We start from the raw sequence: 57,671 nt of genomic DNA, 5'->3' as shown, positions 1-57,671 counted from the left end.
TCAAGGTTGTGAGATTGCGCACTCTCGCCATCTTTAAAGGTCAATGGCAAGACACCCATACCGACGAGGTTAGAGCGATGAATACGCTCAAACGAGCCGGTCAGTACCGCTTTTACCCCTAGCAAAATCGTACCTTTGGCAGCCCAATCACGGCTAGAGCCAGAACCATATTCTTCGCCACCGAGAACGACCAGCGTACGGCCTTCTTCTTTATACTTCATGGCGGCATAATAGATAGGCATCTGCTCGCCATCTTGTAGGGTCGCTTTATCGCCTTTGAGATAATAAGTATAACCGCCCTCTTTACCATCCATCATCAAGTTTTTGATACGGATATTGGCAAAGGTACCACGGGTCATGACCGCATCATTACCACGGCGCGAGCCATAGCTGTTGAAGTCGGCTTCCATCACTCCACGACCTTTCAAATACTTACCAGCGGGTGAATCGGCATCAATGTTGCCCGCTGGTGAGATATGATCGGTAGTAATAGAATCACCGAACAAACCCAATATGCGTGCATTCTCAATGTCAGGAATACCCTGTGGTTCCATGGTCATATCATCAAAGAACGGTGGATTCTTGATATAAGTTGACTCCTCACTCCATGGATATAGCTGGCTGTCTGAAGACGAGATAGAATTCCATTCATCGCTACCGTCGAACACTTCGCCGTAGTTTTTATGGAACATTTCAGCGCTAATATTATTAGCAATCAGCTCTTCAATCTCTTGTGACGTCGGCCAGATGTCTTTTAAGAATACATCATTGCCCTCTTGGTCTTGTCCAAGCGGATGAGTAGTCATATCAATATCTACCGTGCCTGCCAGCGCATAAGCAACTACTAGTGGCGGCGAGGCCAAATAGTTGGCTTTTACGTGCGAGTGGATACGACCTTCGAAGTTACGATTACCTGATAGTACAGCGGCGGCGACCAAATCATTGTCTTCAATACCTTTTTCGATACTCTCAAGTAAAGGCCCTGAGTTACCAATACAGGTAGTACAACCATAGCCGACCAGATAGAAGCCAATTTTTTCTAGCTCACTCATCAGCTCCGTTTTTTCAAGATAATCGGTGACTACTTTTGAACCAGGCGCAAAGGAGGTTTTTACCCACGGTTTAGCCGTCAGCCCTTTTGCCGCTGCGTTTCTGGCGACCAATCCTGCCCCAATCATTACTGCAGGGTTTGATGTATTGGTACAGGAGGTAATCGCTGCAATGACTACCGCACCGTCACGTAATTTATGCTCGTTGTCCTCTATCTTAACGTTAGAGAAAACAGTGTTAGCATCATGTCTGACGTCACTGACATCAAACTGCGCATCCTGTGCCGAATTAGGTTTGGCCGCTAGTTTATCCGCTTGCTTTTGCTCACCACCCTCTTGAGCAAAGCGGTCTTTACCCTTGATTTCTGCTTTACGATCTTTAGTCATCGTATGCAAGGTCTTGCCAAAGCTATCATACATACCTGATAGAGAAATGCGCTGATGCGGCAATTTTGGACCGGCAAGCGATGGTTCAACGGTGGCTAAGTCAAGATGTAAGTTGCTCGAATAAGTCGCGTTTGGCGTGTACTCATCATGCCATAAACCTTGTGCTCTAGCGTATTTTTCCACCAGTTCAATTTGTGCTTCATCACGTCCTGATAGACGTAAATAATCAATTGATATTTGGTCAATAGGGAAAATACCGCAGGTCGCGCCGTATTCTGGCGACATGTTGGCAATGGTTGCTCGATCAGCAAGCGGCATGTTGTGCAGACCTTCGCCGTAGAATTCCACGAACTTGCCAACCACCCCGTGAGCCCGTAGCATCTCAACCACGCGTAGTACCAAGTCAGTTGCGGTAACACCTTCAGTCAGCTTACCGGTCATCTCAAAACCAACGACTTGGGGAATCAGCATCGACGAAGGTTGTCCTAACATCGCGGCTTCGGCTTCAATACCACCCACGCCCCAACCGAGTACGCCAATACCATTAATCATCGTTGTGTGACTGTCGGTACCAAAAACCGTATCCGGATAAGCAGTGAGTTCACCATCCACTTCAGCGGTCATAACCACTCGCGCTAAATATTCTAAGTTGACTTGATGCACGATACCAGTAGCGGGCGGTACCACGACAAAGTTTTCAAACGCTTGTTTCCCCCAATGCAGAAATTCATAACGTTCGTTATTACGTTCAAATTCAATTTTCTTGTTTAAATCGAGGGCATCTTCGCGACCATAGACATCGACTTGCACCGAGTGATCGACGACCAATTCACTTGGGATAAACGGGTTAATTTGCTCCGCTTTACCGCCGAGCTTGACTACTGCATCACGCATGGCCGCCAAATCTACGACTGAGGGCACACCCGTAAAATCTTGCAGCACCACACGAGCGGGCATAAAAGCAATCTCTTGAGCGGGCTCAGCACCAGCGTCCCAGTTAGCGACTGCTTCAATATGGTTTTTACCGACTGATTGGCCGCCATCTTCTTTTCGTAGTAAGTTCTCAAGCACGATCTTCATACAAAATGGCAAGGTATCAATGTTTTTATAAGTTTTTGTTAGCTCAGGCAGACTGTAATAGGCATGATCCTTGCCATCGACTGAGAGGATGTTTTTTACGCTAAAAATATCGCTCATGGTAGCTTCCTTATCTATGTTATAGATTGTTATGAATTTATTGTTATAACAGGTGGCTTTTATTACATATGGCTTTTATTACATGTGGATAGGTCAATTTATTTGAAATGGCTGATTAATAGGTTTATTAATAAAGTTTATAAATGGAACCTTAGCAATTGGTAATAGCCTACTTTTACCATAACAAATAAGTCTATACTTGTTAACCCTAACTGGTTGATGAATGGTGGCAAAATGGTAAACGAAACAGTGATTTAATGGACTATATTAATGATGCTTTTTGCGACGGCCACTACGAAAGACCTGATGATCATCGTAAAAATGAACATCCGCATTGTCAGGCCAAAAGTATGGCACCCCTAAAACAGGTAAGGGTGCAAGGTTGCGTGGCGTCACCTCAGTTTTTGATAACATTTGCTGCATGTGATGAGCCAGCTGGTCATCTATATACGCTAGTCGTTCAAAGCTTGATAAGGTAAAAAAATCTGGCGAGACATTGATTACTATGCTGTGTGCACACAGGGATTTACGCGGTTGTATTAATTGCTCAAGTAACGCGTGACCAAAGATATAAACAGCGGCCTGAGCATGGCTACTTGGTAGTTGGAGGTTATCCCAACTGTCTCGCGGTTTTACTAGACTACCTTGCCAGTCAAAGTTAATCAGCGCCTCACCAATACTTGGATCAGCGGTTACCAGTATCGCACCATTTTCATCAAATACGGTAATGGTATCGCGCACTCGTCCACGACCACTACCTTTTCCATTCATTTGCTTGGCGATCTCACACATATGATAGTAGTTGAGTAGCGCCTTAGTTTTAGGAAAGGTCAGCCAAATACTGCCGTTAAATAAATCATGCAAATTATCGCGAGTGGGAATATGGCCAGTGGTTGCAATAAAGCTTTCGTAACCTTCGCCTTCTGGCAGCGCATCTTGTGACACAAACTGTAGTGCCTGCGCTTGGTTGTTTTGAGTGGGCTTAGTTTGTGGTGGCGGCTGTTTAAAATTGTCAGCTTGCTGAGCCAACGCGGTATTTAATAAGTTGGCTATCACGGTGGTGCTGTAGTTGGAGATCTGATTGGAGATATGATTGGAGATGTGATTGGAGATATGATTCGGCAGAGGGTTAGACACATGATCAAAAACACCTTCTGAATTCTCATCTACTGTATTAGAGCCGCTCATTTGCTTACTTAAGCTTGCTACCGTTTGGCTGAGATAACTCAGTTGGCTAAGATGACTTAACCACGGTGCTTGCCAATCAATAGTAGCAAGGCTTGCCTCTAATTTTACATCTAAAGAGGCATTCATAACATTTGATTTAACAGTAGTTGATGACAAGGATGGTACAGCAGTAACAGTCATGATGAACTCTCTATCTTACCTATGGCTTTTACTGTTCAGTAGCTATAAGCAATTCAATATAACGGTGGTATAAGGAACTCGTGTGCAGGCTATATGTCGTTTATTAAGCCAGTTGCATCGAGCTCGCTAGATAATAAGTCACAAATATAGTGGACTGACTATATGAGTTTGGCGTGATGGCTCATGGTATCATAAGGCGCTTTTTTACAGCTAGACGAACGCCTATCGATGGCGAAATTTTATGGTAAAGTTTTATGGCGAATTTTAATACCCACTTAAATGGCGCATTTGCAGTAAGCGGTATACTAGGTTTAACCGTTTATAAAGCCGGTCTGTTGAATGACTCAGGGTTTTTAATATGCGTGGCGCTCGGCACGATAGGCGGGCTGCTGCCTGATCTAGACTCTGATAACTCGACCCCAATTAAATTGGGCTTTAATATTGCGTCCTTTATCTTTGCCTTTGGGCTGGTGATGCATTGGCGCAGTGAGCTAAGCTTACTGGCCTTAATAGCACTCTGGCTGGCGGGTTACGGTTTTATGCGTTATGTGGTCTTTCAAGTATTTACTAGCATGACTGTGCATCGTGGCGTCATTCATTCGGTGCCTTACATGGCGATATTGGGGCTTGGACTGACATATTTGAGCTATTATGCAGTGCACAATCCACTAATGGCCAGCTGGTTTTACGGTCTATTCTTATTCGGTGGCGCAATGGTACATTTGCTACTGGATGAGATGTACAGCGTGAATCTATCAGGGATGACCATGAAGCGCTCGTCCGGTACGGCGATGAAGTTTTATCAACACAAAGACCGCTGGTGGTATCTAATATTATATGCACTACTGGCATTACTAGTATTCGCAGCCCCACCTTTTGCACCGTTTTGGGAACAGCTGCGCGATCCTGCCCCTTGGGCAAAGCTCAAAGTCGGTATGCTACCTACCTTTATAAAAAACTTGTTATCTTAAAATTTATTAAGAACGTATTCCTCAATTATTAGAGCATGCTATGCCGCTTTCTATAAAGAATTGCCCTTGCCAAATCAATCCGTCGTTAGCCATTTCTAGCAACGCATTAGCCTATAAAGACTGCTGTCAGCCTTATCATGATAGCCTTGATGAAGACGGTACTGATAACAGCGCTGGCGCTCAAGCTGAGAGCGCTGAACGGCTGATGCGCACTCGTTATAGCGCGTTCGTATTAGTAAAGGCGGATTATATTGTCAAGACCACTGTGCCTGCTCAGCAGGCTTTGCTTGATATTAATGCCATTGAGTCTTGGGCAAAGGAAACGGATTGGGCAGGGCTAGAGGTCGTACAGCACACGCCAAAAATTGGTAAGCGTCATGCTCAAGTTGAGTTTAAGGCTTATTATAATACTGAAGATGGATTACAGGCGCATCATGAGTTATCTAGCTTTGTAAAAGTGACAGACCGGGTAAAAGTGACAGATAAGTCTGCTTCTGGAGATAAAGAACGCTGGTACTTCCTTGACCCAACTGTCTCGATGTCAGTGGGCCAAAAGCAGCCGTGTATTTGTGGGTCTGGTGAGAAGTTTAAGCGCTGTTGTGGGGTTTGTTTGGCTAATTAAATATCCCTAAATACTCGCCCCAACCGACCTTGCAATCGCGACCCCTTCCTCAATAGTCAAGAACTTACGCTGGCTTGGGCTGTCTTTATATACTATATCGCCATCTTGAAATATTAGGCATTCATTGACGGCCAGCTGTTGCCACTTTTCATTTTCAGTCAGTGGCACGGTTACTAATATGGTCACTTTATCTTTATCGGTGGTCAAATCACCAAAATTAATCGCCAGATCATCATCGGCTAATTTTGCTTCACCAAACGGAGCTTGACGGGTCAGATAAAACAGCAAACTACCGGCATAGGCCAATTGCCAATTACCATTCGATATCAAGCAATTAAACAAACCGTTCGCCGATAAATAACGACATTGGGTAGTCAAAAAGCTAAAAAGCGTTTGGTCATCAGGACGGGATTTAAAACTACTTTTGAGTCGATTGACTAAATAACAGAATGCCATTTCAGAGTCGGTTGAGCCCACCGGTTGGCAATGTGAAGCATTACCATTATCTTGCAAGCGCTGGCAGCGTTTAATAAATTCACTGTTCATCTGGCCATTATGGGCAAATACCCATTGTTCGCCCCATACTTCACGGACAAAAGGATGAGTGTTGGCCAAGCAGTTTTGACCTTGGGTGGCCTTTCGAATATGAGCAATGACATTCATAGCTTTGATCGGATAATTATTAACCAGGTCTGCAACTGGTGACAGGTGACTGGGATGGTTATCATGAAATAGCCGCAGTCCGGCTGCAACATTATCTGTATCACAGGCACTACGCTCAAAAAACGCAATGCCAAAACCATCTTCATGGCTATCGGTCATACCACCACGACGGCGAAATCCTGAAAAGCTAAAACCGATATCGGTCGGGGTATTACAGTTCATTCCTAATAGTTGACACATTTATGCATTACCACCGTTATTGTCATCCATTGGATTGGTTGTCATGTTGTCTTGCGATTCATCAAACATCTCATCTAGCAGTGCGGCACCATCTGTCTCGATGCTACCCAAGATACGCTGAGCCTGTGCCAGATCAGTATCTTGTACCCACAAGACTGCCCCTGAATTCATGCCGGGTATACCACTCAGGGCTTGTAGTGATACCGTTATATTATTATTTCTGAGCAGAGTGGCATGCAGCTCACCTTGCATATTGGTATCGTAGCGTGCCAGTTTGTGCCAGTTATCGACTTGGTTGGTCATTAGGTCGCCTTTGAAGGTTAAGAATGTATGGTTTTATGACAAATAAGTTTAGTAATATGGCAATAATATTTATAATAGCTGATCCAGGGTACATTCTTGAATAATCAGCTTGCTGTGGTCAGTTTGCTTGCTTTGGTCAGTTTGTAAGCGTTCCAGCGCTTGCTGTGCTTGCTTGCTGGTACTAAAAATACCTTGTATTTGTTCACTAGCTTGCTCAGTATTTAGCAGCACAAATACACTACCTTGCGCCTTTTCAACGTGTGCCCAATGATAAGCAGCCAGTCGTTTCATCAGGTCAGGATTTTTGACCATGATATTGTCACCAGTGCGCCCTTCAGTACGGTTGTAGTGAATGACGTTGAGACGCAGTAGCCAAAAGATGACAGCTGCTTTGGCCAGCATCACTGGTAATGCACGCTGCTCATCGGCGCCAAGTGTTCTTTTAGACTCATAGCCTTGAAGAAAAGCCCGCATTTTTTGGCGATCAAACGCTACCGACTCACCTTGCTCAGCGCCACCCCAAGTGGTACAAAAATCGTTGATGGCAATGGCAATATCCATCACATAATGATCAACGCTAACCTCAGTAAAGTCTAACAGACCTGTAAGGCGCTCGTGGCCTTTTTGACCTCTATTTAATGGTAAGTCCCACAAGGTATTATCCGCAAACATATCTAAATGACACAGCCCTTTTGGCAATATCGCCAATGGTAAATCAGTATAAGAGTGCCAAATATCGCTCATCAGCTTGGCCTCGTCGCTCGGCATAAACTGCATTTCGCGATCACGCACTTCAGCCCAAGGATACAGCGCCACGCCATAATCTTCGGCAGGCTGTAACTCTTGTAGCGTTTCGTGCAATACCGCTAACGATGCGCCTATTTCATGACACATGCTTTGGGTGGTTTGCTCAGGATGTGTGCCTGCTAGACAGGGCACTACAGTAATTGCTTTATCTTCGTAATGCATCACATAGCGTTTGTTGTCACTTGCATTACTTTTATCATTCAGACCATCATTATTAATATCAAAGCTTGACTCGACAATAGGCAAGGGTGCGGCAACCGCTAATTTACCATTTAGCTGGTTTAAAATAACCGCCATCTTTTCAATATCACTGGGTGGCCGCTCTTCAAATAGAGTGAATACATAAGAGTAATCACCCTCGGCATCGGTTGTTGTCTGAATAAACCAGTTGGAGTTTTTTATCCCTTGGGTAATAGGAATCGCACGAACGAATTGGACGCCAAAGCTTTGACAGAATGCGGCAAATTGATCATCGGTTAACTGGGTATAAACAGACATGACATCTCACTTAGGACAATTAGATTAGAAAGTTAAATAGGACAATTTCAACAGGTAATGGCGACAATCTCGCTATGTATGGATAAACTTTAGCAAAAAATGCATTAATTTGGCGAAAATATGCCTGATATAGCGGCGATTTTGCTAGACTAGCGCCTACGAATGAATTGATTATAAGGTGAAAGCCCCTATGTTAGCAAAGCGTATCATTCCTTGCTTGGATGTCGATAATGGCCGCGTGGTTAAAGGCGTGCAATTTGTCGATATTAAGGATGCCGGTGATCCTGTCGAAGTGGCAAAACGCTACAATGAACAAGGTGCCGATGAAATTACCTTTTTAGATATTACGGCAACTAATGATGAGCGAGACACGACTTATCATACCGTTGAACGTATGGCAGAGACCGTGTTTGTCCCGCTAACAGTTGGCGGCGGCGTGCGTAAAATCGCCGATATTCGCAATCTGTTGAATGCAGGCGCGGATAAAGTGGCTATTAATTCAGCAGCAGTATTTACTCCTGAGTTCGTTGGTGAGGCGTCACAAAAATTTGGCAACCAATGTATTGTGGTCGCTATCGATGCCAAGCGCGTTGCCGATATTAACGTCGATGGTATTATAATCCCGCGTTGGGAAATTTTCACCCATGGTGGACGCAAACCAACGGGTATTGATGCCGTTGCGTGGGCGCTAAAAATGGCTGATCTGGGCGCCGGTGAGCTGTTGGTCACCTCGATGGATGGCGATGGTACCAAAAAGGGCTATGATTTAGAGCTTATGAAGCAAATTACTGAGCAAGTAAATATACCCGTGATTGCCTCAGGTGGCGTGGGCAACCTGCAACATTTAGCTGACGGTGTTCTCAAAGGTGGCGTTGATGCAGTGCTTGCAGCCAGTATTTTTCACTTCGGTGAACATACTATTTCTGAAGCGAAGCACTACATGGCAAGCCAAGGGATACAGATGCGCTTGTAAAAAAATGCTATTATAGCGTTAACCACTTATTTTCATTTATCTAGCCCTTCGATAATCAATAAAATGAATCACTTAACTTAACAAATACTTCTATCTAGAATCAAGGATACTCCCATGTCAAATTTACAACAGCAACGCGATGCCGTCACTCATATTGACGGCAATTTACACCAAAATACCGACGCCCGTATTGGTATCGTCGTCACCCGTTTTAATGGTTTTGTTGTAGAGTCATTGGTTGATGGCGCCATTGATGCGCTACTACGTCACGGTGTTTTAGGCAGTAATATTACCGTCATTCGCGTACCTGGTGCTTTTGAATTGCCACTAGTTGCCCAGCGTGCTGCTGAATCTGATCGTTTCGATGCGATCATTGCTTTAGGTGCCATTATTCGTGGTAGCACCCCGCATTTTGATTTTGTCGCCAACGAGTCAGCAAAAGGCTTAAGCAGTGTCGCTACCGACTATAATATTCCCGTTGCTAATGGTGTCTTGACGACTGACAGCATTGAACAAGCGATTGAACGCGCGGGCACCAAAGCGGGTAATAAAGGCTCTGAAGCAGCAATGGTTGTACTTGAAATGATTGCGGTCTTATCACAATTAGATATTGATGATAGTAGTGATGACGCTTAGTTTTTTTAAAAAGCTAAATCAAATCGAGGCTGTTGGATTGAGACTTTTAATAATAAAGGTTTTATTAGAGGTCTCATCATGTGCTGACTTTAAGACTATATATGGAAGTGCTGTATCTAGGAATAAAGTGAGCGTATGAGCTGTACTATTTAGCGGTTGTAAACTGCCGGCTGATTATCTATACCCTTTCGACACATTTTTTATTTTAAAACTTTTTATTTTAAAAATTTTTATTTCAAAACTTAGGTATTGACCCCCTATGACTGACCAACTCAAGCGCGCCATTAGCGCTGCGAAAACTGCACAAACCGATTCTGAACAGGCTGAAGCTATTAGTGTAGCAAGCAGTAGTGCGGGTGACCAAAACTTCGATATGAGTGAGTCTTCTTATAAGACCAGTCACACCGCTATCCGTAAGGCGCGGCGTTTTGCTATGCAAGGCTTATATGAATGGCTGATCACTGACCACCGCTTTGATAACAACGGCAAGCTCGGTTGGAAGGCCAATGCACCGAATGATATCGCAGCACGTACACGCGCAACCAATGCTATGCATACAGTACACCTGGGTTATTATCATGAAATGATGCATGACATTCCAGAGCAGATTGAATCGCTAAATGCACTTATCACCCAGCATCTAGACCGTGAAATCGATAAGCTAGATACCGTTGAGCATGCTATTTTACTTATTGGTGCTTATGAGCTGCAAAACCGCTTAGAAATTCCTTATAAAGTGGTCCTTGATGAGGCGATGAAGCTCAATAATCATTTTGGAGCAACTGATGCCCATAAGCTGATTAATGCAGTATTGGATAGAATGGCGGTAGAACTGCGCGCTGCGGAAGTACAGGCCGATATCAAAGCCAATCTACGTACCTCACAAAAAGCCTCTATTAAGCAGACAAAGGTAGGAAGTGATGGATCTCAAGTGGACACTACTGAAAATGTAGCTGGAACTGAAGCCACGCCGACCGCTTCAACGAAACCACGTATCAGCGCCAATAATGCTAACGTTAAACGTAACCGTCCTAATAAAGCCAATGCCGGCATGACTAACGCTAAAGCAGCGATTAAAGACCGTGTCAAAGCAGTCAGCACTGAACCACTCATTGCTGAAAATACAGATGATGCGGTAGTCAATGATACGGTAGTCAGCACTGACCCTATTATCGATAACGCTAATACTTTGGCCGATTCAGAAAGCAGCATTGCAAAGAGTGACGTTTTAGAAAGTAAAATTTCAGAAAATGACGTGACAGATAGTGTTGAATCCAGTGTTGAATCAAGCCATCCCGATTCAGTGCACGTTGAAGCTGATAACTCTGAAACAGTTATCACTGAGTCAGCTGATAGCGATGCAGATAGCATAGATTCAGACAGCGTTAAATCAGACGACACTAAAGAAAATGCTAATAAATTGACCGATACAGAGTTAGATAGCAGCGATTTGAACAGTACTGATATGAACAGCACTGATGAAAAAAGTAACGACTAACTATGAACGAGTTTGAGCTGATTGAGCAAATATTCCTCCAGTTACAAGCCGATCAGCCACTACCTACTGATATTGAAAAGGGTATCGGTGATGATGCGGCAGTAATGTCGTTACCGGCTGGGTCACGCTTGGTTAGCTGTGTTGATACTTTAGTTCAAGGTCGGCATTTTAACGCTGATTGGCCACAGGTGCAGCAGTTAGCATTTGCTATTGGTTATAAAGCAGTAGCGGTCAACGTCTCAGACCTTGCTGCTATGGGCGCGACGCCGCACAGTATCTTACTGGCATTAGCATTACCTGAGCGCCTTGCGAACCAAGCATGGTTGACCGAGTTCGCCAAAGGCTTATTTCATGCCTGTCAGTTATTCGGTGTCACCCTGATTGGTGGTGATACTACCCGTAATGACAGCCTAATACTGAGCATCAGTGCGCAAGGATTACTGCCCGCTGACACGCCAGCGGTCTATCGCTCAGGGGCCAAGGTTGGTGACAAGGTCTACGTTTCAGGGTCACTTGGTGATGCCGCTTATGCTTTACAGCATCCTGATAATGGTGTTGGTATTGAGCTTGCGCATCGACTACATATGCCGACACCACGTATTCAGCTCGGTATCGCTTTGGCGCAAATTGGCGCGACAGCGATGATTGATATCTCTGATGGTCTGTACCAAGATCTAAGTCATATCTGTCAGCAGAGTAAGGTCAGTATGCGTCTCAATATCGAGCAACTGCCAACCAGCACGCCATTATCAACCATTGGCCTAACTGAACGCTTACTGTGCCAGCTAACCGGTGGTGATGATTATGAATTGGCATTTACTCTGCCTGCCGATGTCGCCCCACCTCTTAACAACACCTCCATAAGCTGTATCGGTGAGGTTATTGCGGTAGCGAATCAGGTTGATATTACAACTACTGATTTTACCGCTACTGACTCTGAAGTTAAAGATTCTAAAGCTACTGGTTTTAAAGTTGCTGGCTCTGAAGTTACAGACTCTACAAAAAATATAGTATCGCCGCATCCAGTGTTGTTTTATCAAGGTCAAGCAGTAACACCAACCCAACCCTCGCCCTTTACCACGTGGCCGACTCTGACTGGTTACCAACATTTTGCAGGTTAACCCATGACTGACAATCTATCTAAGCCCGATATTAGTCAAGCCAACGACTGTCCACCGCTACCAGCTCATGCCAGTGGCCTTGATCGTATTGTCTATTGGCTAGGTCTTGGGCTGGGTAGCGGCCTACCACGCCGTGCGCCAGGCACTTGGGGTACGGTTGGTGGGCTTATAATCGCTATACCGCTGATGAGCTTGGGCTTTGTGCCGTTTTTAATCATTACTCTCTTATCTTGTGTGATTGGCATTTGGATATGTGGTCGCACCTCTGAACTGATGGGCGGTCATGATAATCCGCATATCGTTTGGGATGAATGGGCGGGTATATGGATTACCCTATTGCCATTTTCTTACATGGGCGTGTCGGTAGCCAACTTTTGGCACGATGTGTCACAAAGCTTATCTATTATTGCGATCGTTATTGCTTTTGTACTGTTCCGCTTCTTTGATATTATTAAGCCCCCACCGATTAGCTGGGCGGATAAGAAGGTCGCTGGCGGTCTAGGTATCATGCTTGACGATATTATCGCCGGTATGATGGCAGCTGTAGTATGGATAGTGGTTATGTTGGCTATGCTGCTGTGAACGCCTTAATGTTAGGTTGGCTTTTTAGGTTAGTTTCCTAGCTCAAGGCATCTTATTAAATAGTTAAGCTTAGAAGATATAGTCAATGAACAGTAATATCGATACATAACCTACTGCTGGCATACGTTTTTCTTGCTTGCTGTGCCTACGCAGACAGAGGCTGCAAAAAGCTTATACCAGCAGTACCGTCGCGTTTTTAAGGTACTTTAACTATAGGTTACAAACCCTGCACGACTTAACATTTTTTTAAACCAATATTTACGTTATAATCCAAAATTATATTTTGTTACATCTATAAAGTGCTCTTTTAGGAATGCCATGACATCTTCTCTTTCTGTAATTATTCTGGCGGCCGGCAAAGGCACGCGTATGCAATCGGCTAAGCCAAAAGTGCTGCAGACCCTAGCGGGTAAGTCATTACTTGGTCATGTCTTAGACACCTGCCAGCAGCTCACAGTAGATGAAACCATTGTGGTACATGGATTTGGCGGTGAGCAAGTTCAGACAGCGATGACAGATCAATATGCGCATGTATCAATTACCTGGGTCGCTCAGACTGAACAGCTAGGCACCGGTCATGCGGTAAAAGTGGCGCTAACCCAATTACCAAAAGAAGGTCAAAGTTTAATTTTATACGGTGATGTACCGCTGGTCAGCTCATATACTTTAACAAAATTACAAGCCGCCAATATTGATGGCATGTCGATGTTAACGCTGACAGTAGACAGCCCCTTTGGTCTTGGGCGCATTAAACGCGATCAAGCTGGTAATATCGAAGCGATTGTCGAGCAAAAAGACGCTAGTGCTGCCGAACAACAAATCCAAGAGATTAATAGTGGCATTTACTGCGTTGATAATGCGTTGCTACATCAATATTTGCCAGAACTGTCTAATGATAATGCTCAGCAAGAATACTATCTGACCGATATCGTCAAGATGGCGGTGGCTGATGGTATTAGTATTGCCGCTATTGAGCCTGAGCATACCTTTGAGATTGAAGGCGTCAATAACCGCCAGCAGCTGGCGAGCTTAGAACGGTCATGGCAAGGTAAGCTTGTGCATGACTTACAAGTAGCGGGCGTACAGTTTGCTGATCCTACTCGGGTTGATATTCGTGGCAGTTTAACAGCTGGGCAAGATGTGTTTGTAGACGTCGGCGTGGTATTCGAAGGTGACTGTACCTTGGGTGATAACGTCTATATCGAAGCAGGCTGTGTTATCAAAAACACGCAAATCGGTAACGCCTGTCACATCAAACCTTATTGTGTTATCGATCAAGCCCAAATCGGTGCAGGCGTTGATATTGGTCCTTTTGCGCATCTGCGTCCTGGTACCGTTTTAAAGGATAGCAGTCGCGTTGGTAATTTTGTTGAGATTAAAAAATCCACTATCGGTAATGGTAGCAAGGTCAATCACTTGAGTTATATCGGTGATGCCACCATTGGTACTGGTGTCAATGTCGGTGCTGGCGTGATTACTTGTAATTATGACGGGGTCAATAAATCGCAAACTATCATTGAAGATCAGGCCTTTATTGGCTCGAATAGCAGCCTAGTTGCTCCAGTTACGATTGGCAAAACTGCGACAGTAGGTGCAGGGTCAGTGATTACTAAGGATGTTGATGCTGATGCTTTAGCTCTTGGGCGCGCTCGACAAGTGCAAAAGGAAAACTTCAAACGTCCGACCAAAAAATCTAAATAATAAAACAAAGTTAAAATTGTTTAAATAACCTTAAGCAGTGCGGCAATTAACTTGTGGTGCTGCTTAGTAGTATATTGGGTAGCCATTACCCTACTCCCTCTGTTCATAAAAACATTACTTGATGACCATTTTTATAACTATAGTCAATGAAAAGTAATATCGATACATAACCTACTGCTGGTATACGTTTTTCTTGCTTGCTGTGCCTATGCAGACAGAGGCTGCAAAAAGCTTATACCAGCAGTACCGTAGCGTTTTTAAGGTATTTTAACTATATATTTAATTTAAGGAATAGCCATGTGCGGAATTGTAGGTGCAGTTGCTGAGCGTAATATCGCCAATATCTTACTTGAAGGCTTAAAGCGCTTAGAATACCGAGGCTACGATTCCGCTGGTCTGACCGTTATTCGTGATGGTGAGTTACATCGCGAACGCCAAGTAGGCAAGGTAAAAGAATTGGTTGATGCAGTCGCCGTAAACCCAGAATTTTTTGACGGTCATATTGGCATTGCCCATACGCGCTGGGCCACTCATGGCGAGCCAGCCCAACGTAATGCTCATCCGCACGTTTCCGGCAAAATTGCCGTGGTACACAACGGTATCGTCGAAAACTACGCCGAGCTCAAGCAAGAATTAATGACAAAGGGCTACAAATTCACCTCGGAAACCGACACTGAAGTAGTGGCGCATCTGATTAACGACCTTTATCAACAGACTCCTGACCTATTAGAAGCCGTTCGGGCGGTCATTCCACTGCTACATGGGGCGTTTGCGCTAGGCATTATCCATGTCGATAGCCCAGAAGAATTAATTACGGTACGTCTAGGTTCACCATTAGTGATTGGTGTGGGTATTGGTGAGAACTTTATTGCCTCAGATCAGTTGGCACTGCTGCCAGTCACTAACCGTTTTATGTACCTCGAAGAAGGCGATGTTGCCAAGCTTACTCGCAATAGCATCACGGTCTATGCTGAGGGCGTTGAAGTCAGCCGCCAAATTCATGAAATCGATGCCAAACAACACAACGCCGACAAAGGCGAGTTTAAGCACTATATGCTCAAAGAAATCTACGAGCAGCCCGACGCAGTCGCGCGAACGCTAGAGATGGCCATTGATAGTAGTGACACCTCTACTCTGCGTAAAGACTTTTTAGAGCGTCATGAAACCCAGTTGGCAGGCATTCGTAATGTACAAATAATTGCTTGTGGTACCAGTTATCACGCCGGTATGGTCGCTAAATACTGGTTTGAGAGTCTCACACGCATGCCTTGTTCAGTTGAAGTGGCCAGTGAGTTCCGCTATCGTAATCCTGTGGTAGTCGATAACTCACTAGTGATTTGTATCTCTCAATCTGGTGAAACGGCAGATACCTTATCGGCACTACGTGACACCCAAAAACATATGCCAGCAGGCCTAGTCAGCTTGGCATTATGTAATGTACCGACCTCCTCTTTAGTGCGCGAAACCGATATCTTCTTACCAACACTCGCGGGTCCTGAGATTGGTGTGGCGTCAACCAAAGCCTTTACCACTCAGCTTGCAGCTCTCATGCTATTAATATTAAAGGTGGGTATCGTTCAGCAGCGCATGACTGCCGAGCGTTTGACAACCCTGCTGGATGAACTACAGAAGCTACCCGGTCAGCTTCATGCTAGCTTAAACCTTGATGCCCGTATTAAAGATATGAGCGAGCATTTTGAAGATAAGAAAAGCTGCCTATTTTTGGGACGTGGTTTACAGTTCCCGATTGCCTTAGAAGGGGCGTTAAAACTTAAAGAAATCTCTTATATCCATGCCGAAGGTTACGCTGCTGGCGAGCTTAAGCACGGGCCATTAGCGTTGGTTGATAAGGACATGCCTATCGTGGTTCTGGCACCTAAAGACAGCATGTTTGACAAGCTCAAAGCCAATATGCAAGAGGTACATGCGCGTCATGGTGAACTATTCATTTTTGCTAGTGAATCTAGCAAGATGCTCGCTGAGGAACGTATGCATGTGGTTTATGTGCCTGATGTCTGCGAGACCCTAGCGCCCATCGTTTACAGCGTGCCGGTTCAGCTATTGTCATATCATGTGGCGGTTATGCGCGGTACTGACGTCGATCAGCCACGTAACTTGGCCAAATCAGTGACGGTTGAATAATTAACAAGTAGAAAATATATATTTATCAGTGAGTAACTCGTTTTTATAATGACTCATTAATTTTCGTACAACTGTGTTGTACCACTTCCTTTGCTATCTCATTAATTTAAGATAGCAAAGGATTTTTTTTGGAATCTACAATTAGTAGACTGATAAACATAGCTGTCTCAATAGTCTAATATAAATGGTTTCGTTGTAGCAGTCTATTTTTAGTGGTCTGTTAATAGGTTTAAAGGATGGAATAACAGGTTCCGTTGGGGTATACCGTTAAAGACTGCCTAGAATTTAACTCTATCCTTACGAATATGGAATTGAGCCGTTTATTCTTTAGTAGTTTACGTATAGTATAATTACCAGGGTCTGTTGAACATTGGTGAAATAACAGTAATAAATTAGTGGCAAAAAAAATAGCAAACGAGTAATCTTTAAGTTCTCACACAAAAAAGACTTCGTTTGCTATGCCTCGCACAATGCTCAAAGATGAACATTGGACAAGACTAAGACCTATATTACTAGAACTTAATATCTATGACAAAGGAAATCTTAGGAATACGGTTGAAGGTGTGCTGTATCGTATGCGTGTTGGCTGTCCTTGGCGTGATTTGCCCGCTTACTTTGGTAAGCCTAATACGGTCTACAAAGCGCATCAGCACAGTAGTGGTGGTAATGAAGTCGCCCAAGCCATTAGTAAAAGTGTGGCAGGTCGTGCTACTAAGATTCACTTAGCGGTGGATGCTCATGGTAATCCCATTACCTTTATTCTATCAGATGGCACGACTCATGACGTTAAGGTAGCACCAGACTTAATTGATAAGATAGATTTAATTGATAAGATAGATTTAAGCGATACAGACATTCTATGCGCCGATAAAGGCTATGATTCTGAAACGCTACGAGAATACATTAAGCAAGCAGGGAGCTTCAATAACATCCCTCGAAAACGAAACACTAAGTCCACTAATAACCATATGGACTGGCACTTATACAAAACCAGACACTTAGTGGAAAATGCATTTGCACACTTAAAACGGTTCAGAGCAGTATCCACCAGATACGATAAACTTAAGCAAAGTTATGAGAATACGGTGGCGCTAGCTTGCGCTTATATCTGGTTGAAATTATGAATGTTCAACAGACCCTAGTCTCTCTGTACTGTATTTATAGTGAATGTGTTGTTATTTGCGGCATTAAATGAATTCCTGGAAAAAAACTATGCTATCACATCGCTCAAATGAAAAAGAAATTCTCGATTTAGGTCCGGGCAACTACACCGCGGAAGAATTTACTCATTGTCAAAAAATGCTATTTCGTATCAACCAAATTCTTGGAACCTTTCACGGGACAGTGAATGTTTTAAAGAAAAGTGGGAAAAAAGCGCATGTGATGGACGTTGGTTGTGGCGCAGGCTTATTTATTCTTAATCTCAGTCGTCATTTTCCAAAGATGACATTCCATGGCATTGATATCTCATCTGAAGCAATTGATATGGCTAATCATGAGAAGTCCGTATTTACATCGGATACCTCAAATGTGAAATTTGAGAAAATGGCTGAACCTGAATTAACATTTGATGAAAATAGTGTTGATATCATTTTGGCAACAATGGTTTGCCACCATATGAGCAACGAAGAAATTATTGCTTTTTTCAAACAAGCATTACGCACCACAAAAGACAAAGTCATCATCAATGATTTGCACCGCAACCCCATTGCCTATTGGTTTTACTACCTTTTCAGCCCAATCTTATTTCGCAATAGGCTCATCACCTATGATGGTCTTATCTCCATCAAACGCGGCTTTATCCGTCAAGAATTAATTACCCTGTTAGAACAAGCAGGAATGAAACACTACCAAGTTAAATGGTGTTTCCCATTTCGTTGGAGGATTATCATTTGGAAGAAGTAGTCATTATCGGTGGTGGCGTTGCGGGACTATCGTGCCTAAATGCATTGCTGGATCAAGGTATAGCAGCGCTTTTAATCGAAGGCTCAACCATCGGCACACCTAAAATGTGTGGCGAATTCTTAGCACCGATTGCGACGCAGCAACTACAGTTTTGGGATATTGATCCTTTTATCCCCATTCCTCATGCCACATTTTATGCTGGAAGCAAACAATTAGATATTCACTTCACTAAGCCCTCTGCTGGCATATCAAGAAGTGACGTTGAGCTAAAATTAGCTGCACGAGCACGCAGACTGGGTGGACGCATACGTGAAAACACCTATCTAGAGTACACAACACCTGCCACTGAGAGAACGCCATTTTACTTCAAATTATCCACGGGTGAAATCATTGAGGCTAAAAGTGCTTTTTTTGCAACGGGTAAACTTGGCAACAACACAGACAATAAAAAAATCGCTCTGCCTTATTTTGGTTTCAAATTGCATTTTTCCCATACCGAAAATGATCATAGTCTTAAGATGTTCAGTCTGGATAAAGCTTATTTAGGAATTGTTCCAATCAGCGAGACAATAAGTAACTGTTCCTGTTTGGCAAAACGAGAAGCGGTTGATGCTGCAACTTCGCCGAATGAATACTTTCAGCATCTGACACAATCTCATCCTGTGCTTAAAAAGCTATTCACCCCACTTGATCTTAGTGCTATCGACATTATGTTAGGTCGCGCGCCTGCATTTACTCAAAAAAATCCGCCTAACTGGCCTAACAGCTACTGGATAGGGGATGCAATAGCGTCGCTTTACCCTGCGATTGGCTCTGGATTTGCGCATAGTGTTGATAGTGCTATTCAAGCGGTACAGTTTTACTTAAAACAACAACCTAAGCTCTATCGTATCAACTATTCGAAATCGATTAAAACAAAAGTACTATTAGGGAACGTACTTAACGCCGCATTACTGCAACCAAAGGTGGGTCAATCGGCTCTTCCTCTACTGAAACAATCGCCTAAGCTAGTAAACCTTGTACTCAAAAAGCTTGATTATGTTTAATTCGGCTGGTTTATCTTAAGTAACATTGATTCTAAGGTTAATCCAGGTCCAAAAGCGCAACTAAAAATAGTTTCTTGATGATTCTTAACTGTCAAATTAGCCATCAATTCTTTCAAAACAAACAAGATGGTGGCTGATGACATATTTCCATACTTACGCATCACATGATAAGCATGCTTGTTTTCGTCTTTTGTAATGTTCAACGCTGTTTCACAGGCTTGCAGTATTTTCATACCGCCTGGATGAATTGCATAGTGATTGACATCGGTGATCGCTTCCTGTCTCAATAGTTTCTCCATAAACTCCGCAATCCCTGACTCAATCACTTCTGGAACATAGGATTTTAAAACAATATCAAACCCTGAATCTCTTATATGCCATGCCATATCTTCGCTGGTCTGTGGTAATAAATCACAATTAAAGGCCTCGATCGATAGGCTCTTCCGGTTCTCAGCCATAGGCTGAATCAGTGCCGCTGCTGCACCGTCTGCAAAAATCGCATTTGAAACTAGATGATCCAAATCATCATCATTTTGAAAATGCAGACTGCAAAGTTCAACACTCACAACTAAAACAACAGCGTCTTTATTCGCGCGACAGGCATCATCTGCCACCTTCAACGCGTTAAAGGCACCGTAACATCCCATAAAATTGATTGCCGTGCGTTTGGCATCGGTGCGCAACTTTAATTGCTGCACAATTTCAATATCTAAGCCGGGCGCATACATGCCTGTACAACTGACTGTAATAACATGTGTGATATCGGCAAATGTGGCATCGGACTGCTCCATACATTGCTTGATAGCAGAAACGGCTAACGGCAGCGCATGCTCTTTATAAAGTACCATCCGGCCTGCTGTGGTTAAATCAGGTAATGATATGTCACTTCTGGAATTTGAGAGATGCCCCATATCGCTGAGCACACTATGCCGCGATTCAATACCCGTCGCATTATAAATAAATCTAAGTAGTCTTTTTTTTGCGGGAATCAATTGCAACCGTTCTGCAATGAGCACTGCGGCTTCGCTTTGCGTGAATTTATGCTGCGGGACTGCGGTTCCAATGGCGGTAATACTGCTTTTCATCCTGAAATCCTGCTTTATAAAGACTGAATAACAATATTACATGTTTATTGCCACCAACCTTATTAAAATATAAATACTATACATTTATCATGGAAATAGCTGGACAAAAAATAGCCGGACACCCAGCTAATTAACTCAATATTAATTCGTTTCTCTATTTTATTCAGACACTGTTTCGAATGATTAGGAACGCATTATAACGCAATCTTGTGCAACACGAGTTTCCCTGGTTGATAGGCCTTACTTTATGAATAACATCCCTGTTATTCACTTCTTCGAAGCCAGCTGAAGCTGTTCAAATCTATTTCTCAAAAATTTGTCATAGTATGTCCCGTTGTGTACGTCGTACTTTTTTATGCGGCGAAGATAAGTTCAGCGGGCAAAGCTTTGAGCATCGCAGACAATAGATGGTCGAACGCCTCCAGTTTTCAACCTCTATTAGCCGATATTTCGAAACTTGTATAGCGCACCGAACGTGTTCCCATAACAGACGTTATGACAAATGGATTTAGATCAAAAAAAGTCGTTGGGTCGAGTGCTCGAAAATCAATCTGATACCATGGGATTACCACTAAAGGCTTGAATGTTGAAATCCCAACTAGCAGGATTCCTGTACCGAACTCAGCTCCAGCACTAACTAGCCCACTGGCACCAACCTTTATACCGCTCCCTGAGCTGATTAGTCCACTTACTTTGGCTGGTATTGGCGAGCTCGACGAACAAATGCAGCCGTTACGTGGCTTAGGCAAACATAAGGTATCGATGGTAGGTGTTACTGAAAAGCTAGCTGACGGTGAGCAACTCGGTTTAATGGTCTATGGTTACAACCTGCAATATCTCACTAGCTTGTCGCGCGACTTATCAGTGTCGGGGTCAGTACTAAAGGTACAGTGGAAGTACCCATTCTCCGATGATTCAACATCCACTACAGACAAAAATGCCTGCAATAGCAGGCATTTTTATTCTAATTTTTGTGACAGTCATTCTTTGTAACAGTCATTTTTTATAGCCAGTTATGGCCATCTTAATCCCAATTACAATTCTTTTTATTCATCCCTTGCCGATACTAGGTCGCGTTTATGCGGCGAATTAAAATCAATTTTAGGACCCATGGGTATGATGCGTGTTGGATTGATAGTTTCGTGGCTGGCATAGTAATGCGTTTTAATCTGCTCCATATTCACCGTCTCTGCAATACCTGGCACCTGATACAAGTCTCGTAAATAACCCCAAAGATTGGGGTAGTCGACAATACGATGCAGATTGCATTTAAAATGACCGACATAAACAGAATCAAAGCGCACTAGCGTGGTAAATAGTCGCCAGTCGGCTTCGGTTATGGTGCTCCCTGTTAAATAACGACTGTTTTTTAAGCGTATCTCTAAGGTATCTAGCCCATTAAACACCTCACTTACCGCGTCATCATAAGCGTCTTGTGTGGTGGCAAAACCTGCGCGATACACCCCGTTATTAACCACAGGATAAATAAATTCGTTTAACGCATCGATTTCTTCTAACCGCTCTGACGGCGAAAAGTCACCTGCTAATGCACCAACCTCATCAAATGCCGTATTAAACATGCGAATGATCTCAGACGACTCGTTACTGACAATGGTATTGGTGGTTTTGTCCCATAAAATAGGTACAGTGACTCGGCCAGTATAATCCGCTTGGGCTGCGGTATAAATATTATACAAGTGAGTAGCGTTGAAAATTGGATCCGCTATAACACCAGCGCCAGGATTGAATGTCCAGCCTTCATCGCCCATAAAAGCATTGACCACAGACATGGTAATCATGTCTTCCAAGCCTTTTAATTTGCGATAAATAATGGTGCGGTGTGCCCAAGGACACGCCAAAGAGACATATAAATGGTAACGATTAGGCTCGGCTTTGAAGCCGCTAATGCCCGATGGACCAGCGCTACCATCTGTGGTTATCCAATTTCTGAAACTGGAGTCTTTACGCTCAAAACGGCCACCACTAGATTTTGTGTCGTACCATTTATTTTGCCATTGGCCTTCAACTAATAAGCCCATATTTATCTCCTATTTATTTTAGTTTTGATTACTGTTTTAGTCTAAAAACTGCCATCATTAAAATCTTCAAAGGCCTGTAAGACCTCAGCTCTAGTATTCATTACAAAGGGGCCACCACGGGCGACGGGTTCATGTAGAGGTTGTCCGGCAATCAGTAGTAAGCGCGCGCCATTATCGCCACTATGCAGCAGAATTTGGTCGCCCTTAGTCAATACCCCAAGGTTTTTTGCGGTTAGTGTATTGGTCTGTCTTTCAGCTGCGTCATCCTCGGTATGCAGAATACTTACATTACCTTCTATGACATAAATAAAGGCATTGTGTTGCGCTGGTAGTGTCTGCTCAAAAGTAGTATTGGCCGGCAGGCTAACATCTAAATACGTTGGATTGGTATAATTATTCACCACTGGCCCTGTAGTGCCCTGATTGGTTTGCCCTGCGATGACTCGAACCTCAGTACCATTATCACGGCGCTCAAGCGGTGTCGACTCTGGTGGGTATTCTTGATAAGCCGGTTCGCTCATTTTTGCTGAAGCCGGTAGGTTGACCCAAAGCTGAAAACCCTTCAATAGGCCATCTTCTTGTTCTGGCATCTCAGAATGAAGAATACCTTTGGCTGCGGTCATCCATTGCACACCGCCCGGTTCAATCACGCCCTCATGGCCTGTATTATCCTTATGACGCATACGACCATTGAGTAAATAAGTGACGGTCTCAAAGCCTCGGTGTGGGTGAGTCGGGAAACCACCCATATAATCATCGGCGTTATCACTTTCAAAACAGTCAAGCAGTAAAAAAGGATCTAGCATATTGAGATACGGTGAGCCAATGATGCGGGTTAGTTTCACACCATCACCATCAGCGGTTTCGATGCCAGAAAACTGTTGTGCCACAGTGCGGCTGTATAATGATTCGCTACTATTTTTTTCGGTGTTCATACTCGTGCTAACATTCATATTAATACTCCTGCCTGGCGCTATTGAGCTTTGAAACCAACGACGATAACTGTTCCTCTGAGCACTTCGAGAATAATGACTAATGGTAACATTCCCTCAGGCACCTCACATTTTTCTTATTTTTTGAGTACTCACCCAATCAGCAATTTTATTTGAGCGGGATAGTGTAAAGAAAGTCATTAAAAAGAACCGGCCGGTAGGAGTACTAAAACGTTATGGTTTGCTCATAGGTATTTTTGGTTACTTTGTGAGTTTAGATCTTAGTCATAGTGACATCTTAATTATTGACGAGACCTAGATAAACAGCAATAATTACAAATATAAGTTCTTATTTGGAGAACAATAATGGGACAGCTAGAAGATATGGCGATGTTCGTGCGCATTGTCGACGCCGGTAGTATCACTAAAGCAGCAGAGCAGCTTGATATAGCAAAGTCAGCAGTAAGCCGTCGCTTAAAAGATTTAGAAACTCGATTGGGCGGCCAGCTGCTGAATCGAACCACACGTAGGTCCAACTTAACAGAAGCTGGTGAACATTATTATCAACGGGCTAACAATATTCTAGGTGAAGTTGATGCTCTAAATGAACAAACCAGTGGGGTAAAATCTCATATTGAAGGCACGCTAAAAATGACCGCACCGCTATCGTTCGGTTTGATGCATCTCAGTGAGGTAATTCATGACTATGCTAACGAACATGCTAATTTAACCTTTGAACTGGACTTCTCTGACCGGCAGGTTGATTTGGTTGCAGGAGGGTATGAGTTGGCAATTCGTATCGGTAAATTGCAAGATTCCAGTTATCAAGCCAAACGCCTAACCAAAATTAGTTATGCGCTCTGCGCCAGTCCTGCCTATCTAAGTAAAATGGGTACCCCCCAAAATTTAGGGGAGCTCGCGCAACATATGTTTTTACAATACGGTCTTGGTAGTCACAACAACTTGGCGTTAACAGATGAACAGGGACAAAAGCACAACATATCGATGAACTCAAAGATCAAAGCCAACAATGGTGACTTTTTGCTTGATATGGCAGTAAAGGGTCACGGCATTGCGTTTTTGCCTACTTTTATCACTTACCAAACAGTGGCACGCGGTGAGCTGGTACCACTGCTTCAGCACTATCAGTTACCCACATTGAATGCGTATGCCGTCTACCCAAAAAATAGGTTTTTATCTCAGCGCTGCCGATTGTTGATTGATTTTATTGCTGAACGCTTTGGCGAAGAACCCTATTGGGATAAACCTAAAAATTAATAACTATTGTGAAATATGCTGAAGGAATCGTAGACCTAATTTAATGAATAAAGTTTTTTCTGAACACTGTAAGCGTCTGAACATTGAAATAAACCGCAAATATTATAGTGTTAGTCATTATAAAGTGGGTTGAATATAATGCTTACGGCTCGTAAAGAGCCAGACATAGGGAGGTATAAGGCATAGATGTATAAGGCATAGAGGTATAAGACCTAGGTCTATGGTTAATTAAAAAAACTCTCATCTGCTGCAGCCTGTTCAAACAACCAATCACGAAATGCCTTTAGTTTTGACATGCTGGCACATTCAGGTCGATAGACGACATAATAGGCAAGCGTAGAAACGAACTTGATCTCAGGGAATAGCCGAACCAAACGTCCGGCAGCCAGATCATCACGCGCCATAACACTACGAGCCAGCGCAACGCCATGCCCATTGATTACTGCTTGCAGTACTGCGGCAGAATTATTTATTTGCATACCGCGCGAAGTATCGATCTCTCTTAGATTTGTCTCTGTTAAACCTGCTTTTTTTAGCCAGGTTCCCCACGATGGTAGACCGCTATAATCATCCATTGAATGGTCATGAATAAGCGTTTCACGGGTTAAATCTAGCCGCGGCTGATTCTGTAACAGCTGCGAAGAACAAACGGGGTAAACCTCTTCTTCCATTAACTTTTCCGCCACCAACCCCGGCCAATTACCAGAGCCGTAGCGTACTCCTATATCAACGTCTTGCACCGCAAAATCTACTGACTTAGTGCTAATATCGAGGCGCACGTCAATGTCCGACCAGATACTTTGGAACCTATCAATACGTGGCAGCAACCATTTGGCAGCGAAGGCCGGACTGACAGTTACGGTGAGTACCCCATTATTTGACTCCTGTTGCAACTGTTCTAACCCAAGCATCAATCTGTCCAGGCCGACTCGTATATCAGGTAATGCCAATTCAACTGTTTTAGTAGCAAGCAAGCGGACTTTCCCGCTGGTTTTTCTGTAAAACAAGGGCGTTCCTACCCAGTCCTCCAGCGTACGTACAAGTTGGCCAACGGCAGCTGGCGTCACATTCAGTTCTTGCGCGGCGGCTGAAAAGCTTTGATGACGAGCACTGGCCTCTAAAGCACGTAAAGCATTTAAATGAACGGGTTTTTTCATAGCGATAAACATTTTCTTTTAAAGTAATGAATATTATCTCGTTTGTCAAAAGAAGTAAATCAGTTGATAATTGAACGCTACTAAGAGAACTGGCAGCTGATATCAGACCAACTGATATGGGTTAGATCACATAAAGTCAGCCAGATACTCTATCATCATTGTTGGAAGACACTCTATGTTACTTAATGCAGATTTTTCACTTAGCGCAGCATTGGCACCTGAAGATTACCAATGGGTTAACTCGCCACAAAATGGTGTTGAACGGGTAATGCTTGATCGCGTGGGCAAAGAAAAGGCTCGTGCCACTAGTATTGTACGCTATGCCCCTGATTCTTATTTTCCACACCACTTACATCCAGGTGGCGAAGAGATTTTAGTATTGTCTGGCACCTTTTCTGCCGACGATCAGGATTATCCAGCAGGTTGGTATCTACGTAGTCCGCCAAAGTCAGGCCATAAGCCTTATAGTCGCGAAGGGGCTATTATCTTCGTCAAACTCTGGCAGATGTTGGCAGATGAAGACCGCCAAGTGGCTATCGATACCCAAGATACAAAGAATTGGCAACCACATGGAGAGCGCCAAGTCTGTCATTTATTTTCAAACGATAACGAACAGGTTAGCTTGCAGCGGCTAAATGCAGGCGAAGCACTATTCACTACTGACATAGTAGGTGGTGCAGAACTGCTAGTAATAGCCGGTGAGTTGATAGACGCCGGTCAAATCTATAAGCGCGGTGGCTGGATACGCCTACCCACGGGTGAGCTTCCAAAGATAAACGCAGGCGCAGAAGGCGTCACGGTTTACCTTAAGACCGGACATCTTTCTCAAATAGAGAGCATCGATTTTACTAGTCTTTAAGTTTATTTGCATAGTCGTACTAAAAAATATTCTATCCGTTAATTATAGTCAATGAAAAGTAATATCGATACATAACCTACTGCTGGCATACGTTTTTCTTACTTGCTGTGCCTACGCAGACAGAAGAGGCTGCAAAAAGCTTATACCAACAGTACCGTCGCGTTTTTAAGGTATTTTAACTATCGTGGAAAATTAATATGAAAAATATATCGGTTGCAATTGTGGGTGGCGGTTTAAGTGGTTTATATGCAGCGTTATTGTTAGAGCAAAAAGGTATTGATTATATACTTTTGGAAGCGCGCGATACGTTAGGCGGTCGTATTGTCGCGGCCAGATCTCAAGAGCATCATGTTGTTGAAAATATGCGTTCGGCAAATTCTGCTTCTGACCTCACAACAGTGGCAGTGACAAACAGTTTCGATTTGGGCCCTTCTTGGTTTTGGCCTGATTATCAACAGCAATTAGGCCGCCTGATCAATGATTTAAAATTGGAAAGTTTTGCCCAGTTTGAACAAGGAGACATGATGGTTGAGCGCTCGCCAAATGCACCTCCTATTCGCACACAAGGATACAAAAGCTCACCACCCTCAATGCGTCTCACAGGTGGCATGGCAGCATTAATTGATGCCCTGTATTGTCGCCTAGATGCCACCCGCGTTCTCACCAGCCAGATAGTACGTCGGCTGAATAACACTGGTGACTATATTGAGTTAGCAAGCGAAGACTCATCTGGGCAAGTGACGACTCGGCAAGTTAAGCACGTGTTGCTCGCGTTACCGCCGCGTTTGGCAGAAGAAAGTATAGAGTTTATGCCTGCTTTGCCAGCAGCCTTAAGCAAACAGTGGCGCGAGACGCCGACCTGGATGGCGCCACATGCTAAGTACTTTGCAATTTACGACACACCTTTTTGGCGACAACAAGGGCTATCGGGAGCAGCTCGAAGTTCACAAGGGCCACTTACTGAAATCCATGATGCTTCCATAACAAATAGCAGTGGTGCACTGTTTGGTTTCTTAGGCGTTCCCTCTCAGGTTCGCCAAAATGTTTCTGAAGACCTGTTAAAAGCACATTGTCGTGCGCAATTAGTCCGTTTATTCGGACCAGAAGCAGAATTACCTAAAATGGAGTATTTCAAAGATTGGTCACGAGATTCATTTACAGCAACAGCTGCTGATGCTAATGGTGAAGGTCAGCATGGGTCAGCACCCATTGCCAAAGCGCTATCGGGCGTATGGAAAGATTGCCTGACTGGCACAGCTAGCGAATGGTCTGAATCGTTTTCTGGTTATACTGCTGGTGCTATCGAGGCGGCAAGCTTGGCGGTACAAAACCTACCTGAGTCTGTATTAAAAAATGAGCTTTAAGAACGGAGTGACAGATCTCACTCTGTGCACTTCATTTGTTAATCTAAGTTTTGTAACTCATCAGCCACTGGACGATCTTCATCATGGTCCTTACCATGCGGAATAAGCCATTTAGCAAACCATGACGAGACATCATCCATCAAGGTATAAACCACTGGTATCACGACTAAACTTAACAAGGTTGACGTCACCAAACCGCCCAACACCGCTGCTGCCATCGGCCGCCTGAACGTAGGATCAACGTCACCCCAGCCAAATACTAGCGGTAACATGCCAGCGCCCATTGCAATAGTGGTCATAATAATAGGACGAGCACGCTTACGGCACGAATCAACAATGGCTTCAAATCTTTCCATTCCACGACGTTGAGCGATCAGCGCATAATCCACCAGCAAGATAGAATTTTTGGTAGCGATACCCATCAGCATAATAAAACCAATCATCGAGGGCATAGACAAGCTACTATTAGTGATCACCAAGCCAGCAAACGCCCCACCTATCGACAACGGTAAAGCCATAAGAATCGTAAAAGGCTGTAATAGTCGTCCAAAAAGTAGAATCAACACCCCTAAAATACAGATCACACCTACTGACATGGCGATGACAAAGCCACTGAATAGCTCAGACATATTCTCTGCTTGACCTTGATTTATCACCGTAATCGAAGCGGGAAGGTTCTGCATAGTAGGAGAGTTTTCGACCGCCTGTACCAGCTCGCCAAGCTCGCCGTTCGCAGGCTGCACGGTAATGCTAATAGAGCGCTCACGATCTAGTCTGCTTATTCGCGCAGGTCCAGTACCGAACTCTAGAGTCGCCACCTCACCTACTCGAACCCCTTGTCCTGCCGGTCGCGCACTAGGAACATATAGGCCTTCTAACTGATTCACACTTTGTTTGGCCACATCAGGCAGTCGTACCACAATTGGAATTTGCCGAGTGTCAAGATTAAGCTTAGATAGGCGTTGCTCATAGTCGCCGACCGTTGCAATTCTTAAAGTGGTGGCAATATCTTGAGTGGTCACCCCTTTATCCGCCATCGCCAGTCTATCAGGAGTTACGGTCAGCTCTTGGCGCGGTAAGCTACGATCACTAGTCACATCGCCGGCCATTGGTAACGCGCGAATGTCCGCCATAATTTGTTGGGCAGTTTGTTCAAGTGTGTCTGGGCTGGTACTGGTCAAGGAGAAGTTATAGCCGGTTTCGCCACCGCTTGATAGCCCAACGGTAAAGCGGGCGCTCGGTACCCCTGCTAGTATGGCACTGATTTTTCGTTCAATGTCTTGCTTAGAACTGCGCTCCGCTCTCGGCGCCAACACAATGTCGAGACTAGCAGTATTTTTTGCTGTACCACCTCCGGAGCTGGCATTAGGGCCCGTGGACGTTTGCGCTTGACCAACGGCACTAAAAATATTTATCACATCAGGTAAGGCTAAAATACGCTCGCTTGCCAACGCCGTGACTCGTTCTGTGTCCGCCAACTCAACATCAGGGGTCAGCTCAATCGCTACCCGGGTTTGGTCAATATCATTATCTGGAATAAATGCGGTTGGTAGCAGTTTGACTAGTGACAATGACGCCACAAACAATATCAAGGTAGCGCCCATCGTCAACCAACGATGATGCAGCGTCCACGACACTACCTTCAGATACCAGGTCATCAGCGCACCTTGTTTTTCAACATAGTGCTTTTCAGGGCGCAGAATATAGGCCGCCATCATGGGGGTAATGAGACGAGCGACTAGCAAAGAGGCAAAAATTGCCAGCGCCGCCGTCCAACCAAATTGTCGAAAGAACTGACCAACGATACCACCCATAAAGGCAGTGGGCAAAAATACCGCAATCAAGGTAAAGGTAGTCGCGATAACGGCTAGCCCAATTTCATCAGCGGCTTCCATCGCCGCTTGATAAGGCGTTTTGCCCATCCGCAGATGGCGCATGATATTTTCGACTTCAACAATGGCGTCATCAACCAGCACACCCACAACCAGCGATAATGCCAGTAGCGAAATAATATTGAGACTAAAATCAAATAAATACATGCCTAAAAAGGTAGGGATAATCGATAGGGGCAACGCAACGGCGGTGACAATGGTCGCGCGAATATTACGTAGGAATAAGAACACGACAATCACGGCTAAGATACCACCTTCAATCAGCATCTTTATCGATGCTTCATAATCTTCGGCTACTGGTGTTGCTCGGTCATAGACTTTTTCAACGGAAATATTACTCATATCTACGCTTAACTCTTCAAGCGCAGCATCAACCCGCTTGGTGACTTCAACTTCACTAGCACCGCGCGAGCGTGTAATATTAAAGGCGACTACCGTTTGCTCATTCAGTTTGGCGATAGAATTTGGATCAGCGGCGCCATCCGTTACTTGTGCCATACGCCCAAGCGCTTGCGTGCCGCCAGTAGGAACCGCAATTTGTAAATCATTCAGCTCACGGGCACGCTCAACGGCCCCTAATACGCGAATGGTCTGAGTGGTATTACCCACTTCAGCTTCACCGCCGGAGCTGTCTTGCTGAATACTAGCAACCTGCTGTGATAACTGAGCGATAGAAAACTGTAAACCGCTTAGCGTAATAGGGTCAGCAGCAATAGTAATCTGACGCTCAAGACCACCAATTCGACTGACCGATCCTACCCCTTGGATATCTGATAAACGCTTGGTGATGGTGTCGTCGACAAACCAGGATAAGTCTTCAACACTCATATTGTCAGCGCTCACAGAATAAGTAACGACTGGGAAGCCTGAGGTTGAGACTTTGGTAATAATAGGGTCATTAGCAGCAGCCGGTAGATCACCACGCACTTCTCCCACTGCAGAGCGCACATCATCGACTGCTTCTTGAATATCTTTGTCTAAGACAAACTCAGTGACAATAGTAGCCGCACCCGTTTGTAGCGTACTGCGAATATGCTTGATGCCATTAATACTGGTCAGCCGGTTTTCAATCTTTTTTGCCACGTCATTTTCAAGCTGAGCGGGGGCAGCACCCGGTAACGTTACCGTGACCACCACCGCTGGCAAGTCAATATCAGGGAATTGCTGAACTTTCATTTGCCGAAAACCAAACACGCCACCGAGTGTTAATAAGACAAATAATAAAATGGCAACTAACGGATTTCTAATTGAATAGGCTGATACATTTATATTCATGGCTGTCCCTGCGATTGTGCACCAGCGCCATTTGCTTTTGATTGTGCTGCTGAATTTGACGTTGTGTTTGCTGATTGCACTATATCAACGACCCGTACCAAATCACCATCATTCAAAAAGCTACCGCCTTGTTTAACCAGTCGGCTGTCCGCAGGTATGGGTTCTGTGACTGCCACGCCGTTACCATAACGGTCGCCAAGGGTCACTCGCTGCCGTTGAATACGACCGATAGCCTTACCATTTTGAGTACTAATATCAGTCACAAGCATCACATAATCATAACCGTCATTACTAACAATGGCGCTATTAGGTACGGTTTGGGTACTGGCACTGCCTAATAGGAATTCGCCTGCTTGATACATGCCTGCACGCGCACCTGAATTGGCTGCTAGACTGGCATGGATAGTGATTTGGCGATTGTTATCCGCGGTTGGCGCGATTCGTCGCACCACTCCCATGACTGATTGATTTCTTGGTAGGCTGACCTTAACAGGTGTACCCACTTGTACTTCACCGATAAGTTTGGGATCAATGTCTGCTTGCCATTCTAAGATACCGCCCTTAACAATGGTAAATAAAGGATCACTACCCGCAACCATCCCAACCTCAGCTAATTTTTCGCTAATGATGCCACTAACTGGAGCGACCAATTTGGCATTTTCCACCATTAAGCGCTGAGTATTAAGTCGCGCTTTGGATGCCTGTAATGAAGCGGCAGCACGTAATTCTGAAGTGCGATAGCGGTCAGCTTCTTGTTTACTGATCGCATCAATATCTAGTAAAGGTAGCACACGGGCAGCATCAGCGCTGGCATTGGCAAGAGTCGCTTCCGCTTCTGCCACATCCGCTTGCGCTTGCAAGACTTGCTGCTGCATAGCGTCAGTGTCGAATATCGCCAGTACTTGACCCGCTTTGACACGCTGGCCTTCTTCGACCAATATACGCTCAATCGTCACGCCATTAACTTTAGCGCCAACATTAGCGATATCTTTAGCACTAATTGTACCGTCGGCACTCAACGTATTACCGATATTACCTTGACTTGGCATCACCGTTTCCACTGACAATACCGCCTGTTCTGTATCAACAGCAGTACTACTACCGCTACTCTGTACACTTGAAGCGGCCGCTTGCTCATATTTAGAATCATTATTACCACCCCAATATTTACCGAGCAGCACACCAACAACTAACACGGCCACTAAGACTGGCAATAGCCACATAGGAAGCTTCGACGATGATTTATTAGTCGATGTATCGGGTTGACGATAGGGTGGTAGCTCAGCTTCAGGCGGCAATTTAGCATTGGACTCTTGCTTAGCATTAGGATCTCGGAAGTCGCTCATGGTCAGTCTCTATAGATAGGCACAATACTAAAAAGTGAAAGGCTTAAGATAACGATTTTAGAAAGTCGGTGACAGTAATAACGGTATATTGACACTCATTTAGCAACCACAATATCGATAAATAACATTGAATAGCGAAATTATAGGTCGTTCAAATAACAGGCAGTTAGCAGTCACTGTGCATCAAGGTTGTTATTGACAATAACAAGACAATCATAATAGGTAGTTTTTATCATAAAAGTTTGTGCCTATTGACCACTCTCTAACGCACTGTTTATTATCATAATAAAATATAAAGCAGTTGAGGATAGCATATATTCAGCCCTTATCTTGTCTTTAAACTTCATGCTTTTTGTCATTAACTATAGGGTGTGATAACGGTATCATAAGCCAAATTATTACTGCAAATCACTTATAAAAATAACTGGTAGTATCTACTCTTTTATATGAAAACTATCAAAAACGTGGTTCTATTGCTCAGTGTTATTTTACCTTGGACATCCTTACCCCATCCAAGCCGTACGCTGTAGCCCATGTAAAATACCTAGTATTAATATTAAGCTAAAATATTAAGCTAAAATATTAAGCTGACATTAATTGTTGAATTTTAGTCCTAAAATCGAAAGTGCCTTTGATTTTCAAATCAGCATACAGATGCCAGGCAAAGCCCATTGTAAAGATAAATACCAAATAATTGACAAAAAAAACGCACATCCTTGAGGATGTGCGTTTTTTTTATCTAGGCCTTAAAAAAGTATCAAAAGAACAGGAAAACTCATTCCAATAAAGAAACTAGTAGCGATACCCTAAACCAAAGTAACTAATGAACGGATCAATATCAACCACAGACTTCGATCGGAACAATTCCTCGCCTGCATCGTTGGTAGCAATGATAGTAGAGTTACTACTTAACTTAGCGTAAGACACAGAACCTACCGCAAAAAAACTCTCATTAAAATCGTAAGTAGCACCAATCGTAAAAATGGGTGCTATGTCTTCGCCTGCGGCAACATCGATCATAATGTCGCTATCAGAATCCTGACCCGCTAAAGCAGCCGCTAAGTTGCCATTGTTAAAATTTTGGACTCGATGCCCGTTGTCTTCTAAGTCTTCACGGATACCAGGATTTAGCTCGACACCGTTAAAGTAGGCGTAGATTACCCCAGCACCGACATAAGGACGGAACTTATTTACCCCAGTTTTACCGAATTGGTAATGCACTTCTGCCGCTGGTAACCAGGCACGAGCTCGGGCAGCTACCCCATCGCCCTGCTCTAAATCAGTAATGGGCTCATTTCTTATGAATTGGCGTTCGGGCAAATTTTGTCCTCCAACGCCAGCATTAACTGTACCAGTTATGGGCGTAAAAGCTTGTCCTACCCCTAAGATATTCACTTTTGGTGGAAAACCAGCTTTAGTCTCAATCGACCAATTATCAGTAATATGATAGTTAATTAATAAGCCTAGAGTGGTCGCATTATCCGCTTGAAGTCCAGTGTTTGGGCTAGTGAAGCTTTCTGCGCCGCCAAATGTCACTTCACCTCCTGCTAAGGTATTAACGAAATCAGCAATAGGACTAAAAGCACCTTGTAAAGCTTCGACCGGTAGATTATCGCTAGTAGAAACTGTAATATCCTCGATTGCTGAAGTGTTTCGCAGGGGATTAGGATCACCTTGCGGAGCGGCATGCAATACCCCAGCAGAGATCGAAAAACGCTTAAAGCTACCGTCAGTCTTAAAATAATCAAATCCGGCAAAAGCGGTTTGGCTGAATAACAACGGAACAGTAATAGTACAAACGAGGGTCAAAATCTTTTTCATGGGACATCCTTGTATGAAAATTCTATTAAGTAAATAGATAACAGCATGAATAGAACAGGCATCATTAAACAGATGACACGAGAGCTAGCCTATTAAACAGCGCAACCTTCTAACTTCCTGTTAGAATCTGTCACATTAATAAATACTGTAAGCTTCTAACGACGTCTATTTTTGGCAAAAGAGGAGATAGAAGCAAGATTTCTGTAAACCTTGAGTTACAAAATAAGTGCTTACGTATACAAAGTGTCACATTAGAATTATTAAATCAACATTAATCGATGAACTAGTAAGTAGATATTAAGAGTGCATCCTCTTATTATTCTAATTTTGAATTTAGAAGACACAAGTTTAGAGGCAAAATCTTAAAAATTTATTCAATATATATGACAATAGAGTTTGAATTTATTATAAATATCTATTGAAGATATAATAGCAACTCCATTTACTATCGCCGGAAACATTAGCTCTGAATGAAAGAGACTTAATATCTAAGTGAATTACCATATATTATAATCTATCAAAAATTCAATCAATTCATGAAGTAAGTGACTTGATTCATTTCCTAAATATCTAAGTATAACCATTTGATTTAATAACCATTTAAAATAATAATTAGACGACTAAAGTCTATTTTATATTTACTGTATTATTACTTGCAAAAGTACCAACCTAACGTAGGAGTAATAAAAGGGACACTGACAGTGTTTATAAGATAGAGGAGTTCAAACTTAAACCAGCTCAAGCAATAGAAATAACGGCTAGCTGTGCAAGCAGCAGCATCTGTTTGGCGGGGTATGATGGATATAAATGGTGAGAAAAAGATTTTGAATAACCGGGTTTCAAAGAGGTATTGAGTTGCGTGGCATTGAGTTGCGTGGTGTTAAGATGAATGATATTTACTGAGTGACATTAAGATAAAAGCAATCGCCAAGCCCTACTACAGTAAAGATTAGATAGAAAATCAGATAAATATTCAGCTGTAATAAATAGCGTAAAATAATTATCTATTAGCATTAAATATAACGAGGCTGTCTGTCATGCATTGGTATAGCGGCTGGCTTCAGGCATCCAACGATGGATAAGCTGACTTACATCTGCCTTTCGCGTAGGATCTTGAATTAAATGTTTCGCCAGACCTTGAGCAATAGCAAATAACTGCTCATCACGAATAAGGTCTGCCAAATAATAGCCAGCATTACCCGTTTGACGTTTACCCAATAATTCGCCAGGGCCACGCAGCTCTAAGTCCTTTTGGGCAATGACAAAACCATCGGTACTCTCACGCAGGACATTTAAACGTTCAGTGCCCGTTTCAGATAATGGAGTTTGATACAGTAGTACGCAGTAGCTCTTAGTTGAACCACGCCCTACTCGTCCACGCAATTGATGTAGCTGCGAGAGACCCAAACGTTCTGCGTTTTCAATCACCATTAGCGAGGCATTGGGCACGTCAACACCAACCTCAATGACGGTCGTGGCAATCAGCAAATCCAACAATCCTGCCTTAAAATCTTGCATCACTTGCTGCTTATCGATACCTTTCATTTTGCCATGTACTAGCCCAATGCGAATATTTAAACGCTCATTTAAATCTTCATAAGTGGCTTCAGCTGCTTGGGCATCAAGCACACTAGACTCTTCCACTAATGAGCAGACCCAATAAGCTTGTCTGCCCGCCTCGCAATTAATTGCAATCCGCTCAATCACCTCGTCGCGGCGATTACGGTCAATAGTTACCGTGGTAATCGGTGTACGCCCCGGTGGCAGCTCATCAATGATCGAGTTGTCCATATCACCATAAACACTCATCGCCAGCGTGCGCGGAATCGGAGTTGCAGTCATAACCAGCTGATGCGGTGTACTGCCAGCCACCCCTTTATTGGTCAACGCCATACGCTGCTCGACCCCAAAACGGTGCTGCTCATCAATAACGACTAGTCCCAATTTGGCAAACTGCACCTGCTCTTGAAATAGTGCATGGGTGCCGACCACCAATTGTACGGTATTTTCAGAAACAGCTTCTAGTGCTTCACGGCGCTGTTTAGCAGTTTGCTTACCAGCCAGCCAGCCCACGCCAACGCCTAACGGCTCAAACCATTGCTTAAAGTTTAATAAATGTTGTTCCGCTAGAATTTCTGTGGGTGCCATGATCGCGACCTGCCAGCCGCTATCGAGCGCATAGCCAGCAGCGCCCGCTGCGACCAAAGTTTTGCCGGCGCCCACATCCCCTTGCACCAATCTAAGCATGGGGATCGAGGTTGCCATATCAGCAGTGATATCTTTCATGACTCTTATCTGAGCTTTGGTTAAGTTAAACGGCAGGTTAGCAAATAACTGATCAGCAAGCGGACTATGGACAGCGCATTTTGGTGCTTTATGCTGATGTAGCTGCTGCCGACGATATAATAGGCTGAGTTGATGGGCAGTGAGCTCTTCAATAATCAAGCGCTGACAAGCAGCGTGGCTGCGCGCACTCAGTTGGGTTAACATTTTATATTGTTGACCCGCATCGGTATAAGTGGGCGGCGTATGTAATAATACTAGTGCCTCAAATATCGTCAAGTTATAAACGTTATGAGCTGCGATAGAATAGTTGGCAACCGCTGTATTGACCTTCGCTTTATCGTCATAAAGCTGATGGTTAGAAGATGAGTTGTTTGAAAACGGACTATCGGGTAGATTAACTTGGGTACTGTTTAGTTCGCTTTTTTTGTTTAAAGGGTTATCACTGTTGCTCGATAAACTACTTGGCACATTGTCCGGCACACTACGCGCGAGCATTGAAAAAATATCATCAGACTCTACAGCCTCCACGACTGACAGTTTTGGCGCCTCAAAAGGCGCTAGTGGCAGGTCAGCAACGGTGGCAAAATCATCCATCGTAAACAGGGTCATCGGTAAGCCCTGACTACGCACAGTCTGTAGCGCCATTTTTATCAAGGTACGTAGCTTGTTTTGGTGCAAGCCTTTTACAGAGGGGTAAATCGGTTGTAAGCCTGTATTAGTAACCGCTGCGCTATCGGTGAGCATTTGATATTCAGGATGATGCATCTGCTTACCATAGCGGCCAACTTTGACCTCACCAAACAGTTGTAGCTGTGTCCCCAAGCTCATGGTTTGCGCCAAGCCAGGATACACCTTAAAAAACCGCAACGATACGCTGCCAGTATCATCCTCTACTATGACTGTCATACCGCTGCGCTTATTATCGACATGCATAACGCGCCCAGTAATTAGCGCTGCCTGACCATGGGCTAGCTCTCCTATCGACACCAAACGGCTACGATCTTCATAAGCACGCGGCAAATGTAACAGCAAATCAAAAACCCGCGCAATACCCAATTGCATAAGCTGTTCTGCGACTTTTGGCCCCACACCTGCCAGCGCCGTCACAGGCATATCAAGCGCTGAGACAGGCTCGTTATTGATAGGGCGGGCTGATGACTGACTAATAACCGGTGTTGGCATTGATACATCCTAACAACATAGCTTTAGATTGAACATCTTGTAAGTTTTGGCTAACGAGACGCACTTCATTAAATTCATTTTCAAATAAAAAAATTCTGGTATGAGTTATTCTATAAAATCATAATAACCAATAAGCTATCAACAAGCTTCTATACTCATTATAACTGAGAAAAGTCTTTATTATGCCAAGCGATTTACCAGTACTGTATGCGCTGCATATCAGACAATTTTAGAGAGTTTTTATGCCAGAATACTGATTATTAACTAATAATTTATTTAACAAAATACGTTAGCGATGTAGCATATTTATATGGGCTTGGTTACGTTGGTAGATTTATATTTTTTTCTTATAAGGTCTGTTTATGTTCGCTAATTCTAATAAGCATCAGGCTAACCCTACCTTGATATCACAACTAAAGTTTTCATTGACAGCCATCAGTCGTGTCAGTTTTTTGGCCACGTTAAGTGTAGCCGTGAGCGCCTGTAATAGTATTACGCCAAAAACTACGCCCATAGCACCAGTGCCTAATGCTCCCATTGTCGCTCTAGTCTTAGGAGGTGGCGGTGCCAAGGGCTTTGCACATGTTGGCGTCATTAAAGCTTTAGAAGAAAATGGTATTACCCCAACACTGGTGGTTGGCACGAGTGTCGGTAGCTTAGTCGGTAGCTTGTATGCCAGTGGTTATACACCAGCGCAGTTAGAACAATTAGCGCTGACTACACCCGACAGTGCACTGACAGACTTCACCTTGTCCAACCAAGGTTTTATTGAAGGCATTAAACTTAAAAACTTCATTAACACTCATGTCGGTGGACGACCGATAGAAGCTTTTCCTATCGCCTTTGCAGCTATTGCTGCTGAAAAAAATACTTTAAAAAAAGCAGTCTTTACCAAAGGCAATGCGGGTCTGGCGGTCCAGGCATCTTGTAGTGTCCCGAATATATTCATTGCCCCGCGCATTCCTGAAAAAGGGGGTAAAAAATACGTTGACGGTGGCGTAGTCAGTTTAGTGCCTGTTGATAGTGCCCGTGCCTTGGGTGCTGACATTGTGATCGCTGTTGACGTTACTACCATTAACCCGTCGTCCGCGACTAGTAGTAAACTGCCTACTATCGGCTCATTGAGTAACTTTTGGGGCCTACTTGAGTATAACTTCATGACTAATATCGGCAACAACCTTACTAACAGCAGCAGCTCGTCAGCGCGTAATGAACGTCAGCGAGCTGATATTCTTATTACTCCGAACGTCAGTCATATCAGCTCATTAGACACCAGCCAGCGTCGCGCCTTAATTAATGCTGGGACACAAGCAACTGCTCCTCAAATAAATGCTATCAAACAACTTATTAAAGAAGAGTCTAACAGCAAATACGCTATTCTCTAGTAAGCTATGGTCATTATTTTTAAGCACCATAAATGCAGTGTGAGAAAGACAGGGTTTAACACACAGCTTTTTATTCACTTGTCGTGATTCTCACCTTACTGTAATTGTTAACGGGCTTTAGGAAATATCTGGTGATGCCAGCTTCCTATAATGAATTTTTACAACTGGGCACTTACTATTAAAAAAACACCGCAATTAGAAATTGCGGTGTTTTTGTATATGCTAAAAAGTAGCGAGAGCAGTTCTATTTAACTCGAGCACGATATTTAACCATAACGGTATCATTGAGACCAACCCCTTCAATATCCCAGCGGACCGCTTGATAATATTTTAAAGGAATATCTTGAAGTTGATTATTAATCTTGCCACGTAATGGCATACGGGCAAAAGTATTGCCGTCAGCACTACCGTACGGGAATTCAGGAGCGACATCACCAAGTAATTCAACTTGGTCAGGAATACTCATAGTGACCGTCATTTTACGAACCCGATCAACGTTCGTGTTCGTAAAATAGCCTTGATATTCTAGAACATTACCAGTCTGTAAACGCGTATTGGCATCGACCGGTACTAGCCGCTCTTGACCACTTGTATCCACACTAATAAGCGAAGCAGTAATTTTACTATTGACCGCTTGCACACTTGAGCGACTGTTATTGATACTCGACTGCATGTTAGATGAGCTATCGAGCGCAGGCTCTGGAGTCGGTAACATGGCTGAGGCTTGTGTGACTGCCATTACACCAACCAACGTGCCAGCAACAACGTGAAACAAGCGATGTCCGCTCCATGCGGTGAACGGATTAGCAAACTGGTTACTTTTTTTCATGATTTTCATTATTCCTAGTTAATGTATCGGTAAAACAAATTTGGCAGAACATCACTGTATTAGAACAATATCTGTTTAGATAAGTGCTAGATTAGCAGCTAGACTATAGACGGACTCTCATATAAATAACTCATGTAGATAAATAGTATGGACAAACCATCTCTATATACCGTTATATAACATAATATCTATTATCTTTATTAATCAACTTTTAGGCAGTAGCGCTTAGCATAGCAAAAAGTGTTTATTCGCACACTAACCCCGTGTTGCGGTTGTGTATATAGTCAAATTACTATAAATTTGCATTAATTTAACTAAAATAAAAAGATAGCTCATAACGGTGTTTTTTGCTATGGTAAATCTTTAGCGACAGGCATTTTTGTCTCGCCCCCTTTCTTATTCCGACTACTACTGTTCCCATTATGACTACTAGCGCCATGCCCCAAATTAACCCTGAATACGTTCATTGGTTCCGTAACTCTGCCCCTTATATCAACACCCATCGCGGTAAGACTTTCGTGATTATGTTTGGTGGCGAGGCGGTTAAGCATCCTAATTTTAGTACGCTTATCCATGACTTTGCCCTATTGCACAGCTTGGGTATTAAGCTGGTGTTAATACACGGTGCACGTCCACAAATTGAGAAGAACCTAAAAGAAGCGGGTATTACTTCGCCACTTCACCAAGATATTCGCGTCACCCCGCGTGAAGCCATGCCCTCTATTTTACAAGCGGTTGGTGCCATACGTTTACAGCTCGAAGCTCAACTATCAATGGGTTTGGCCAACTCACCAATGTACGGTTCACGTATTGATGCGGTCTCGGGCAACTTTGTCACCGCACGCCCCTACGGTATCCGTGATGGTGTCGATTATCAGATGACTGGTGACGTTCGGTCTATCGATGTTGATGCTATCAAAAATAACTTATTGCACAATCATATTGTTATCTTAGGTTCAATGGGCTACTCAGCAACTGGTGAGGTCTTTAACTTACTAGCCGAAGACGTGGCGCTTAGTGCTGCAATTGCACTCGGCGCGGATAAACTCATTCTGTTAGGTGAAGAGGCGGGTATCAATGACGATGATCGTTTGCTCCGCGAAATGATTCCCAATGAAGTCGACCGTTTCTTACGTGGACGTGACTTAAATTGTGAGATCAATTACTTCCTGCACTGTGCCAGCAGCGCCTGTCGTCAAGGTGTCCATCGTACTCACATCATCTCTTATGCTAAAGACGGTGCGCTATTAGAAGAGCTGTTCACTCGAGATGGTTCTGGAACGCTTATCAGTCATGATCCTTATGAAGAGATTCGCCGTGCTAATGTTGATGATGTAGTCGGACTTATTGAATTGTTATCGCCGCTCGAAGAGCAAGGTATTTTGGTCAGTCGCTCTCAAGAACGCTTGGAGCAAGAAATTGATAATTATAGTGTTATTGAGCGTGATGGTATGATTTTAGGCTGTGCGGCGCTATATCCATTAGACGCAAGTTCTGCAGAAGTGGCTTGTGTGGCAGTGCATCCAGAATATCGTAGCGGTAGCCGTGGCGCTGATCTGCTAGCATTTTTGGAGCAGCAAGCACGCAGTCATGGCTTGCATCAATTATTCGTGTTGACAACCCGTACCGCGCATTGGTTTGTTGAGCAAGGCTTTGCTGAGGTCGACGCTAGTGTCCTTCCTGAAGGACGTCAGCAAAAATACCACAACGGCCGCAACTCTAAAGTCTTTCAAAAAACCCTATAGGTATTATTTAGTACCTCGTATTATTTAATACCTCGTATTCTTTATTTTAAGCCTTTAGTAGTAAATATAAAAAAGCCCTCATACTTTATGCATGAGGGCTTTTTTTAATAGTTTTTAAGACTACTGTATTTATAACAGCGTTTTATTTCGCTTTTACTTTTAACAATTCAACCGTAAAGACTAGGGTACTGTTTGGCTCGATACCTGAGTTACCTGCTTCGCCATAAGCCATATCTGCTGGTATATAAAGCTCATATTTACCGCCTTCTTTCATCAGCTGTAGCCCTTCCGTCCAACCAGTAATCACTTGGTTTAATGGGAATTCAATCGGCTCACCGCGCTCATAAGAGCTATCAAACACTGTACCATCAAGTAATTTGCCTTCGTAATTGACTTCAACCACGTCTGTCGCTTTGGGCATTTTGCCCGTTCCAGCGGTTAGTACTTTATATTGCAAACCGGAAGCAGTGGTTTTCACGCCTTCTTTCTTGCCATTTTCTGCTAAGAATGCCGCGCCCTTGGTTTTGTTTGCTTCACCCTGCGCTTGCGTGTCTTTAACCATCTTTTCTTCTTGCTCTTTTTGATAGGCCATCAACACTTCTTGCATTTGTTCTTGGGTCAAGGCGGAATCGTTACCTTCGTAACCGTCGCGAAAGCCTTTTTCAAAGGTATCGAGATTTAAATCTGCAACCGCTTCTTTGTTTCCCTCTGCCATCATAAAGCCTAAGCTATAACCAACTTTTTCAGTCGCTGGACTTTGCTCAGTAACTGAGACACTTTGAGTAGCCGCTTCTTTGCTGCCATTATTAGTACTACAACCTGTTACTAATAACATAGCACCAGCTAACGCACTAACGGTCAAGGTGGTAATTTTTTTCATAGAATACTCTCGAGTGTTAAAAATAGTGGCGATATGTCGCCTGTTTGCCATGATAGCAAATCTTGTTTTTGTAGGCTACATTTACGATGAAATTATCAGACTAATGTACAAACTTTGTTAATATATACTATGAAAATAACAACTTATCACACAACTATAGCGATAAGTTAAGCTTCCTATCTTTAATCACCGCATTATATCAGCTAAGCTAATTCAATTAAGATCATGAGTAATCGCGCATAGTTTTTAACCAAAGGCTTACTATAATTTTCTTATCACTTGTATCGTAGAAGACAGTATAAATGACAACGGCATAGTAAATTATTAATTTTTCTTTGATATCTTGCTACGTCTTCTTACTTAGTCATGGTACTAATGAAACATTCTAACTAAAAATACTATACACAGCTATTTAATATTATTTATAACTATCACTAGATCAGGGAAATGGGTATATAGTCTTAAGTAGACTGCTACCTTTAAATCTGACATATGATAATTAAAGGAGGACAGGATGAATCCAATGTTTACATCGTTCAATGGTTATCTTGGTGGCCCTATTGGCTCCATCATCGGCGCTATTTTGATTTTTATTATTGGTTGGCTAGTCGCTCTTGGTATTGCGGCTCTAGTACGTAATGTTCTGGCTAGAATTAACCTTAACCAACGCATGAATTCGTCAACGGGTAAGACCTATGATTTAGAAGGTATTATCTCGAAGATAGTGTTTTGGTTTATCTTTATAATTGCTATCTCTGGTGCACTTAGCCAACTGAACTTAAACGCCATATCTGCGCCGTTCGCAAACATGGTTAACCAGGTATTAGCATTTATCCCTAATCTTATTGGCGCTATTGCAGTCGGTGTTATTGGTTGGGTGGTCGCTACGGTTGCTCGCACTGCAATCAATACTGCCCTGTCTAAAACTACTATGGATGAGCGTTTAAGCGCTCAAGCTGGCGTTAATCCTATGAGCAACACAATTGCTGATATGGTTTATTGGTTTATATTACTGGTGGTTTTGACTATGGTACTTGGTCAACTGGAGCTTGATGGCTTATTTGCCCCACTAACTAATATGGTCGATAAAATCTTTAGCTTTATACCCAACATTCTTATTGCTGGTGTGGTCTTTGTGGTGGGTTATATCATCGCTAAAGTCGTCCGCGGCATCGTAACCAATCTGGTCTCTACCTTTAATTTGCAAGAGCTGGCCTCTAAAGCCGGTTTGAGTGAACAGAACAGTTTACCTAACATTGCGGGTTCTTTAGCATTCTTAGTGGTAATCATCCCAACAATTATTGCTGCTCTAAATGCATTAAAAATCGATGTTATCGCGCGTCCTGCCACTAATATGCTTAACAAAATCATGGAAGCCTTGCCAAATATATTTATGGCAGTAGCGATCTTAGCGGTCACTTACTACGTCGTACGTATGGTAGCAAACATCATCAAAGGGCTGCTTGAAAATACTCAGATTAATCAATTACCTGCTAAAGTCGGTCTTCAAGAGACCATGGGTGATAAGAAAATCTCTGATTTAGTCGGTTATGCGATTATCTTCTTTGCCATGTTGTTTGCATCGATTGCAGCAGCTGACTTGCTAGGCTTTGAACCTATCTCAGCCATCATTACCATGTTTATCGCCTTTGGTGCCAACATCATACTTGGTGCGATAATACTATTTATTGGTTTTTGGCTGGCAAATATCATCGCTGGTGTCGTTGAGCGCTCTGAAAAAGGCTCGCAGTTCTTAGCTAATATCGTCCGTGTATTGATCATGGGCTTAGTGCTGGCCATGGGTCTTAAAGCGATGGGTATCGCTGATTCTATTGTTAACCTAGCATTTGGTCTAACACTAGGCGCAGTTGCGGTTGCTTTCGCTCTATCTTTTGGTCTTGGTGGACAAGAAGCAGCGTCACGCTTCCTACGTAAGATGCAGGATAAAATGGACGAAGAGCATACTGATGTGAAAGCTCATACCACACGCCATACCAAAACCACTGCTGATTCTACTGATAAGGTTGCCGATGCTGTTCATGAAGCAACGCCTAACGCTACAACAAGTGGCACGCCTAGTACAAGCACCTCTACGAATGCAGGGTCAGATACACTCGATATCAATTATATCGATACCGACGATAATAATACGAATAGCACTACCGACTTATCTTCTGGTACTGGCTTTGTCGACAACACTGATACTGGTAGTAATGATGACTTCAAATAAATGATGATTATCACTTTGTTCTAAATATAAAAAAGACAGCCTAGGCTGTCTTTTGTTATGGCAAATATTAAATAGCACAGATTTAATAGCAGCTATACGTATGGTCCAAATGTTGGCTGGACTGATAGAAGAAAGCAAATACAGTATGAATTCTAACAGCTGTAACGCGCCTAATTATAGTTCATAACTGTATTGCCGAGCACAGTATTCAGCGTTATGATTAGCCTCGACTGTCGCCAATGTAAACAAGGTAATATCTAAAGCGCCTGTTTGTAGGTAGCAAGACGCCTTTTTCAGATATTTTGATGGCCAATTTAGACACAGTATTAGTCTTTTGTTATCAAATGATATGTGAAATATTACATGCTTAAGCTTATCCAAATTATAATGTTATTATCAGTATAAGCACATTTCGGCAAAGTAAAGTCTGTCCATATAACAGTACCTATACGCAGTCGCTTTCATCCTAATGACTTGCTATGATGGCTAAAAACTATATTTACCATTATTTTTTAGCATCTAGTAACTATGGTAGAAATTATTAATTATTTTAAAACTTACTGATTGAGTCAAAATTATAATACTGCTTTATTCAGAGGACTGCTTTATTTATATATTGGTCCTCTTTTGATAACAAGGATTGAAAATCATGAAACGCTTTAAAGAAAAAACAGTTGTTGTCACTGGTGCTGGCTCAGGTATTGGTCGTGCTACCGCCATTCGATTCGCTCATGAAGGTGCTAATGTCATTTTAGTAGGACGCACATCTAAAACATTAGAAGAGACTGCCAAAGAGTTTCCACAAGATCGCACTTGGATTCATTCTGATAATTATTTAACGGTCACCTGCGATATTAGCGTACAAAGCCAAGTGCAAGAGATGATAGAACGAGTAATAGAAAAGTTTGATCATATTGATGTGTTGGTCAATAATGCGGGTAAAGCGATTCAAGGCAAAATTACCGAACTGTCTGCTGAGGATTGGAGGACTTCGATAGATGTCAACCTAAATGGCACATTCTACGTTTGTCAGGCAGCTATGCCGCATCTGATTGCAACTAAAGGTAATATTGTCAATGTCTCATCGCTTTCAGGGGTCGGTGGCGACTGGAATATGGCCGCCTACAATGCTGCAAAAGCTGGGGTAAGCAATTTAACCCGTACTTTAGCGTTAGACCATGGACCTGATGGTGTGCGTGTCAACGCGGTTAATCCTTCCGTTACTAAGACTAACATGACCACCGCCATTCAAGATAACGATGCAAAAACTGATAAATTTTTAGAACGCTGCCCGCTTGGACGCCTTGCTAGTCCTGAAGAAATTGCTGCTGCTATCACTTTTTTAGCAAGCGATGATGCCTCAATGATTACTGGTGTTAACCTACCGGTAGATGGTGGCGTTAGTGCTTCCAACGGTCAGCCGCAGTTCTAGAACGAGATATAACTAACTATGCTCTTATTACTGCTACTAGAAATAAATTTGGTTCCTAATGTTCATCAGACTGATTAACATCCTGTAGCGGCTGCGATAAGCGCTCAGGATGTCTAGGCATGACCCCGCGGTACTGGTCGTAAATTTTTGGTAGGTCAGCTTCGATATCCCCAGTAGGATAAACTGGGGATAAGAAACGCACTTCTTTGGTTTTATAATCTAGAGCAACCGGCAAAATTGGTACGTTAGCACCTAGTGCTAAATAATAGAAGCCTGTTTTCCACGACTCTGTGTATTTACGCGTCCCCTCTGGGGATAGGCCTAAAAATAGCGGCTCACCTGACTTGAACTTATCTATACTAGTCTGTAATACCGAGCCTTTATTACTGCGGTCAATAGGAATAATCCCCAACCAACGTAGTAACTGTGCCAATACTGGCACTTTAAAAAGCGTATGTTTGCCCATAATGTTAATTTTTACATCAAGCGAAAATAGACCAGGAAGAGCGTAAACCCCATCAATATTTGAGGTGTGCGGCAGTGCTAATACCACCGCTTGTGAGATGTTTGGAATATCGCCAACGGTGCTCCAGCCCGCAGACTTTAACAGCCAGGAAGCTATTAATGGGGCAACTCTGCCGCCGCGTTTGGGGACTAGGTTGCCCAAATCTTTTTTGCCGAGCTTAGGCAATATTTTAGAGCGTTTAGCGTTAGAAACAATAGACTTAGAACGATCAGTAGACTTGGATGTCATGACGGCACCACATAATAGAAGATATCTACATAATAGCATTAACCTAGTACAACTAAGTTTACTATTACAGGCTTTCACTGAGTCGCAGATGACTATAGTTAAAATCCCTTAAAAACACTACAGTCTTGCAAGTCACTTCTCAGCCCGCTACCTTATAATGATATATCAGCCAAATTACCCTTGTTTTCGAGCCATGACTTGCGATCAGATGATCGTTTTTTTGCCAATAGCATATCCATAACACTATTAGTCAGTAATATATCATCCATATCTAACTGTACTAAGCGGCGGGTATCACGATTCATCGTGGTTTCGCGCAACTGCTCGGCACTCATCTCACCCAACCCTTTAAAACGAGTAATTTGAGCTTTTTTGTTACCTGGAACGCCTGCTAAGATATGTTCAAGTTCAGGCTCATCTAAAGCGTAATGTACCTCTTTACCCACGTCTACCCGATATAACGGCGGCATCGCCACAAATAAGTGACCTGCATCAACCAAGGCTGGAAAATGCTTTACAAATAAAGCGCAAATTAACGTGGCGATGTGCAAACCGTCAGAGTCGGCATCAGCCAGGATACATACTTTATCGTAACGCAGCTCAGATAAATCATCTGAAGCCGGATCGACACCAATCGCAATGGCAATATCATGAATCTCTTGGCTCGATAATACTGTATCAGAGGACACTTCCCACGTGTTCAGAATTTTACCGCGTAGCGGTAATATCGCTTGATAATGTCGGTCACGAGCTTGTTTGGCACTGCCCCCTGCAGAATCCCCTTCTACTAAAAACAACTCAGCACCATCACGCAAATCACCACGACAATCGGCAAGCTTCCCCGGTAATGCAGGACCTTGAGTAATTTTTTTCCGGGCTACTTTTTTAGCAGATTTAAGCCGACGACCCGCTTTATTAATCGCTAGCTCTGCAATTTGAGACCCCAAATCAGCATGTTGATTGAGCCATAAAGTGAAGGCATCTTTTGCTAAAACCTGTACCGCTCCAGCAGCTTCACGACTCGATAAGCGTTCTTTAGTTTGTCCGGAGAACTGCGGCTCAGAGAATTTAAGTGATAGGATATAATTAACCCCATCCCAAACATCTTCTGCGGTCAACTTTACACTACGTGGCAATAAATTATGAATATCACAGAACTCACGTAGCGCCTCTAGAATACCTGTTCGCAAACCATTAACATGGGTGCCACCTTGCGCGGTAGGAATGAGGTTGACGTAGCTTTCTTGAATAGGGATGCCACCTTCAGGCAACCAAGACAGCGCCAAAGTAATACCTGCACGTTCACCACTTTTAGCTTCATAATTATAATAGAACGGTGCTTGTGGCAATGTCTCAAGTCCATCGAGCTGTTCACTTAAATACTCAACAACGCCATCAGTAAACTGCCAAACTATTTTCTCATTATTTATATCATCAACAAATTCAATAGTGAGGCCCGCAGCTAATACTGCTTTAGCTTTTAGGTTATGTTTGAGCTGCTTGATATTAAATTTAGGGCTGTCGAAAAAGCTGCTATCTGCCCAGAAACGTACTCTAGTGCCACGTTTACGCTTATTAGAACTCACTGACTCAGTCAATAAAGTGACAGGTGCTCCATGTTCAAGCGCCATATCAAATTGGGTCGCCTCACGCCATACGGTTACTTCAACTCGCGTTGATAGGGCATTCACGACCGAAATACCAACACCGTGCAGGCCACCTGATACTTGATAATTTAGAGTCGAAAATTTACCACCCGCATGCAAACGAGTCATAATCAGCTCAATACCTGACTGACCAAACTCAGGATGAATATCAGTTGGCATACCACGGCCATCGTCTTCTACCGATAGCGAGCCGTCCTCGTGTAACTGGACTTTAATTATTTTGGCATAACCAGCCAGTGCCTCATCAACTGCATTATCGATCACCTCTTGAGCCAAATGATTGGGCCGTGTAGTATCGGTATACATGCCAGGGCGACGGCGAACGGGCTCAAGTCCTTCTAAAACTTCTAACGATTGCGCATTATATTGACTCACAAATGCTTCCTTGAATATTCACGAACAATTTATTCTATCGAACCATTATAGCGAAAAATGGCATCATTAGTGTTGATAGTCGCTAGCTCACGTCATATGATGTCGTCTATTTTGGCTAAACAATATTCTTAGCTAGTAAACTGTAATTTATCCTAACTGCTGCAATATCTTTATTACTATAGGCAATTGCTCAGCAAAATCAGTAAATCTGTGATCACCACCAGCTTGCAAAGTAACTTCTGCACCCTGCTGTCGATAAAACTCTGCAGACAGTTGAGGATTTAACAGCTCATCACCCTCTTTAATCCAAACCACCATCTTTTGAGGATATTTTACTGATAATAGATGGTCAGCAAACCACTGTAGATCTCCACCAGTAATTGTCCAACCTCCTACAGTTGTATGTAGAACTTGATTAATAGAACTTATATTTTTGTTAGTGTCCTGTAAAGGAGGTTGATTAGAAAAGCGTTGTAAAGTGATGTGCGGCTGAGTACTAGGATTTAATAATAATACTGGGCAACCAGTATTATTACTTACTAAAGTGGCGAAGTATCCTCCTAATGAACTGCCTACCAAAACTGTTTTTGTTAAAGTGTTAGACATTGACTCTTTATTACTGTGGTCTGATTCACTTTTTAATTTTGTGATTAATCTATTAAGTTGCTTAAATACTTCTGCAGGCGGTTGATTGAAGTCAGGACGAAATACTATGATCTCAGGAAAATACTGTTGGCAATAGCGCTCTAATAACGTACCCTTAGTGGAATTAGCATCACTGTCTAAGCCATGAATGTAAACAATGTTCACGTGTGATCTCGCTTATTAATTTTTGTGTGATTGTTTTATATAGACTACAAAAGCTAAGCATAGCACTGGGTCATCAAAAATAATAACAATAAAATGGCACACTATTATGCATTACTTGCGACATAATAGTATTGTCACGATAATTTTACGCAAGCCAAGGAATGACGATAATAGCTATGGAGTAGCCATGAACCAGCAGTTTGAACTGTTCGAGATCATCAATCCATGCATTGGTGTTTGCCGAAGTAATAAAAAAGGCTATTGTTTTGGCTGTCTACGCAGTCGTCCTGAACGTCAGTTATGGCATGACATGACTACTGGACAGCGACGTGATGTGCTAAGACTAATCTCTGCTCGTAGACAACGTATAATACTATTAAAACAAAAACGACAAATTTCTTTCGATTTTGATGAGACTCCTGAATTAGGAGAATTGTTTTGATCGGGTAGTATCGGTATGTTTTTCTCTCCCTGAGCTAGACCCCAACTAAAGTCTTCTCTATCCCATCGATACTAGATATTGACCTAGGGACTGATAGTTCAAGCGAAGACACCTATCTACCGACACAATCTCGCGCTGCGGTCACTGTCCTGCTAGACGGACTGCAGGCTCATAAGTAAAGAGTAGTGGGTTGTTGGTATTCCCAGACAAAGAAAAGCCCCCAACGAATTAACGTTGGGGGCTTTACTAGAATAGAGAGCTGACGATGACCTACTCTCACATGGACGAATCCACACTACCATTGGCGCGATGATGTTTCACTTCTGAGTTCGGTAAGGGATCAGGTGGTTCCATCATGCTATTGTCGTCAGCAAAGGGGGTTAGATATGAGTCTGTTGTTGTTATTGACTTAAGTATTAGCTTAAAGCCTGTCAACATAAACCTAACTGAATCAAGGTTTAAGGTGATATCGAAATGTATTTATATTCTATAGCATTTTAGCTATACAAGATAGATTAATTAGAGCTCTCATACAAACCACTTGGGTGTTGTATGGTCAAGCCAAACGAGCAATTAGTACAGGTTAGCTACACACATCGCTGTGCTTCCACACCCTGCCTATCAACGTCGTAGTCTTCAACGGCTCTTTAGGGAAATCTTATCTTGAGGTGGGCTTCCCGCTTAGATGCTTTCAGCGGTTATCCCATCCGAACGTAGCTACCGGGCAATGCCACTGGCGTGACAACCCGAACACCAGAGGTTCGTCCACTCTGGTCCTCTCGTACTAGGAGCAGATCCTCTCAAATTTCCAACGCCCACGGTAGATAGGGACCGAACTGTCTCACGACGTTCTAAACCCAGCTCGCGTACCTCTTTAAATGGCGAACAGCCATACCCTTAGGACCTGCTTCAGCCCTAGGATGAGATGAGCCGACATCGAGGTGCCAAACACCGCCGTCGATATGAACTCTTGGGCGGTATCAGCCTGTTATCCCCAGAGTACCTTTTATCCGTTGAGCGATGGCCCTTCCATACAGAACCACCGGATCACTAAGACCTACTTTCGTACCTGCTCGACTTGTGGGTCTCGCAGTTAAGCGCGCTTTTGCCTTTATACTCTATGAACGATTTCCGACCGTTCTGAGCGCACCTTCGTACTCCTCCGTTACTCTTTAGGAGGAGACCGCCCCAGTCAAACTACCCACCATACATTGTCCTCGGTATTGTTATACCTGAGTTAGAACCCCGACATGACCAGGGTGGTATTTCAAGATTGGCTCCACCAAGACTAGCGTCTCGGCTTCAAAGCCTCCCACCTATCCTGCACAAGTCAGGTCAAAGTTCAATGTAAAGCTGTAGTAAAGGTTCACGGGGTCTTTCCGTCTAGCCGCGGGTACACAGCATCTTCACTGCGATTTCGATTTCACTGAGTCTCTGCTGGAGACAGCGCTGCCGTCATTATGCCATTCGTGCAGGTCAGAACTTACCTGACAAGGAATTTCGCTACCTTAGGACCGTTATAGTTACGGCCGCCGTTTACTGGGGCTTCGATCAAGAGCTTCGCTTACGCTAACCCCATCAATTAACCTTCCAGCACCGGGCAGGCATCACACCCTATACGTCCACTTTCGTGTTTGCAGAGTGCTGTGTTTTTAATAAACAGTTGCAGCAGCCTGGTATCTGCGACTGCTAATAGCTTACGGAGCAAGTCCTTCACCATCAGCAGCGTACCTTCTCCCGAAGTTACGGTACCATTTTGCCTAGTTCCTTCAGCAGAGTTCTCTCAAGCGCCTTGGTATTCTCTACCTGATCACCTGTGTCGGTTTAGGGTACGATTCGTTTATAACTATTGCTTAGAAGCTTTTCCTGGAAGCATGGTATTTGCCACTTCGCTGTACAAGTACAGCTTGCTATCAGATCTCGGTATTAACAGTCCGGATTTGCCTAAACTGTCTACCTACATCCTTTCACCTGGACAACCGTCGCCAGGCTGGCATAACCTTCTCCGTCCCTCCATCGCATTATAAACAAGTATCAGAATATTAACTGATTTCCCATCGACTACGCCTTTCGGCCTCGCCTTAGGGGTCGACTCACCCAGCCCCGATTAACGTTGGACTGGAACCCTTGATCTTCCGGCGTGCGAGCTTTTCACTCGCATTATCGTTACTCACGTCAGCATTCGCTCTTGTGATACCTCCAGCATGCCTTACGACACACCTTCACAGGCTTACACAACGCTCCCCTACCACTTGAAAACAAATTCAAATCCGCAGCTTCGGCTCCTAGTTTGAGCCCCGTTACATCTTCCGCGCGGGCCGACTCGACTAGTGAGCTATTACGCTTTCTTTAAAGGATGGCTGCTTCTAAGCCAACCTCCTAGCTGTCTATGCCTTCCCACCTCGTTTCCCACTTAACTAGGAATTTGGGGCCTTAGCTGGCGGTCTGGGTTGTTTCCCTCTCCACAATGGACGTTAGCACCCACTGTGTGTCTCCCGGATATCACTCATCGGTATTCGGAGTTTGCATCGGTTTGGTAAGTCGGTATGACCCCCTAGCCGAAACAGTGCTCTACCCCCAATGGTGTTCGTCCGAGGCGCTACCTAAATAGCTTTCGGGGAGAACCAGCTATCACCGAGTTTGATTAGCCTTTCACCCCTATCCACAAGTCATCCCCTAGCTTTTCAACGATAGTGGGTTCGGTCCTCCGGTGCCTGTTACGGCACTTTCAACCTGCTCATGGATAGATCACTCGGTTTCGGGTCTATGCCCTGCAACTATTCGCCCTATTAAGACTCGGTTTCCCTACGGCTCCCCTAAATGGTTAACCTCGCTACAGAACATAAGTCGCTGACCCATTATACAAAAGGTACGCGGTCACCCCAATAAATTGAGGCTCCCACTGCTTGTACGCACACGGTTTCAGGTTCTATTTCACTCCCCTCACAGGGGTTCTTTTCGCCTTTCCCTCACGGTACTGGTTCACTATCGGTCAGTCAGGAGTATTTAGCCTTGGAGGATGGTCCCCCCATCTTCAAACAGGATTTCTCGTGTCCCGCCCTACTTAATATGTTAACTCTAATGTTTCGAATACAGGACTATCACCTACTACGGTCAGCTTTCCCACGCTGTTCTTCTACATTAGAATTAATCGGCTTCTCCCCGTTCGCTCGCCGCTACTTGGGGAATCTCATTTGATGTCTTTTCCTAAGGGTACTGAGATGTTTCACTTCCCCTCGTTCGCTTCTCGTACAAGTACGAGATACCTACCTTATGGTAAGTGGGTTTCCCCATTCAGAAATCTCCGGATCACAGGATATTGCCGCCTCCCCGAAGCTTATCGCAGGCTGTCACGTCTTTCATCGCCTCTGACTGCCAAGGCATCCACCATGTGCGCTTCATTACTTGACCATACAACCCCAAGTAGTCTTTCAACTATCTAAGTGTTATATGAGTCTAATTATGATAACGATATCACCTAATTTTATACGCTTGATTCAGTTCTCTTTATTATTTGATAATCAATCCTCTGGGATAACAACTGATGTCGTTAAGAGAATCGATTATCAGGTTAGAAACAACACGTGAACATGTTGTTCTAACCCAGACTCATATCTATGTTTTTAAATAGTTCCTGTATTCTCGTCGAATTACAGGTTCTGTATAAAACAGAAAGAAGTAATCTTAAGATATATTTCGCTATATCTAAATCACTTGTTTCTATGTTATTCGCACTCTAAGCTTACTCTGTGTTTATGATGGTGGAGCCAAACGGAGTCGAACCGTTGACCTCCTGCGTGCAAGGCAGGCGCTCTACCAGCTGAGCTATGGCCCCATATAAAATGGTGGGTCTAAGTGGACTTGAACCACTGACCCCCGCGTTATCAACACGGTGCTCTAACCAGCTGAGCTACAGACCCATATACGTTTATGCAATAAACGTAAGCTTAAACTAAAGAACAACTTGTTGTGAATTCTTGCTGACCGAATGCGTCTATAAGGAGGTGATCCAGCCGCAGGTTCCCCTACGGCTACCTTGTTACGACTTCACCCCAGTCGCCAACCACACCGTGGTGAACGCCATCCCTAAGGTTAGGCTATCCACTTCTGGTGCAATCAACTCCCATGGTGTGACGGGCGGTGTGTACAAGGCCCGGGAACGTATTCACCGCGGCATTCTGATCCGCGATTACTAGCGATTCCTACTTCATGGAGTCGAGTTGCAGACTCCAATCTGGACTACGATAGGCTTTTTGAGATTCGCATCACATCGCTGTGTAGCTGCCCTCTGTACCTACCATTGTAGCACGTGTGTAGCCCTGGTCGTAAGGGCCATGATGACTTGACGTCGTCCCCGCCTTCCTCCAGTTTGTCACTGGCAGTATCCTTAGAGTTCCCGGCTTAACCCGCTGGTAACTAAGGACAAGGGTTGCGCTCGTTGCGGGACTTAACCCAACATCTCACGACACGAGCTGACGACAGCCATGCAGCACCTGTATTCTAATTCCCGAAGGCACTCCCGCATCTCTGCAGGATTCTAGATATGTCAAGACCAGGTAAGGTTCTTCGCGTTGCATCGAATTAAACCACATGCTCCACCGCTTGTGCGGGCCCCCGTCAATTCATTTGAGTTTTAACCTTGCGGCCGTACTCCCCAGGCGGTCTACTTATTGCGTTAGCTGCGTCACTAAGTCCTCAAGGGACCCAACGACTAGTAGACATCGTTTACGGCGTGGACTACCAGGGTATCTAATCCTGTTTGCTACCCACGCTTTCGAGCCTCAGTGTCAGTATGATGCCAGAAGGCTGCCTTCGCCATCGGTATTCCTCCAGATCTCTACGCATTTCACCGCTACACCTGGAATTCTACCTTCCTCTCACCTACTCTAGCCTAACAGTTTCAGATGCAGTTCCCAGGTTAAGCCCGGGGATTTCACATCTGACTTATCAAGCCACCTACGCTCGCTTTACGCCCAGTAATTCCGATTAACGCTTGCACCCTCTGTATTACCGCGGCTGCTGGCACAGAGTTAGCCGGTGCTTATTCTGCAGCTAATGTCATCGTCCATGGGTATTAACCATGGAGTCTTCTTCACTGCTTAAAGTGCTTTACAACCAAAAGGCCTTCTTCACACACGCGGCATGGCTGGATCAGGCTTTCGCCCATTGTCCAATATTCCCCACTGCTGCCTCCCGTAGGAGTCCGGGCCGTGTCTCAGTCCCGGTGTGGCTGATCATCCTCTCAGACCAGCTACAGATCGTCGCCATGGTAGGCCTTTACCCCACCATCTAGCTAATCCGACTTAGGCTCATCTAATAGCGAGAGCAGTAAACTGCCCCCTTTCTCCCGTAGGTCGTATGCGGTATTAATTCGAGTTTCCCCGAGCTATCCCCCACTACTAGGTAGATTCCTAAGTATTACTCACCCGTCCGCCGCTCGACGCCTGGTAGCAAGCTACCATCGTTTCCGCTCGACTTGCATGTGTTAAGCCTGCCGCCAGCGTTCAATCTGAGCCATGATCAAACTCTTCAGTTTAATCTTGCTATGTAACCCTTTAAAGAGGTTACTAAACTTGGCTCATCTAATCTGGCAATTACGCTCTTCGTATGTTTTCATTTAAATGAATTAACTTTGAGTTTTCTTGCTGTCTTAAATGATAATTTTTATAGTTAATAGACTTCCCGAAAAGAGAAGACAGTCAACTTTATTTTTTAGCATTCTGAATCAGCAAAAATCCACACAAGTTGTTCTTTAGTTATGCTTTTAAATAGTGTTATTCACTGTCGTCCAGTAAATAATGTTTTCGCTAATTAAGGTAAGCTATTTAGCTTATCTCGTTTAGCGAGCTGACTAGTATATCATGTTGAAATAACCTGTCAAGCCTTTGTTCTAATTCGTTTCAGTAGGTTAGCTCGGTAGTCGTCAAGTAATGAATTACTCTTAAACTTGCTAGCTTCCCTTGCTGAGGGGCGCATTATAGACGCTTTTAATACGGTGTCAAGAAGTTATTTAACTAACTTTTTCTAAAGTGGTAAACCACTTCATAAAGCCGCTCTTCCCTTCCGACTGGGTGGCATTATACGCAGTTTTATGTGCAGGTCAAGCGGTTTTGGAAAGTTATTCTATTATTAACTACTGTATTCAGTAAGCATTAAGCCATCAGCATCTTTGTTAAGTATAGGCCATATGCTTTTACCCGTTAATTTAACTTATTGGTACATAGTGTTAAGGCTTTATTTTCAGATAGATCGTTTGTCTAAGCGTATCGCATTGCTGATGACACCTTATTATAACGCATAAAAAATTATACTAACCCAGAAGCAGGTCAACAGACACTGACAGTTTGGCCGAGAAGTCAAACTCGGAGCCATTAACATAATAACAGAACACAGATGTAAAGTAGTAGATGTTGCTGAATCGCAGGGGTTGACCATTCAATATTAGATAATTCTTAAGGAACGTCAACAAGTCGCACCTACTCAAGATCGCACCCTAACTGACAAGCCGAAAGAAATCTAGCGCCTGACCATGAAGCACTATATCTTAAAAAAAGATTTCCTCCTGCTGGTGTTAGACAATCTAAACGACTATCCCTGACTATTGAGCTTGCAGAGCATGATAAACGGTTAAGCAGAAACCATCTGTATCGCCTGTCTGGCATGGTCAGAAATGACTATTATTGTAGTGCTAAGGACGAGCCGATTGATGTCGAAGCTTTGTAGATTAAGATTTTAGTCAGACAGACATTCAGCGTACCAAACGGCTCAATAGATGCCCGAACTGTTTCAGCTCTACTGCTGAATTAATACGGCATCAAAATTACCCGCTATAAAGCAGGTAGGCTTGTGGAGGACATGGAACTTGAGAGCTATCAGACGAAGACTCATAATTATAAA

39 protein-coding genes, 2 tRNA genes and 3 rRNA genes (1 of these 44 cut by a window edge) are annotated in these 57,671 nt (G+C 43.7%); 21 read left to right on the top strand and 23 right to left on the bottom strand.

Annotation, left to right across the window (positions count from 1 at the left end; translation table 11 throughout):
* Both acnA and H4W00_RS02995 read right to left on the bottom strand, forming a co-directional pair.
* Positions 1 to 2,633, bottom strand: the 5' portion of a protein-coding gene (gene acnA / locus H4W00_RS03000) for an aconitate hydratase AcnA (protein WP_209956172.1). It extends 208 nt beyond the left edge of the window; only the first 2,633 of its 2,841 coding nucleotides appear in the window; its start codon is at positions 2,631 to 2,633; the stop codon falls past the left edge of the window.
* A 267-nt stretch (positions 2,634 to 2,900) separates the two neighbouring features.
* On the bottom strand, positions 2,901 to 4,001 hold the full coding sequence (locus H4W00_RS02995; protein WP_209956171.1) for a DUF3025 domain-containing protein: 1,101 nt from the start codon (positions 3,999 to 4,001) through the stop codon (positions 2,901 to 2,903).
* 254 nt (positions 4,002 to 4,255) lie between these two features.
* Here H4W00_RS02995 and H4W00_RS02990 point away from each other — a divergent pair, with 254 nt between their 5' ends.
* Both H4W00_RS02990 and H4W00_RS02985 read left to right on the top strand, forming a co-directional pair.
* The gene (locus tag H4W00_RS02990) at positions 4,256 to 4,972 is read left to right on the top strand and encodes a metal-dependent hydrolase (RefSeq protein ID WP_209956170.1); all 717 of its coding nucleotides are present in this window, start codon (positions 4,256 to 4,258) and stop codon (positions 4,970 to 4,972) included.
* Positions 4,973 to 5,012: 40 nt separating this feature from the next.
* Positions 5,013 to 5,594, top strand: coding sequence for a YchJ family protein (locus H4W00_RS02985; RefSeq protein WP_209956169.1), 582 nt, complete (start codon positions 5,013 to 5,015; stop codon positions 5,592 to 5,594).
* A 6-nt stretch (positions 5,595 to 5,600) separates the two neighbouring features.
* Here the strand turns inward: H4W00_RS02985 and H4W00_RS02980 are convergent, their stop codons facing one another.
* The 3 genes from H4W00_RS02980 to H4W00_RS02970 form a co-directional block, all read right to left on the bottom strand.
* Entirely contained in the window at positions 5,601 to 6,497 is an 897-nt protein-coding gene (locus tag H4W00_RS02980; protein ID WP_209956168.1) for a class II glutamine amidotransferase, read from the bottom strand.
* Positions 6,498 to 6,800: a hypothetical protein gene (locus H4W00_RS02975; RefSeq protein ID WP_327193303.1), complete on the bottom strand. Its 303-nt coding sequence runs from the start codon at positions 6,798 to 6,800 to the stop codon at positions 6,498 to 6,500.
* Between the two features lie 69 nt (positions 6,801 to 6,869).
* Entirely contained in the window at positions 6,870 to 8,105 is a 1,236-nt protein-coding gene (locus tag H4W00_RS02970; protein ID WP_209956167.1) for a homoserine kinase, read from the bottom strand.
* Between the two features lie 190 nt (positions 8,106 to 8,295).
* Between H4W00_RS02970 and hisF the strand changes: the two genes are divergently transcribed.
* From hisF to H4W00_RS02920, 10 genes are all read left to right on the top strand, one after another.
* Complete coding sequence (gene hisF, locus H4W00_RS02965; RefSeq protein WP_209956166.1) at positions 8,296 to 9,078, top strand: imidazole glycerol phosphate synthase subunit HisF; 783 nt, start codon at positions 8,296 to 8,298, stop codon at positions 9,076 to 9,078.
* A 114-nt stretch (positions 9,079 to 9,192) separates the two neighbouring features.
* Positions 9,193 to 9,714, top strand: coding sequence for a 6,7-dimethyl-8-ribityllumazine synthase (gene ribH / locus H4W00_RS02960; RefSeq protein ID WP_209956165.1), 522 nt, complete (start codon positions 9,193 to 9,195; stop codon positions 9,712 to 9,714).
* Between the two features lie 259 nt (positions 9,715 to 9,973).
* Positions 9,974 to 11,212: a transcription antitermination factor NusB gene (nusB, locus tag H4W00_RS02955; RefSeq protein WP_209956164.1), complete on the top strand. Its 1,239-nt coding sequence runs from the start codon at positions 9,974 to 9,976 to the stop codon at positions 11,210 to 11,212.
* 2 nt (positions 11,213 to 11,214) lie between these two features.
* On the top strand, positions 11,215 to 12,333 hold the full coding sequence (thiL, locus tag H4W00_RS02950) for a thiamine-phosphate kinase (RefSeq protein WP_209956163.1): 1,119 nt from the start codon (positions 11,215 to 11,217) through the stop codon (positions 12,331 to 12,333).
* Positions 12,334 to 12,336: 3 nt separating this feature from the next.
* Positions 12,337 to 12,915, top strand: a complete 579-nt coding sequence (locus H4W00_RS02945; RefSeq protein ID WP_209956162.1) for a phosphatidylglycerophosphatase A family protein — start codon at positions 12,337 to 12,339, stop codon at positions 12,913 to 12,915.
* A 318-nt stretch (positions 12,916 to 13,233) separates the two neighbouring features.
* Positions 13,234 to 14,616 (top strand): bifunctional UDP-N-acetylglucosamine diphosphorylase/glucosamine-1-phosphate N-acetyltransferase GlmU, encoded by a 1,383-nt coding sequence (gene glmU / locus H4W00_RS02940; protein ID WP_209956161.1) that lies wholly within the window; start codon positions 13,234 to 13,236, stop codon positions 14,614 to 14,616.
* Between the two features lie 297 nt (positions 14,617 to 14,913).
* Positions 14,914 to 16,758 carry a glutamine--fructose-6-phosphate transaminase (isomerizing) gene (gene glmS, locus H4W00_RS02935; protein WP_209956160.1) on the top strand — a complete coding sequence of 615 codons (1,845 nt, stop codon included), beginning with the start codon at positions 14,914 to 14,916 and terminating at the stop codon, positions 16,756 to 16,758.
* Positions 16,759 to 17,216: 458 nt separating this feature from the next.
* Complete coding sequence (locus H4W00_RS02930) at positions 17,217 to 17,882, top strand: IS5 family transposase (protein WP_209956159.1); 666 nt, start codon at positions 17,217 to 17,219, stop codon at positions 17,880 to 17,882.
* Positions 17,883 to 17,970: 88 nt separating this feature from the next.
* A complete protein-coding gene (locus H4W00_RS02925; protein ID WP_209956158.1) occupies positions 17,971 to 18,663 on the top strand; it encodes a methyltransferase domain-containing protein in 693 nt (230 codons plus the stop codon).
* Entirely contained in the window at positions 18,651 to 19,709 is a 1,059-nt protein-coding gene (locus H4W00_RS02920) for an NAD(P)/FAD-dependent oxidoreductase (protein WP_334684854.1), read from the top strand. The genes H4W00_RS02925 and H4W00_RS02920 overlap by 13 nt, the downstream gene beginning before the upstream one ends.
* Here the strand turns inward: H4W00_RS02920 and H4W00_RS02915 are convergent.
* Positions 19,706 to 20,794 carry a type III polyketide synthase gene (locus H4W00_RS02915; RefSeq protein ID WP_209956156.1) on the bottom strand — a complete coding sequence of 363 codons (1,089 nt, stop codon included), beginning with the start codon at positions 20,792 to 20,794 and terminating at the stop codon, positions 19,706 to 19,708. The genes H4W00_RS02920 and H4W00_RS02915 overlap by 4 nt on opposite strands.
* A gap of 579 nt (positions 20,795 to 21,373) precedes the next feature.
* Between H4W00_RS02915 and H4W00_RS02910 the strand changes: the two genes are divergently transcribed.
* Positions 21,374 to 21,787 (top strand): hypothetical protein, encoded by a 414-nt coding sequence (locus H4W00_RS02910; RefSeq protein ID WP_209956155.1) that lies wholly within the window; start codon positions 21,374 to 21,376, stop codon positions 21,785 to 21,787.
* Positions 21,788 to 21,840: 53 nt separating this feature from the next.
* On the opposite strand, the gene H4W00_RS02905 is transcribed toward H4W00_RS02910, so the two are convergent.
* Complete coding sequence (locus H4W00_RS02905) at positions 21,841 to 22,833, bottom strand: glutathione S-transferase family protein (RefSeq protein ID WP_209956154.1); 993 nt, start codon at positions 22,831 to 22,833, stop codon at positions 21,841 to 21,843.
* Between the two features lie 41 nt (positions 22,834 to 22,874).
* Positions 22,875 to 23,786 carry a pirin family protein gene (locus tag H4W00_RS02900; protein WP_327193325.1) on the bottom strand — a complete coding sequence of 304 codons (912 nt, stop codon included), beginning with the start codon at positions 23,784 to 23,786 and terminating at the stop codon, positions 22,875 to 22,877.
* 345 nt (positions 23,787 to 24,131) lie between these two features.
* Between H4W00_RS02900 and H4W00_RS02895 the strand changes: the two genes are divergently transcribed.
* Entirely contained in the window at positions 24,132 to 25,043 is a 912-nt protein-coding gene (locus H4W00_RS02895; RefSeq protein WP_209956153.1) for a LysR family transcriptional regulator, read from the top strand.
* A 224-nt stretch (positions 25,044 to 25,267) separates the two neighbouring features.
* Here H4W00_RS02895 and H4W00_RS02890 read toward each other — a convergent pair whose 3' ends face one another.
* On the bottom strand, positions 25,268 to 26,200 hold the full coding sequence (locus H4W00_RS02890; protein ID WP_209956152.1) for a LysR substrate-binding domain-containing protein: 933 nt from the start codon (positions 26,198 to 26,200) through the stop codon (positions 25,268 to 25,270).
* A 175-nt stretch (positions 26,201 to 26,375) separates the two neighbouring features.
* Here H4W00_RS02890 and H4W00_RS02885 point away from each other — a divergent pair, with 175 nt between their 5' ends.
* Positions 26,376 to 27,059 carry a cupin domain-containing protein gene (locus H4W00_RS02885; RefSeq protein ID WP_209956151.1) on the top strand — a complete coding sequence of 228 codons (684 nt, stop codon included), beginning with the start codon at positions 26,376 to 26,378 and terminating at the stop codon, positions 27,057 to 27,059.
* Positions 27,060 to 27,256: 197 nt separating this feature from the next.
* Entirely contained in the window at positions 27,257 to 28,423 is a 1,167-nt protein-coding gene (locus tag H4W00_RS02880; protein WP_209956150.1) for a flavin monoamine oxidase family protein, read from the top strand.
* 38 nt (positions 28,424 to 28,461) lie between these two features.
* On the opposite strand, the gene H4W00_RS02875 is transcribed toward H4W00_RS02880, so the two are convergent.
* The 4 genes from H4W00_RS02875 to recG form a co-directional block, all read right to left on the bottom strand.
* Entirely contained in the window at positions 28,462 to 31,590 is a 3,129-nt protein-coding gene (locus tag H4W00_RS02875) for an efflux RND transporter permease subunit (RefSeq protein WP_209956149.1), read from the bottom strand.
* Positions 31,587 to 32,936, bottom strand: a complete 1,350-nt coding sequence (locus tag H4W00_RS02870; RefSeq protein ID WP_209956148.1) for an efflux RND transporter periplasmic adaptor subunit — start codon at positions 32,934 to 32,936, stop codon at positions 31,587 to 31,589. Before H4W00_RS02870 ends, H4W00_RS02875 begins: the two co-directional genes overlap by 4 nt.
* 792 nt (positions 32,937 to 33,728) lie before the next feature.
* On the bottom strand, positions 33,729 to 34,757 hold the full coding sequence (locus H4W00_RS02865) for an OmpW/AlkL family protein (protein WP_209956147.1): 1,029 nt from the start codon (positions 34,755 to 34,757) through the stop codon (positions 33,729 to 33,731).
* Positions 34,758 to 35,792: 1,035 nt separating this feature from the next.
* Positions 35,793 to 38,225 carry an ATP-dependent DNA helicase RecG gene (recG, locus tag H4W00_RS02860; RefSeq protein WP_209956146.1) on the bottom strand — a complete coding sequence of 811 codons (2,433 nt, stop codon included), beginning with the start codon at positions 38,223 to 38,225 and terminating at the stop codon, positions 35,793 to 35,795.
* 362 nt (positions 38,226 to 38,587) lie between these two features.
* Between recG and H4W00_RS02855 the strand changes: the two genes are divergently transcribed.
* On the top strand, positions 38,588 to 39,610 hold the full coding sequence (locus tag H4W00_RS02855) for a patatin-like phospholipase family protein (protein WP_209956145.1): 1,023 nt from the start codon (positions 38,588 to 38,590) through the stop codon (positions 39,608 to 39,610).
* Between the two features lie 244 nt (positions 39,611 to 39,854).
* Here H4W00_RS02855 and H4W00_RS02850 read toward each other — a convergent pair whose 3' ends face one another.
* The gene (locus H4W00_RS02850; RefSeq protein ID WP_209956144.1) at positions 39,855 to 40,439 is read right to left on the bottom strand and encodes a hypothetical protein; all 585 of its coding nucleotides are present in this window, start codon (positions 40,437 to 40,439) and stop codon (positions 39,855 to 39,857) included.
* Positions 40,440 to 40,861: 422 nt separating this feature from the next.
* Here H4W00_RS02850 and argA point away from each other — a divergent pair, with 422 nt between their 5' ends.
* Positions 40,862 to 42,184, top strand: a complete 1,323-nt coding sequence (gene argA / locus H4W00_RS02845; RefSeq protein WP_209956143.1) for an amino-acid N-acetyltransferase — start codon at positions 40,862 to 40,864, stop codon at positions 42,182 to 42,184.
* 142 nt (positions 42,185 to 42,326) lie between these two features.
* Here the strand turns inward: argA and H4W00_RS02840 are convergent, their stop codons facing one another.
* Positions 42,327 to 43,064: an FKBP-type peptidyl-prolyl cis-trans isomerase gene (locus H4W00_RS02840; protein WP_209956142.1), complete on the bottom strand. Its 738-nt coding sequence runs from the start codon at positions 43,062 to 43,064 to the stop codon at positions 42,327 to 42,329.
* A 514-nt stretch (positions 43,065 to 43,578) separates the two neighbouring features.
* Here H4W00_RS02840 and H4W00_RS02835 point away from each other — a divergent pair.
* Both H4W00_RS02835 and H4W00_RS02830 read left to right on the top strand, forming a co-directional pair.
* Positions 43,579 to 45,294 carry a mechanosensitive ion channel gene (locus H4W00_RS02835; protein WP_209956141.1) on the top strand — a complete coding sequence of 572 codons (1,716 nt, stop codon included), beginning with the start codon at positions 43,579 to 43,581 and terminating at the stop codon, positions 45,292 to 45,294.
* A 649-nt stretch (positions 45,295 to 45,943) separates the two neighbouring features.
* Positions 45,944 to 46,726 carry an SDR family NAD(P)-dependent oxidoreductase gene (locus H4W00_RS02830; protein ID WP_209956140.1) on the top strand — a complete coding sequence of 261 codons (783 nt, stop codon included), beginning with the start codon at positions 45,944 to 45,946 and terminating at the stop codon, positions 46,724 to 46,726.
* A 55-nt stretch (positions 46,727 to 46,781) separates the two neighbouring features.
* Here H4W00_RS02830 and H4W00_RS02825 read toward each other — a convergent pair whose 3' ends face one another.
* The 3 genes from H4W00_RS02825 to H4W00_RS02815 all read right to left on the bottom strand — a co-directional run bounded on the left by H4W00_RS02825 (position 46,782) and on the right by H4W00_RS02815 (position 50,332).
* Positions 46,782 to 47,480 (bottom strand): lysophospholipid acyltransferase family protein, encoded by a 699-nt coding sequence (locus tag H4W00_RS02825; protein WP_327193338.1) that lies wholly within the window; start codon positions 47,478 to 47,480, stop codon positions 46,782 to 46,784.
* Between the two features lie 152 nt (positions 47,481 to 47,632).
* Entirely contained in the window at positions 47,633 to 49,522 is a 1,890-nt protein-coding gene (gene parE, locus H4W00_RS02820; RefSeq protein ID WP_209956138.1) for a DNA topoisomerase IV subunit B, read from the bottom strand.
* Positions 49,523 to 49,669: 147 nt separating this feature from the next.
* Complete coding sequence (locus H4W00_RS02815) at positions 49,670 to 50,332, bottom strand: YqiA/YcfP family alpha/beta fold hydrolase (RefSeq protein WP_209956137.1); 663 nt, start codon at positions 50,330 to 50,332, stop codon at positions 49,670 to 49,672.
* Positions 50,333 to 50,519: 187 nt separating this feature from the next.
* On the opposite strand from H4W00_RS02815, the gene H4W00_RS02810 reads away from it, so the two are divergent.
* Positions 50,520 to 50,774, top strand: a complete 255-nt coding sequence (locus H4W00_RS02810) for a DUF1289 domain-containing protein (protein WP_209956136.1) — start codon at positions 50,520 to 50,522, stop codon at positions 50,772 to 50,774.
* A 257-nt stretch (positions 50,775 to 51,031) separates the two neighbouring features.
* Here H4W00_RS02810 and rrf read toward each other — a convergent pair.
* The 5 genes from rrf to H4W00_RS02785 form a co-directional block, all read right to left on the bottom strand.
* Positions 51,032 to 51,146, bottom strand: a 5S ribosomal RNA gene (gene rrf / locus H4W00_RS02805).
* A 180-nt stretch (positions 51,147 to 51,326) separates the two neighbouring features.
* A 23S ribosomal RNA gene (locus H4W00_RS02800) occupies positions 51,327 to 54,185 on the bottom strand.
* A gap of 348 nt (positions 54,186 to 54,533) precedes the next feature.
* Positions 54,534 to 54,609: transfer RNA gene (locus tag H4W00_RS02795), tRNA-Ala, on the bottom strand.
* 8 nt (positions 54,610 to 54,617) lie between these two features.
* A tRNA-Ile gene (locus H4W00_RS02790) sits at positions 54,618 to 54,694 on the bottom strand.
* Between the two features lie 77 nt (positions 54,695 to 54,771).
* Positions 54,772 to 56,310, bottom strand: a 16S ribosomal RNA gene (locus tag H4W00_RS02785).
* Together the 16S, 23S and 5S rRNA genes with 2 tRNA genes alongside form the textbook arrangement of a ribosomal RNA operon.
* Positions 56,311 to 57,671 lie beyond the last annotated feature (1,361 nt).

This window comes from Psychrobacter sp. PL19 (assembly GCF_017875835.1).
Taxonomy (GTDB): domain Bacteria; phylum Pseudomonadota; class Gammaproteobacteria; order Pseudomonadales; family Moraxellaceae; genus Psychrobacter.
The sequence above is the reverse complement of the archived record's forward strand: the minus strand, read 5'-3'. Positions and strand labels throughout refer to the sequence as shown.

What these genes read in the sequence shown, in the direction of transcription:
- H4W00_RS02995 (WP_209956171.1), bottom strand. Translation starts at nt 4,001, where the DNA reads ATGACTGTTACTGCTGTACCATCCTTGTCATCAACTACTGTTAAATCA.
- H4W00_RS02990 (WP_209956170.1), top strand. Translation starts at nt 4,256, where the DNA reads ATGGCGAATTTTAATACCCACTTAAATGGCGCATTTGCAGTAAGCGGT.
- H4W00_RS02985 (WP_209956169.1), top strand. Translation starts at nt 5,013, where the DNA reads ATGCCGCTTTCTATAAAGAATTGCCCTTGCCAAATCAATCCGTCGTTA.
- H4W00_RS02980 (WP_209956168.1), bottom strand. Translation starts at nt 6,497, where the DNA reads ATGTGTCAACTATTAGGAATGAACTGTAATACCCCGACCGATATCGGT.
- H4W00_RS02975 (WP_327193303.1), bottom strand. Translation starts at nt 6,800, where the DNA reads ATGACCAACCAAGTCGATAACTGGCACAAACTGGCACGCTACGATACC.
- H4W00_RS02970 (WP_209956167.1), bottom strand. Translation starts at nt 8,105, where the DNA reads ATGTCTGTTTATACCCAGTTAACCGATGATCAATTTGCCGCATTCTGT.
- hisF (WP_209956166.1), top strand. Translation starts at nt 8,296, where the DNA reads ATGTTAGCAAAGCGTATCATTCCTTGCTTGGATGTCGATAATGGCCGC.
- ribH (WP_209956165.1), top strand. Translation starts at nt 9,193, where the DNA reads ATGTCAAATTTACAACAGCAACGCGATGCCGTCACTCATATTGACGGC.
- nusB (WP_209956164.1), top strand. Translation starts at nt 9,974, where the DNA reads ATGACTGACCAACTCAAGCGCGCCATTAGCGCTGCGAAAACTGCACAA.
- thiL (WP_209956163.1), top strand. Translation starts at nt 11,215, where the DNA reads ATGAACGAGTTTGAGCTGATTGAGCAAATATTCCTCCAGTTACAAGCC.
- H4W00_RS02945 (WP_209956162.1), top strand. Translation starts at nt 12,337, where the DNA reads ATGACTGACAATCTATCTAAGCCCGATATTAGTCAAGCCAACGACTGT.
- glmU (WP_209956161.1), top strand. Translation starts at nt 13,234, where the DNA reads ATGACATCTTCTCTTTCTGTAATTATTCTGGCGGCCGGCAAAGGCACG.
- glmS (WP_209956160.1), top strand. Translation starts at nt 14,914, where the DNA reads ATGTGCGGAATTGTAGGTGCAGTTGCTGAGCGTAATATCGCCAATATC.
- H4W00_RS02930 (WP_209956159.1), top strand. Translation starts at nt 17,217, where the DNA reads ATGCCTCGCACAATGCTCAAAGATGAACATTGGACAAGACTAAGACCT.
- H4W00_RS02925 (WP_209956158.1), top strand. Translation starts at nt 17,971, where the DNA reads ATGCTATCACATCGCTCAAATGAAAAAGAAATTCTCGATTTAGGTCCG.
- H4W00_RS02915 (WP_209956156.1), bottom strand. Translation starts at nt 20,794, where the DNA reads ATGAAAAGCAGTATTACCGCCATTGGAACCGCAGTCCCGCAGCATAAA.
- H4W00_RS02905 (WP_209956154.1), bottom strand. Translation starts at nt 22,833, where the DNA reads ATGGGCTTATTAGTTGAAGGCCAATGGCAAAATAAATGGTACGACACA.
- H4W00_RS02900 (WP_327193325.1), bottom strand. Translation starts at nt 23,786, where the DNA reads ATGAATGTTAGCACGAGTATGAACACCGAAAAAAATAGTAGCGAATCA.
- H4W00_RS02895 (WP_209956153.1), top strand. Translation starts at nt 24,132, where the DNA reads ATGGGACAGCTAGAAGATATGGCGATGTTCGTGCGCATTGTCGACGCC.
- H4W00_RS02890 (WP_209956152.1), bottom strand. Translation starts at nt 26,200, where the DNA reads ATGAAAAAACCCGTTCATTTAAATGCTTTACGTGCTTTAGAGGCCAGT.
- H4W00_RS02885 (WP_209956151.1), top strand. Translation starts at nt 26,376, where the DNA reads ATGTTACTTAATGCAGATTTTTCACTTAGCGCAGCATTGGCACCTGAA.
- H4W00_RS02880 (WP_209956150.1), top strand. Translation starts at nt 27,257, where the DNA reads ATGAAAAATATATCGGTTGCAATTGTGGGTGGCGGTTTAAGTGGTTTA.
- H4W00_RS02875 (WP_209956149.1), bottom strand. Translation starts at nt 31,590, where the DNA reads ATGAATATAAATGTATCAGCCTATTCAATTAGAAATCCGTTAGTTGCC.
- H4W00_RS02870 (WP_209956148.1), bottom strand. Translation starts at nt 32,936, where the DNA reads ATGAGCGACTTCCGAGATCCTAATGCTAAGCAAGAGTCCAATGCTAAA.
- H4W00_RS02865 (WP_209956147.1), bottom strand. Translation starts at nt 34,757, where the DNA reads ATGAAAAAGATTTTGACCCTCGTTTGTACTATTACTGTTCCGTTGTTA.
- recG (WP_209956146.1), bottom strand. Translation starts at nt 38,225, where the DNA reads ATGCCAACACCGGTTATTAGTCAGTCATCAGCCCGCCCTATCAATAAC.
- H4W00_RS02855 (WP_209956145.1), top strand. Translation starts at nt 38,588, where the DNA reads ATGTTCGCTAATTCTAATAAGCATCAGGCTAACCCTACCTTGATATCA.
- H4W00_RS02850 (WP_209956144.1), bottom strand. Translation starts at nt 40,439, where the DNA reads ATGAAAAAAAGTAACCAGTTTGCTAATCCGTTCACCGCATGGAGCGGA.
- argA (WP_209956143.1), top strand. Translation starts at nt 40,862, where the DNA reads ATGACTACTAGCGCCATGCCCCAAATTAACCCTGAATACGTTCATTGG.
- H4W00_RS02840 (WP_209956142.1), bottom strand. Translation starts at nt 43,064, where the DNA reads ATGAAAAAAATTACCACCTTGACCGTTAGTGCGTTAGCTGGTGCTATG.
- H4W00_RS02835 (WP_209956141.1), top strand. Translation starts at nt 43,579, where the DNA reads ATGAATCCAATGTTTACATCGTTCAATGGTTATCTTGGTGGCCCTATT.
- H4W00_RS02830 (WP_209956140.1), top strand. Translation starts at nt 45,944, where the DNA reads ATGAAACGCTTTAAAGAAAAAACAGTTGTTGTCACTGGTGCTGGCTCA.
- H4W00_RS02825 (WP_327193338.1), bottom strand. Translation starts at nt 47,480, where the DNA reads ATGACATCCAAGTCTACTGATCGTTCTAAGTCTATTGTTTCTAACGCT.
- H4W00_RS02810 (WP_209956136.1), top strand. Translation starts at nt 50,520, where the DNA reads ATGAACCAGCAGTTTGAACTGTTCGAGATCATCAATCCATGCATTGGT.